This is a genomic window from Streptomyces sp. NPDC001315 (genome assembly GCF_042896175.1).
Lineage (GTDB): Bacteria > Actinomycetota > Actinomycetes > Streptomycetales > Streptomycetaceae > Streptomyces.
Genome location: NZ_JBIAWZ010000008.1, coordinates 1 through 57,671, shown reverse-complemented (window position 1 = coordinate 57,671; position 57,671 = coordinate 1). Strand labels below are relative to the sequence as shown.

The 57,671-nt window shown below is 70.2% G+C and carries 42 protein-coding genes, 1 tRNA gene, 3 pseudogenes and 1 riboswitch (1 of these 47 running past the window's edge); of the genes and pseudogenes, 28 read left to right on the top strand and 18 right to left on the bottom strand.

Annotation, left to right across the window (positions count from 1 at the left end):
* On the top strand, positions 1-3,720 hold the 3' portion of the coding sequence (locus ACFY16_RS22880) for a caspase family protein (protein ID WP_390649002.1). Its footprint begins 735 nt before the window's first position; the window shows 3,720 of its 4,455 coding nt (coding positions 736-4,455); its start codon lies off the left edge, out of view; the stop codon is at positions 3,718-3,720.
* A 22-nt stretch (positions 3,721-3,742) separates the two neighbouring features.
* On the opposite strand, the gene pth is transcribed toward ACFY16_RS22880, so the two are convergent.
* The 5 genes from pth to ACFY16_RS22855 all read right to left on the bottom strand — a co-directional run bounded on the left by pth (position 3,743) and on the right by ACFY16_RS22855 (position 8,033).
* Positions 3,743-4,339, bottom strand: coding sequence for an aminoacyl-tRNA hydrolase (pth, locus tag ACFY16_RS22875; protein WP_390649001.1), 597 nt, complete (start codon positions 4,337-4,339; stop codon positions 3,743-3,745).
* A 103-nt stretch (positions 4,340-4,442) separates the two neighbouring features.
* Positions 4,443-5,039, bottom strand: coding sequence for a 50S ribosomal protein L25/general stress protein Ctc (locus ACFY16_RS22870; RefSeq protein WP_390649000.1), 597 nt, complete (start codon positions 5,037-5,039; stop codon positions 4,443-4,445).
* Positions 5,040-5,290: 251 nt separating this feature from the next.
* The gene (locus ACFY16_RS22865) at positions 5,291-6,265 is read right to left on the bottom strand and encodes a ribose-phosphate diphosphokinase (protein WP_390648999.1); all 975 of its coding nucleotides are present in this window, start codon (positions 6,263-6,265) and stop codon (positions 5,291-5,293) included.
* Between the two features lie 134 nt (positions 6,266-6,399).
* Complete coding sequence (glmU, locus tag ACFY16_RS22860) at positions 6,400-7,848, bottom strand: bifunctional UDP-N-acetylglucosamine diphosphorylase/glucosamine-1-phosphate N-acetyltransferase GlmU (protein ID WP_390648998.1); 1,449 nt, start codon at positions 7,846-7,848, stop codon at positions 6,400-6,402.
* Positions 7,849-7,958: 110 nt separating this feature from the next.
* A tRNA-Gln gene (locus tag ACFY16_RS22855) sits at positions 7,959-8,033 on the bottom strand.
* Between the two features lie 356 nt (positions 8,034-8,389).
* On the opposite strand from ACFY16_RS22855, the gene ACFY16_RS22850 reads away from it, so the two are divergent.
* Positions 8,390-9,700 carry a sensor histidine kinase gene (locus tag ACFY16_RS22850; protein WP_390648997.1) on the top strand — a complete coding sequence of 437 codons (1,311 nt, stop codon included), beginning with the start codon at positions 8,390-8,392 and terminating at the stop codon, positions 9,698-9,700.
* Between the two features lie 63 nt (positions 9,701-9,763).
* On the opposite strand, the gene ACFY16_RS22845 is transcribed toward ACFY16_RS22850, so the two are convergent.
* Entirely contained in the window at positions 9,764-10,258 is a 495-nt protein-coding gene (locus tag ACFY16_RS22845; RefSeq protein ID WP_390649245.1) for an SUKH-3 domain-containing protein, read from the bottom strand.
* A gap of 45 nt (positions 10,259-10,303) precedes the next feature.
* Positions 10,304-10,840 (bottom strand): YwqJ-related putative deaminase, encoded by a 537-nt coding sequence (locus ACFY16_RS22840; RefSeq protein ID WP_390648996.1) that lies wholly within the window; start codon positions 10,838-10,840, stop codon positions 10,304-10,306.
* Between the two features lie 301 nt (positions 10,841-11,141).
* Here ACFY16_RS22840 and ACFY16_RS22835 point away from each other — a divergent pair, with 301 nt between their 5' ends.
* The 3 genes from ACFY16_RS22835 (at position 11,142) to ACFY16_RS22825 (ending at position 16,494) form a co-directional block, all read left to right on the top strand.
* Positions 11,142-12,182 carry an SMI1/KNR4 family protein gene (locus ACFY16_RS22835; RefSeq protein ID WP_390648995.1) on the top strand — a complete coding sequence of 347 codons (1,041 nt, stop codon included), beginning with the start codon at positions 11,142-11,144 and terminating at the stop codon, positions 12,180-12,182.
* Positions 12,183-12,190: 8 nt separating this feature from the next.
* A complete protein-coding gene (locus tag ACFY16_RS22830; RefSeq protein WP_390648994.1) occupies positions 12,191-15,391 on the top strand; it encodes an SUKH-4 family immunity protein in 3,201 nt (1,066 codons plus the stop codon).
* Positions 15,392-15,606: 215 nt separating this feature from the next.
* The gene (locus ACFY16_RS22825; protein ID WP_390648993.1) at positions 15,607-16,494 is read left to right on the top strand and encodes a cellulose-binding protein; all 888 of its coding nucleotides are present in this window, start codon (positions 15,607-15,609) and stop codon (positions 16,492-16,494) included.
* 97 nt (positions 16,495-16,591) lie between these two features.
* Here the strand turns inward: ACFY16_RS22825 and ACFY16_RS22820 are convergent, their stop codons facing one another.
* The 4 genes from ACFY16_RS22820 to ACFY16_RS22805 form a co-directional block, all read right to left on the bottom strand.
* A complete protein-coding gene (locus ACFY16_RS22820) occupies positions 16,592-18,202 on the bottom strand; it encodes a cation acetate symporter (RefSeq protein ID WP_390648992.1) in 1,611 nt (536 codons plus the stop codon).
* A complete protein-coding gene (locus ACFY16_RS22815) occupies positions 18,199-18,660 on the bottom strand; it encodes a DUF485 domain-containing protein (RefSeq protein ID WP_390648991.1) in 462 nt (153 codons plus the stop codon). Before ACFY16_RS22815 ends, ACFY16_RS22820 begins: the two co-directional genes overlap by 4 nt.
* A 170-nt stretch (positions 18,661-18,830) precedes the next feature.
* Positions 18,831-19,328, bottom strand: a complete 498-nt coding sequence (locus ACFY16_RS22810) for a GNAT family N-acetyltransferase (protein WP_390648990.1) — start codon at positions 19,326-19,328, stop codon at positions 18,831-18,833.
* A gap of 67 nt (positions 19,329-19,395) precedes the next feature.
* Positions 19,396-20,937 (bottom strand): MFS transporter, encoded by a 1,542-nt coding sequence (locus ACFY16_RS22805; RefSeq protein ID WP_390648989.1) that lies wholly within the window; start codon positions 20,935-20,937, stop codon positions 19,396-19,398.
* A gap of 414 nt (positions 20,938-21,351) precedes the next feature.
* On the opposite strand from ACFY16_RS22805, the gene ACFY16_RS22800 reads away from it, so the two are divergent.
* The 3 genes from ACFY16_RS22800 (at position 21,352) to mfd (ending at position 28,586) form a co-directional block, all read left to right on the top strand.
* Positions 21,352-22,140: an ABC transporter ATP-binding protein gene (locus ACFY16_RS22800; protein WP_390648988.1), complete on the top strand. Its 789-nt coding sequence runs from the start codon at positions 21,352-21,354 to the stop codon at positions 22,138-22,140.
* Positions 22,137-24,716, top strand: coding sequence for an ABC transporter permease (locus tag ACFY16_RS22795; protein ID WP_390648987.1), 2,580 nt, complete (start codon positions 22,137-22,139; stop codon positions 24,714-24,716). Before ACFY16_RS22800 ends, ACFY16_RS22795 begins: the two co-directional genes overlap by 4 nt.
* A gap of 312 nt (positions 24,717-25,028) precedes the next feature.
* Positions 25,029-28,586 (top strand): transcription-repair coupling factor, encoded by a 3,558-nt coding sequence (gene mfd, locus ACFY16_RS22790; protein WP_390648986.1) that lies wholly within the window; start codon positions 25,029-25,031, stop codon positions 28,584-28,586.
* 204 nt (positions 28,587-28,790) lie between these two features.
* Here mfd and ACFY16_RS22785 read toward each other — a convergent pair whose 3' ends face one another.
* Positions 28,791-28,982: an antitoxin gene (locus ACFY16_RS22785; RefSeq protein WP_390648985.1), complete on the bottom strand. Its 192-nt coding sequence runs from the start codon at positions 28,980-28,982 to the stop codon at positions 28,791-28,793.
* A gap of 173 nt (positions 28,983-29,155) precedes the next feature.
* Between ACFY16_RS22785 and ACFY16_RS22780 the strand changes: the two are divergent.
* The 3 genes and pseudogenes from ACFY16_RS22780 to ACFY16_RS22770 all read left to right on the top strand — a co-directional run.
* Positions 29,156-29,389: pseudogene (locus tag ACFY16_RS22780) on the top strand (hypothetical protein); the annotation flags it as partial.
* A gap of 82 nt (positions 29,390-29,471) precedes the next feature.
* Positions 29,472-30,242, top strand: a complete 771-nt coding sequence (locus ACFY16_RS22775; RefSeq protein ID WP_390648984.1) for an HNH endonuclease family protein — start codon at positions 29,472-29,474, stop codon at positions 30,240-30,242.
* Positions 30,243-30,306: 64 nt separating this feature from the next.
* On the top strand, positions 30,307-31,437 hold the full coding sequence (locus ACFY16_RS22770; protein WP_390648983.1) for a DUF6183 family protein: 1,131 nt from the start codon (positions 30,307-30,309) through the stop codon (positions 31,435-31,437).
* 126 nt (positions 31,438-31,563) lie between these two features.
* On the opposite strand, the gene ACFY16_RS22765 is transcribed toward ACFY16_RS22770, so the two are convergent.
* Genes ACFY16_RS22765 through ACFY16_RS22755 form a run of 3 tightly spaced genes read right to left on the bottom strand, consistent with a single transcriptional unit; the run spans position 31,564 to position 35,491 of the window.
* A complete protein-coding gene (locus ACFY16_RS22765; RefSeq protein WP_390648982.1) occupies positions 31,564-32,163 on the bottom strand; it encodes a DUF6262 family protein in 600 nt (199 codons plus the stop codon).
* Positions 32,160-34,364 carry a tyrosine-type recombinase/integrase gene (locus tag ACFY16_RS22760; protein WP_390648981.1) on the bottom strand — a complete coding sequence of 735 codons (2,205 nt, stop codon included), beginning with the start codon at positions 34,362-34,364 and terminating at the stop codon, positions 32,160-32,162. The genes ACFY16_RS22765 and ACFY16_RS22760 overlap by 4 nt, the downstream gene beginning before the upstream one ends.
* Positions 34,361-35,491 carry a tyrosine-type recombinase/integrase gene (locus ACFY16_RS22755; protein WP_390648980.1) on the bottom strand — a complete coding sequence of 377 codons (1,131 nt, stop codon included), beginning with the start codon at positions 35,489-35,491 and terminating at the stop codon, positions 34,361-34,363. Before ACFY16_RS22755 ends, ACFY16_RS22760 begins: the two co-directional genes overlap by 4 nt.
* A gap of 122 nt (positions 35,492-35,613) precedes the next feature.
* Here ACFY16_RS22755 and ACFY16_RS22750 point away from each other — a divergent pair.
* Together ACFY16_RS22750 and ACFY16_RS22745 are read left to right on the top strand one after the other, a co-directional pair.
* Positions 35,614-36,099: pseudogene (locus tag ACFY16_RS22750) on the top strand (HNH endonuclease family protein); the annotation flags it as partial.
* An 84-nt stretch (positions 36,100-36,183) separates the two neighbouring features.
* Positions 36,184-36,927, top strand: coding sequence for an N-acetyltransferase (locus tag ACFY16_RS22745; RefSeq protein WP_390648979.1), 744 nt, complete (start codon positions 36,184-36,186; stop codon positions 36,925-36,927).
* Between the two features lie 30 nt (positions 36,928-36,957).
* Here ACFY16_RS22745 and ACFY16_RS22740 read toward each other — a convergent pair whose 3' ends face one another.
* Together ACFY16_RS22740 and ACFY16_RS22735 are read right to left on the bottom strand one after the other, a co-directional pair.
* The gene (locus ACFY16_RS22740) at positions 36,958-37,740 is read right to left on the bottom strand and encodes a hypothetical protein (RefSeq protein ID WP_390648978.1); all 783 of its coding nucleotides are present in this window, start codon (positions 37,738-37,740) and stop codon (positions 36,958-36,960) included.
* Positions 37,741-37,953: 213 nt separating this feature from the next.
* A complete protein-coding gene (locus ACFY16_RS22735) occupies positions 37,954-38,646 on the bottom strand; it encodes a hypothetical protein (protein WP_390648977.1) in 693 nt (230 codons plus the stop codon).
* 198 nt (positions 38,647-38,844) lie between these two features.
* Between ACFY16_RS22735 and ACFY16_RS22730 the strand changes: the two genes are divergently transcribed.
* The 6 genes from ACFY16_RS22730 (at position 38,845) to ACFY16_RS22705 (ending at position 46,407) form a co-directional block, all read left to right on the top strand.
* The gene (locus tag ACFY16_RS22730; RefSeq protein WP_390648976.1) at positions 38,845-41,160 is read left to right on the top strand and encodes an N-6 DNA methylase; all 2,316 of its coding nucleotides are present in this window, start codon (positions 38,845-38,847) and stop codon (positions 41,158-41,160) included.
* Positions 41,161-41,402: 242 nt separating this feature from the next.
* Positions 41,403-42,053 carry a hypothetical protein gene (locus tag ACFY16_RS22725; protein WP_390648975.1) on the top strand — a complete coding sequence of 217 codons (651 nt, stop codon included), beginning with the start codon at positions 41,403-41,405 and terminating at the stop codon, positions 42,051-42,053.
* 38 nt (positions 42,054-42,091) lie between these two features.
* On the top strand, positions 42,092-43,576 hold the full coding sequence (locus ACFY16_RS22720) for a protein kinase (RefSeq protein WP_390649244.1): 1,485 nt from the start codon (positions 42,092-42,094) through the stop codon (positions 43,574-43,576).
* A gap of 150 nt (positions 43,577-43,726) precedes the next feature.
* Complete coding sequence (locus ACFY16_RS22715) at positions 43,727-44,554, top strand: glycoside hydrolase domain-containing protein (RefSeq protein WP_390648974.1); 828 nt, start codon at positions 43,727-43,729, stop codon at positions 44,552-44,554.
* A gap of 141 nt (positions 44,555-44,695) precedes the next feature.
* On the top strand, positions 44,696-45,343 hold the full coding sequence (locus ACFY16_RS22710; protein ID WP_390648973.1) for a SurA N-terminal domain-containing protein: 648 nt from the start codon (positions 44,696-44,698) through the stop codon (positions 45,341-45,343).
* 71 nt (positions 45,344-45,414) lie between these two features.
* Positions 45,415-46,407: a nucleoside triphosphate pyrophosphohydrolase gene (locus tag ACFY16_RS22705; RefSeq protein ID WP_390648972.1), complete on the top strand. Its 993-nt coding sequence runs from the start codon at positions 45,415-45,417 to the stop codon at positions 46,405-46,407.
* An 11-nt stretch (positions 46,408-46,418) separates the two neighbouring features.
* Here the strand turns inward: ACFY16_RS22705 and ACFY16_RS22700 are convergent, their stop codons facing one another.
* The gene (locus tag ACFY16_RS22700) at positions 46,419-47,660 is read right to left on the bottom strand and encodes a cytochrome P450 (RefSeq protein ID WP_390648971.1); all 1,242 of its coding nucleotides are present in this window, start codon (positions 47,658-47,660) and stop codon (positions 46,419-46,421) included.
* Here ACFY16_RS22700 and ACFY16_RS22695 point away from each other — a divergent pair.
* The 9 genes and pseudogenes from ACFY16_RS22695 (at position 47,562) to ACFY16_RS22655 (ending at position 57,546) form a co-directional block, all read left to right on the top strand.
* Entirely contained in the window at positions 47,562-48,116 is a 555-nt protein-coding gene (locus tag ACFY16_RS22695; RefSeq protein ID WP_390648970.1) for a transposase, read from the top strand. The genes ACFY16_RS22700 and ACFY16_RS22695 overlap by 99 nt on opposite strands.
* Positions 48,117-48,311: 195 nt before the next feature.
* Positions 48,312-49,319, top strand: a complete 1,008-nt coding sequence (locus tag ACFY16_RS22690) for a transglycosylase family protein (RefSeq protein WP_390648969.1) — start codon at positions 48,312-48,314, stop codon at positions 49,317-49,319.
* A 198-nt stretch (positions 49,320-49,517) separates the two neighbouring features.
* A riboswitch (cyclic di-AMP (ydaO/yuaA leader) is annotated at positions 49,518-49,686 on the top strand.
* A gap of 4 nt (positions 49,687-49,690) precedes the next feature.
* Positions 49,691-50,353 (top strand): transglycosylase family protein, encoded by a 663-nt coding sequence (locus ACFY16_RS22685; RefSeq protein WP_390648968.1) that lies wholly within the window; start codon positions 49,691-49,693, stop codon positions 50,351-50,353.
* Positions 50,354-50,657: 304 nt separating this feature from the next.
* The gene (eno, locus tag ACFY16_RS22680) at positions 50,658-51,965 is read left to right on the top strand and encodes a phosphopyruvate hydratase (protein WP_390648967.1); all 1,308 of its coding nucleotides are present in this window, start codon (positions 50,658-50,660) and stop codon (positions 51,963-51,965) included.
* A 114-nt stretch (positions 51,966-52,079) separates the two neighbouring features.
* Positions 52,080-52,556, top strand: a complete 477-nt coding sequence (locus ACFY16_RS22675) for a septum formation initiator family protein (RefSeq protein WP_390648966.1) — start codon at positions 52,080-52,082, stop codon at positions 52,554-52,556.
* 18 nt (positions 52,557-52,574) lie between these two features.
* A pseudogene (locus tag ACFY16_RS22670) lies at positions 52,575-52,976 on the top strand (DUF501 domain-containing protein); the annotation flags it as partial.
* A gap of 204 nt (positions 52,977-53,180) precedes the next feature.
* Positions 53,181-54,188 carry an exopolyphosphatase gene (locus tag ACFY16_RS22665; RefSeq protein ID WP_390649243.1) on the top strand — a complete coding sequence of 336 codons (1,008 nt, stop codon included), beginning with the start codon at positions 53,181-53,183 and terminating at the stop codon, positions 54,186-54,188.
* Between the two features lie 444 nt (positions 54,189-54,632).
* Entirely contained in the window at positions 54,633-56,033 is a 1,401-nt protein-coding gene (locus ACFY16_RS22660; protein WP_390648965.1) for an NAD(P)/FAD-dependent oxidoreductase, read from the top strand.
* 214 nt (positions 56,034-56,247) lie between these two features.
* Entirely contained in the window at positions 56,248-57,546 is a 1,299-nt protein-coding gene (locus ACFY16_RS22655; RefSeq protein ID WP_390648964.1) for a class I SAM-dependent methyltransferase, read from the top strand.
* Positions 57,547-57,671: the final 125 nt, after the last annotated feature.

The following is a 57,671-nucleotide window of genomic DNA, read 5'->3' as shown; positions in this document are numbered from 1 at the left end:
GGTGAGCGACAGATCCCCTGGATCGACGCCCGCACCTGGGACGGCGACCTCCTCCACCACGCCGGCTACCGGTCCCGCACCCGCCCCGCCTGGCTCCTCCCCTCGGACGCGATCCTGCGCAGACTCGGCGACCGAGGCACCTACCTCAAGGACGAGGTACTGCCCTACATCGCCCCCGAGGACCCCCAACACCCCGCCCGCCCCGAAAACCTGCTGGCCCGCCTCGACGATCCCCGAAGAGGCCGTCTCGGCACACCCGGCTGCGGAGTGCTGCTCACCGGAATCGCCGGCGCCGGCAAGACCCGTACCTGCATCGAAGTCGCCGCCCTCGCCGACCGCAGCGGATGGCAGGTGCTCCACGTCGACCGCGCCGTCGGACTGACCGCGCGCACACTCGCCGCCGAGATCCAGGAAGAGCTCAAGGACCGCGGCGACCAGCGCCTGCTCCTCCTTCTCGACTACCTCGACCAGTACGACAGCCTCGACCTGCGGGAACTCGCCGATCTCCTGCACGCCGAACGCAGCGAAGGCGCCCGCATCGCCTGCCTCGCCTCGGTCCGCCCCGGTGCCGTCGGCGAAGTACGCAAGCACGGCTCCCTCACCCTCTTCGAAGAGGTCGAACTCGCCCAGAGCGAAACCCACCAGCGCACCATCGCCGCCAGCATCTTCGAGACGGTCGCCCCCAACTCCCTTGCCGCCTGGGGACCCGACAAAATGGCCACCATCTGCGGCACCCGCCCCATCCTCGCCCTGCTGTTCGCCCTCGCCCTCGAAGGCAGCGTCGACCAGGCACCCAACGGAACACACCCCGCCGCACCAGCCCCCGGCCAACTCGTCGACTGGCTCGTACGCCGCACCCGCAGGGACATCGAATCAGCGGCCGGCGGCGCCTCGGACTCCACCGTCCTGCACGCCAGTGCCCTCGCCGTGCTCGCCTGCCCCCAACAACGCGCAACCGTCGAAGAAGTCGTCGACCACTACCTCTCCACCCGCCCCCCGCACGACCACAGCGGCGAAAGCATCGTCGACAACCTCGAAGCACTCGGCTGGCTCGTACCCACCGCCGAGGGACCGGGCACGGTCGACACGATCCACGACATCGTCACCGACAAACTTCTCGACCAAAGCTGCCTGCCCACGCCCTACGACCCACTCAACACCTCCGTCCTGCGCTCCTTCCTCGAAGCACTCCTCGGCAGCCCCCACACCTTCCGCCGAGCCGTCAACCACCTCACCCGCTGGTCCCACGAGCACAACGACCGCGTACAGAAGAAGCTCACCTCCACCATCGGCGCATGGCTCGCCACCCGGGCCGCGGACGTCCTCGCCCTGCTCCTGCCGACCCCCGCCGAAGGGATGCGCACCCTCGTCTCGATGATCTCCGCCCCACCCTGGCAACAAGGAGTCATCGACACCTGGGACTCCCTCGCCGCCCCCTGGATCGCCCACACCACCAAGCCCGCCCTCGTACGCGCCTTCCTCGCGGACGCCATCCGCAACAGTCACCACCCGGTCCCGGGCGTCCTCATCGACCACGCCCTGACCTGGCTGGACCAACACGTCACCACCGACCTGGACGCACTCCAGCTCATCGACACCGTGCGCCGCACCGACGACCTCCCCACCCACCACGCCGACCACCTCGAATCCCTCACCCTCCGCTGGCTCGACGCACACGGCACCGCCCCCGAAGCCCGCTACGCCCTGCAGACCCTGCTGCCTCCCGGCGCCCACACCCCCGCCGTCACCCGCGAAGCCACCCCCGTCGCGATCACCCTCGCCCACCGGCTCCGCACCGACCTCGAAACCGAACGGCTCATCTCCACCCTGCTCCGCACCACGGACACCACCGCCACGGACCCGGAGCAGTGGAGCACCCTCTTCACCGCCGCCCGCGACTGGCTGACCAAATACGGCACCCGCGAGCGCGCCACCTTCATGCTCGCCGCCGCCCTCCGCCGACCCGAAGCCCCGGTCCGTTCCTCCCTCGTCGAGCACATCGCCCGCTACGCCCTCGCCTGGCTCGGATACCACCGCCGAAAGGAAGCCGCCGGCTTCGTCCTCAAGGGCGTCCTGACCCGCAACGGCTTCTCCACCAAAATGGACAACCAGGCCGTGAAGGACGCCCTCGCCTGGCTCGCCCGCCATGGCACCACCCAACAGGCAAGCTTCGTCCTGGGGCCCCTGTTCCTGCTGCTGCGCAAACTCGGACCGGGCGCCGACCAGGCCGACATCGACTCCGTCGTACACCACGCACTCACCTGGCTCGACCGCAACCCCACCGACCACGACGGCGACTTCGTCCTGCGCAACATGCTGCGCTGGAGAGGCCTCAGCACCACCCAGCACGACGAACAGACCATCCTGCGCAAGGCCACCGCCCACGCCATCGACTGGCTGGAAACCTACGGCACCACAGCCGACAACAGCGTCCTGCTCACCGCCCTCCTCGACCGGGAGGACAAGCTGACCGACGACCAGAAGGACCGTGCCACCACCGTCGCCCTGCACCGCCTGGACGCCGACCCCGAGCACCAGCGGGACGACCACAGGCACATCATCCGCGAACTCATCCGCGCCAACACCCTCCCCACCCGCGTCTCACGAGCCGCACTGCACCACGCCACCACCTGGCTGACCGCGAACGGCACGAATCTCGACGCCTCCCTCGTCCTCGCCCCCTACCTCTACCGCGCGCGCTTCACCGACGACTCCGACCCCGCCATGACATTCGGCGCCGACCTCGCCCTGCGGTGGCTGCGCACCCACGGCCGCACCCCGAACGCCTTCTTCGTCCTGCGCAACCTGTTCTTCTACTGGACCGTGCCCGTCGAAGGCATCGACGGCGCCACCATCAAAGCCGGAACCGTCGACTTCGTTCTCGACTGGCTCAAGGACCCCGAGGCACACGACCGGGACCCCGAGAACCCCGAGAGCACCGACAGCGACGTCCCCACCGACCGCGGCACCGACAGCGGCGGCGCCCCCATCCAGGCGCAGACCCTCATCCGACTGCTGCTGCTCTTCGGCCAGCACACCAACTCCGAACAGGCCGAACGCATCATCACCGCCGCCCTCGAGTGGTTTCGCGAGCGCGGACTGACCGGCACGGCCGACGACAACCCCCTCCGCCACCTCCACCGGCTGCCACCCCTGACCCCGCAGACGGAGAAAAACCTCGGCCGCTACGCACTCAGCACACTCCCGGACCGGCCCGACCCAGAGGACACCCTGATCCTCAACCCCCTGCTGAGCCGCCTGCGAAGCGCCGCGGAGCCCGACCCGCGGGTCCTGTACCGCACACTGCGGTGGCTACGCACCCACGGCCTGAGCCCCAACGCCACATACATCCTGTGCCACCTCCTCGAACTGGAGCACCTGCCCGAGAAGACGAAAGGCCCCGCCCTCACCCACGCCATCGACTGGCTGAGACGGCACGCCGCCCTCCAGGACGCCGCGTACGTCTTCGGCCCTCTGCTGCACCGCATGACCGTCGACGACATGCCCGACGACGGCACGGTCCGTCAGGCCCTCGACTGGCTGGCACCCCACGGACTCAGCGAACCGGCCTGGCGCGTCCTGTCCCGACTCGCCCTCTACCCGCAAGCCGCAGCCCACGCCGACACCGTCCAGACCCTCGCCACCGCATGGATCACGGCACACCCCGACGCGCCCGACAAACACGAACGCCTGACCCAACGAGTCCAGTGCCAGCCATGAACCCGGGAGGCGCGTCGTACGGCTAGGAGTTGTACGTCCCCTGCGCCCGCTCCAACCCCTCGATCACCAGACACTCCACCGCGTCCGCCGCCCGGTCCACGAAGAAGTCCAGCTCCTTGCGCTCCGCCGACGAGAAGTCCTTCAGCACGAAATCCGCGACCTGCATCCGCCCCGGCGGCCGCCCGATCCCGAACCGCACCCGGTGATAGTCCGCACCCATCGCCTTCGTCATCGACTTCAACCCGTTGTGCCCGTTGTCCCCGCCGCCCAACTTCAGCCGCAGCACCCCGTAGTCGATGTCCAGCTCGTCATGAACCGCCACGACGTTCACAGGCGGCACCTTGTAGAAGTCCCGCAGCGCGTTCACCGGCCCACCCGACAGGTTCATGAACGACATCGGCTTCGCCAGGATCACCCGCCGGTTCGCCGGCCCCGGCGGACCGATCCGCCCCTCGACGACCTGCGCCTGCGCCTTGCTCGCCCGCTTGAACCTCCCCCCGATCCGCTCGGCCAGCAGATCGGCCACCATGAACCCCACGTTGTGCCGGTTCATCGCGTACTCCGGCCCGGGATTGCCCAGCCCCACAATCAGCCACGGGGCGTTGGCGTCGGTCGTCACGTGCGTGTCTCCTTGGATATGCCTTTGGATACGCGCCAGCCGCTGCCCCCATTTCAGAACCTGAAGGGAACAGCGGCTGACGAGAAAACGACGACGGCGAGGATCAGGCCTCGGCGGCCGCTTCGCCCTCACCCTCGGCACCCTCGGGCGCCTCCTCCGCCTGCGCGGCCAGCACCTGAAGGACGACAGCGTCCTCGTCGACGGCCAGCGTCACGCCGGACGGCAGGGTGATGTCCTTGGCGAGGACCGAGGCACCGGCCTCCAGACCCTCCACCGACACCGTGACGGCCTCGGGGATGTGCGTGGCCTCGGCCTCGACCGGCAGCGCGTTCAGCACGTGCTCCAGCAGGTTGCCACCCGCGGCCAGCTCGCCCTCGGCCTGCACCGGGATCTCGACGGTGACCTTCTCGCCACGCTTCACGAGCTGCAGGTCGACGTGCTCCAGGAAGCCCTTGATCGCGTCACGCTGGACGGCCTTCGGGATCGCCAGCTCGTTGGTCTTGCCGTCGATGTCCAGGGAGATCAGGACGTTCGACGTACGCAGCGCCAGCAGCAGCTCGTGACCCGGCAGGGTCAGGTGCAGCGGGTCCGAACCGTGCCCGTACAGAACACCGGGAACCTTGCTGTCACGGCGGATACGACGGGCGGCACCCTTACCGAACTCGGTGCGCGTCTCGGCGGAGATCTTGACCTCGGACATGATCACTCCTCGTAGTAACTGGAAGACGGACGTGGTCACCCGGCCACGAACGGCCTGCTACGAAGAGCGCGTCGATAACGGACAGCCGCATCCCCCGTATCAAACGGAGAACGGCCTCCCTCGCCGAGCAACTTCGACAGTCTACTCGGAGAGGGAGGCCGCACCCAAAAGGATCTTCCGGTGCCGAATCCTTACTGCTGGGACCCCTACCGCTGGGACCCCTACCGCTGGGACCCCTACCGCTCGGACCCCTACTGCTCGTCGAACAGGCTCGTCACCGAACCGTCCTCGAACACCTCACGCACCGCACTCGCGATCGTCGGCGCGATCGACAGCACCGTGATCTTGTCCAGCTCCAGCTCACCCGGCGTCGGAAGCGTGTTCGTGAACACGAACTCACTGACCTTCGAGTTCTTCAGCCGGTCCGCCGCCGGACCCGACAGCACACCGTGCGTCGCCGTCACGATGACATCCTCCGCGCCGTGCGCGAACAGCGCGTCCGCCGCGGCACAGATCGTCCCACCGGTGTCGATCATGTCGTCGACCAGGACACACACCCGGCCCTTGACCTCACCCACGACCTCGTGCACCGTCACCTGGTTCGCCACGTCCTTGTCACGCCGCTTGTGCACGATGGCCAGCGGCGCGCCGAGCCGGTCGCACCAACGGTCGGCCACCCGCACCCGGCCGGCGTCCGGCGAGACGACGGTGAGCTTGTTGCGGTCCACCTTCTGCGCCACGTAGTCCGCGAGCAGCGGCAGCGCGAACAGGTGGTCGACGGGACCGTCGAAGAAGCCCTGGATCTGGTCCGTGTGCAGATCCACGGTCAGGAGACGGTCGGCGCCCGCCGTCTTCATCAGGTCCGCGATCAGACGCGCCGAGATCGGTTCACGACCACGGTGCTTCTTGTCCTGCCGCGCGTAACCGTAGAACGGCACGATGACGGTGATGGAGCGAGCCGACGCACGCTTCAGCGCGTCGATCATGATCAACTGCTCCATGATCCACTGGTTGATCGGAGCCGTGTGGCTCTGGATCACGAAGCAGTCCGCGCCGCGCGCCGACTCCTGGTAGCGGACGTAGATCTCGCCGTTCGCGAAGTCGAAGGCCTTCGTCGGGACAACCCCGACACCCAGCTGCTGGGCGACCTCCTCGGCAAGCTCGGGGTGGGCGCGGCCGGAGAAGAACATCATCTTCTTCTCGCCGGTCGTCTTGATCCCGGTCACAGCACTGTCTCCTCAGAGGTGTCTCAGCTGGGTGTCGAGAGGCCTGCTCAGCTGACTAAGAACGGCCGTCTCAGCTGGTGGGGTGCGGGTGTGCACTTATCACGGTACGCCGTCCCAGACGTACCCGTTTCCGGTCAGCCTTCGCCGTCCGGCTGTCGGGAAGCTCCCTCGGCCGCCTTCGCCGACGCGCTGCCCGGACGCTTACGAGCCACCCAACCCTCGATATTCCGCTGCTGACCACGGGCCACGGCCAGCGAACCGGGCGGCACATCCTTCGTGATCACGGAGCCGGCAGCGGTGTAGGCACCGTCCCCGACCGTGACAGGAGCCACAAACATGTTGTCCGAACCGGTCTTGCAGTGCGAGCCGACCGTCGTGTGGTGCTTGTCCTGGCCGTCGTAGTTCACGAAGACACTCGCGGCACCGATGTTCGTGTACTCGCCGATCGTCGCGTCACCGACATAGGACAGGTGCGGCACCTTCGTCCCCTCGCCGATCGACGCGTTCTTCGTCTCCACGTACGTACCGATCTTGGACTTAAGCCCAAGACGCGTACCGGGACGGAGATAGGCGTACGGCCCCACGGTCGCCTGCGGGCCGACGGTCGCCCCGTCGGAGACCGTGTTGTCCACCCGGGCGCCCGCACCCACCGTCGTGTCCTTCAGCCGGCTGTTCGGACCGACCTCCGAACCCTCGGCGAGATGCGTCGAACCCTGCAGCTGCGTCCCCGGATGCACGATCACGTCCTGGCCGAACGTCACGGTCACGTCCACCCAGGTCGTCGCCGGGTCCACCACCGTGACCCCGCCGAGCATCGCGGCGGTCAGCAACCGGTCGTTGAGAATGCGACGCGCCTCGGCGAGCTGCACACGGTTGTTGATACCCGCGATCTCCCGGTGATCCCCGGCCACCGAGGCACCGACACGGTGACCCGCCTCACGCAGAATCCCGAGGACGTCCGTCAGGTACTCCTCGCCCTGGCTGTTGTCCGTACGCACCTTGCCCAGCGCGTCGGAGAGGAGCTGACCGTCGAACGCGAAGACACCCGAGTTGATCTCACGGATCGCGCGCTGCGACTCGGTGGCGTCCTTGTGCTCCACGATCGCCGTCACGGCACCCGAGGCACCGTCGCGCACGATACGGCCGTAGCCCGTGGCGTCCGGCACCTCCGCGGTCAGCACGGTCACGGCGTTGCCGTCCTTGGCGTGCGTCGCGGCGAGCCGCTTGAGGGTCTCCCCGGTGAGCAGGGGAGTGTCCCCGCACACGACCACGACAGTGCCGTCCACCGTCCCGCCCAGCTCTTCCAACGCCATGCGGACGGCGTGCCCGGTGCCGTTCTGCCGCTCCTGGACGGCCGTACGGACCTGGGGGTCGATCTCGGCGAGATGCGCGGTGACCTTCTCGCGGGCGTGACCGACCACGACGACGAGGTTCTTGGGGTCCAACTCACTGGCTGCGGCCAGCACGTGGCCCACGAGGCTGCGGCCGCAGATGTCGTGCAGGACCTTGGGTGTGGACGACTTCATACGGGTGCCCTCACCCGCTGCGAGTACGACGACGGCGGCCGGGCGGATGGCGCTCACGGGGTTGCCCTTCGGCTGTGGAGGGGTGGGGACATCCGCAGGATACCGGGGCGTTTCGTGGGGGACATGAGAGTGGGCCCTGACTGTGCGGTCAGGGCCCGAACCGAGCATGGCTCCCCCGCCAGGACTCGAACCCGGACAGATGGCACCAAAAGCCACAGTGCTGCCAATTACACCACGGGGGAACAATATCGACTAAACCGGACATTCGGTCAGGTCGTCGAGTTGGCACCCAACACTATGCCGTACCAGGCGCCTTCCGTGCGACGGTACAACTCGGCGGATCTGGCGTCGGCTGAGCCCCGCCCGCCGCAGCGCCACCGCCCGCTCCCGAAGCCCCTCGAAGTCCGCGTACTTGCATGTGAATGTGCCATAGGCGTGCCCTCCGGGCGGAATGTGTGGCTCCGGGGTCGAACGGTCGATGGTTCAGTAGTTCGAGGGATACCGGGGGGTTTCGCTGTTATTCGATTACGGAGTGTGGTGTGGGCCGGTCGCGGAAACTCGCCGGAAAAGCCCGGCCCGCCGCCCGTAGGCTGGAGCCATGACCACGACGGGGGAAGAGCACGCCGAGGCCCGCACGGGGCCGTGGTGGTGGGTGAGGTGGCGTAGTGCCCTGCTGGACGGGGCGCTGGCGGCGGTGTCCGCGGTGGAGTGTGCGTTCGAAGGGGTGCGGTTCGGGCGGGACGCGGGGATTCCGTTGGCCGCGGGGGTGGTTTTCGGGGTTCTGGCCGGCTCCGTGCTGCTGATTCGGCGGAAGTGGCCGATCGCTGTCGTGCTGGTGTCGATCGCGATCACTCCGGCCCAGATGGGCTACCTGATGGGCATCGTGGGGCTGTACACGCTGGCCGCGTCGGAGCTGCCCCGGCGGATCATCGCGTCGCTGGCGGGAATGTCCCTGGTGGGGATGTTGATCGTGATGTTGGTGCGGGTGCGGCAGGACATGGCGCGGGGGGATTTCGCGCTGGGTGACTGGTTCATTCCGTTCGCTTCGATCACTACGTCGCTGGGTCTGACGGCGCCGCCTGTTCTGCTGGGCCTGTACGTGGGGGCGCGGCGGCGGTTGATGGAGAGTCTTCGGGAGCGGGCGGACAGTCTCGAGCGGGAGCTTCAGCTGTTGGCCGAGCGGGCCGAGGAGCGGGCGGAGTGGGCGCGTAACGAGGAGCGGACGCGGATCGCGCGGGAGATGCATGACGTCGTCGCGCATCGGGTGAGTCTGATGGTGGTGCATGCGGCGGCGCTTCAGGCGGTGGCGCGGAAGGATCCCGAGAAGGCGGTGCGGAATGCCGCTTTGGTGGGGGACATGGGGCGGCAGGCGTTGACCGAGCTGCGGGAGATGCTCGGGGTGCTGCGCAGTGGGGATGGTGCGGCGGAGCGGCGGGAGCGGTCGTCGGTGCCGTTGGTGGCGGTGGGGGTGGCTGCTGCGGCGGCGGCTTCGCGGGCGGCTGATGAGGGTGAGGGGCCGTGTCTGTCGGAGTTGGCGGAGTTGGTGGGGCAGTCGGCGGCTGCGGGGATGGTCGTGGATCTGTCGGTGGAGGGGGAGACGCGGTCGTATGCCGCAGAGATCGAGCAGACGGCGTATCGCGTGGTGCAGGAGGCGTTGACGAACGTCCACAAGCATGCGGCGGGTGCGAAGACGTATGTGCGGTTGGCGCATCGGCTGTCGGAGATCGCGATGCAGGTGGAGAACGAGCCGCCGCCGGAGGTGTCGTCGGCGTCGTCGGCTCGGTTGCCTTCGGGGGGCAATGGGCTGGTGGGGATGAAGGAGCGGGTGGCGGGGCTCGGGGGTGTGTTCGTGTCGGGGCCGACGGATGCGGGGGGTTTTCGGGTGTCGGCGGTGATTCCGGCGTCGTAGGCGCGGTCGCGGGGCTGTTCGGCCGGCGGTCGCGGGGTTGTGCGGTGGGCGGTGGGGCGCTGTTCAGCCGGCGGTGAGTCGTACGGGTTCGATGCCGGAGACGAGGGCGGTGAGGGCCTGGTCGATGTCGGGGCCGAGGTACCAGTCGCCGGTGTGGTCGAGGGTGTAGACGCGGCCTTCGGTGTCGATGGTGAGGACGGCCTGGGTGTCGGTCTCGGTGCCGAGGGGGCAGACCTCGGTGTCGAGGGCGCGGCCGAGGTCGCCGAGGGTGCGGGCCAGGTGGAGGCCGTGCAGGGGGTCGAGGTGGAGGGTGGCGGGGGCCACCTGGCGGCCGGGGCCGGGGGGCGTGATGTGCAGTCCGCCGAATTCGGCCCAGGCCTCGACGGCGGCGGGGAACACGGTGTGGCGGTGTCCGGCGGGTGAGGTGTGTTCGCGCAGGGTGTCGGCCCAGATCTCGGCTTGTCTGATGTCCCAGCGTCCGGGTTGCCAGCCGGCGGCGCGCAGGGCGGCGTCGACGGGTGCGGGGAAGCGTGTGCTCGTGGTGCGGTCGGGGTGCATCTGCCCTGCGTTCGTCGGGTTCATGGGTTGGTGCGGGGTGGGGGGTCAGTCGGCGGTTGCCGTGGGGTCGACGATGCGTACGCCGAAGTGGGCGCTGAGGGCGGTGCAGGCGCGGCAGGGGGTGGCGAAGCTGCCGTGGAGGGGGTCGCCGTCCTCGCGGATGCGGCGGGCGGTGAGTTTGGCCTGTTTGAGGATTTTGCGGGCTTCGCCGTTGGTCATCGGTTTGCGGGCGGCGCGTTTGCTGCGGGTGGCGTCGGCGGCGGCGATGTGGCGGGAGATGAGGAGTGCTTCGGCGCAGCGGCCGGTGAAGCGGTCGCGTTGGGCGCTGCTGAGGGTGTCGAGGAAGTCCTGGACGAGGGGGTGCAGGGCGGGGGGCTGGTCGCCGCGGGCGGCGGTGCCGGTGAGGGTGGCGCCGTGGACGGAGAGGGCGGCGGCGATGGTGGGGAGTATGCCGTCGCGGCGGTGGCGGAGGGTGGGGGCGTGGGGTGTTTCGGTGGCACTCCAGCCGACCCGGGGGTCTCCGGATGTGGCTGTGCGGGGCCCGGTGTGCGGTCCCGTTTGCGTCGCGTTCATGATCGTCATCCCCTCCCGAGCATCCCCCCGGCGGACCCAGGGTGCCAAATCGCGTGGCGGGTGCGGAAGCTGGGGCGGTGCGACACGCCCGGTTCGGGCGGGCTGTCACGGCGGGGTGACGGCTGGTCACGGAAGTGGAGGCCCGGTGACCGGTGTCGTCGTACCGCATAGGCTGTCGGCACCGTGCTGCGCGCGGTCAACGCGCGTGGGAGACCGTAGGAGACAGTCCGATACGGGCCGTGGTGTGCCGGGGAGTGGATGCGGAACCGGGCGCCGGGGGTCGTACAGAGTGCCGCAGGGGGCAACCGCCATGACGACAGGTCGGCTCGGGCAAGCCGCGCCGCCGAACGCGGCCTACGCCGGGCAGGTCGTGCACTTTCCGGATCCGGTTCGGGCTGCCCGTCACCCGAGAGGGGTGCGGGTCGACGAGCACGGTTATCCGGACTTCTCGCCGTATGCGCGTGCGGTTGCGGAGATCGCGGAGCCGCCGGAGGGTTTCGGGGTCGACGAGTTGCGGTTGACGGACTACGTGTCGGCGAACGCGGCGTTGGCGGCGTCGGGGCATGAGTTGTGGGACACGGTGGCGGAGGTGGCCACTCCGCATGGCTGGACGTGGCATCACGTGGTGGGTTCGCGGCGGCTGGAGTTGGTTCCGGTCGAGGTGAAGGCGTTGCTGCGGCATCACGGTGGGATCGCGACGTCGGCGGTGGATCACGGGAAGCGGGGGACGCGGCCGTTGCAGGAGACGCGGCCCGCGCACTTCGGGCTGCCGAAGTCGGGTGTGGCGGTGTCGGAGGAGCAGGTGCAGGGGGTCGAGGAGGACCTGGGGTACCGGCTGCCGGGTGCGTATCGGTCGTTCTTGAAGGCGGCGGGTGGTTGTGCGCCCGTGGGGGCCGCGCTGGATGCCGAGTTGGGGCTGCTGATCGACCAGCCGTTCTTCACGGTGCGGGACGAGGCGGCGGTCAATGACCTGGTGTATGTGAACAAGTGCCTGCGTGACCATCTGACCAAGGATTTCCTGGGGATCGGTTTCGTGCAGGGCGGGTTGCTGGCCGTGAAGGTGAAGGGCGACCGGATCGGTTCGGTGTGGTTCTGCGCGTATGACGACGTGCGGGACGTGGATCCGGCGTGGGCGCCGGTGGAGCGGGTGGAGCGGTTGTTGCTGCCGTGCGGTGAGGACTTCGACGTCTTTCTGTCGCGGCTGGCGGGTAATCCGCCGGAGTTGGAGACGGTGGCGAACCTGATGGTGGACGGCGGGTTCGCGCGTGTGGTGCCGGTGGCGTCCGCTGCGGCTGCGGGTCCCTCTGCGTCTGCCGCCCAGTCAGGGTCTGCGGCTTCGGTGGGGGAGTGACTTCGGCGATGGTGACGTACGCGCAGGCGCAGGAGCGCGCTGAAGAGTGGGTCAACGGGGATGTTCCGGCGTACCAGCATCGTGAGGTGCGGGTACGGGAGTTCGAGCTCGGGTTCGTGGTGTGGGCCGAGGATCGTTCGGACGGGCCGCGTTCGGACGGCGGTGCGCAGCGGCTGGTGATCGCGCGGGACAGCGGGGAGGCCACGTTGTGGCCCGCGCTGCCGGTGGGTGAGGTGATCCGCCGGTACGAGGAGGAGTACGGCCGTGCCGAGGACGCGGTGGCCGACGCGGTGCCGGCGCCTGCGGCGCGGGTGGATCTGAATCAGACGTCGTTCTTGTTGAGTCCGCCGGAGTGGTTGCAGGAGGCGGCGGACAAGCTGGGCATTCCGGACCGGCGGGGCGAGGGTGCGGTGTCCGGGGGTGGGGGTTCGCTTCCTGAGGCGGATGCCGGGGTGCCGGGTGCGCATGCGGCATCGGGTGCGCAGGGCGCTTCGGGTGCATCTGCTGGCGTGTCCGGTGTGTCCGGTCTGTCGGGGGCGCAGGGTGGGGCGAGTGCGCAGGGCTCGCAGGGCTCGCAGGTCGGCGCGTCCGGTAGTGGGGTGTCGTGGCCTGCCGCGGGCGCGGGGAGTGGTGACGGGGCGGGAGCGCGTACCGGGGCGCCGGGTGTGCCCGCGGGGGCGACGCCCTGGGCGGGGACGGACACCAACGGGGACTCCGGGGACGATCGTTCCGTACCGCTGCCCGCGACCGTGTTCGCGCCGCCGCTGAGTGACGCCGACGACGGCACGCCGTCCGCGGCGCTGCCGGACGCCGAGACGGCGCTGATGTCGGGAGGCAGCCAGCTCCCGCCGACGGCGGTGGCACCGGCGCTCGACGCCACGTTCACGCCGGGGCCCCCTGGTACGCCGGGCGGTCCGCCGCCTGCGCCGGGTGGTCGGGGTGCGACGTACGGGTATCCGCAGGGGCGGCCGCCGGCCCCGGGAGCGCCCGCGCCGGGTGGTCCGGGTGCGGCGTACGGGTACCCGCAGGGGTCGGGTGCTCCGGCCGCTCCGGCCGCTCCGGACGCGTCCGCGCCGGGTTCTGTGCCGGGGGGTACGCCGCCTCCGCCGCCGGGTGCTGTGTCGTATGGGTATCCGCAGGGTCAGCCGCCCGTTCCGGGCACGCCTCGTCCAGGTGCTCCGGTGCCGGGGCCGGTGCCGGGGGGTACGCCGCCGCCGCCGCCGGGTTCTGTGCCGGGGGGTACGCCGCCTCCGCCGCCCGGTGCTCCGTTGTACGGGTACCCGCAGGGGCCCGGTGCTCCGGGTGCCCCGGCTGGTCCGCCGCCGGGTGGCCCGCAGGGCGTGCCCGCGCCGGGTGCGTCCTCCTACGGTTATCCGCAGGGCTCGCCCCAGCCGCCGGCCGGTCCGGGGTCGCCGGGACGGCAGCTTCCGCCGAACGCCGGGGACATCGCCGACGCCGCGACCAGCAAGGCGGCACCGCCGCGTCGCGCGCGGGGCGCGGGCGCGCCGCCGCCTCCGCCGGGCGTTCCGGGGGTGCCGGGTGCGCGGCCGGGCAGCATGCCTCCTCCCGCGCCGCCCGCGCCCGGTGTGCCCGGTGCGCCGGGGACGCCTGCCGGCGGCTACGTGCCTACGCAGCTGGTGTCGGCGCTCGGCCCCGACGGGCCCGAGGCTCCTGGTGCGGCGGGCGGTCCGCAGCCTCCGGGTGCCCCTGGCATGCCGCATGCTCCGGGTGCGCCCAACCTGCCTGGTGCTCCCGGCGCTCCCGGCGCCCCAGGTTTTCCGGGCGCGCCGGGCGGCCCCGGCGCACCGGCGGCTCCGGGCGCCCCAGGCGTCCCGGGCGTCCCCGGTGCGCAAGGCTCCTCAGGGGGCGCGCGTGGTGCTGTGCATCACGCCGAGACCGTGCTGGCCGCGCCCCCAGTGGGTGCCCCCGGCTCGTTCCCGCCCCCGCAGGCCCCTGGCGCCCCCGGCTCGTTCCCGCCCCCGCAGGCTCCCGGTGCTCCCGGCTCGTTCCCGCCCCCGCAGGCTCCCGGTGCTCCCGGCTCGTTCCCTCCGCCGCAGGCTCCCGGTGCCCCCGGTGTTCCGGGCGCCCCCGGTATGGCTCCGGGCGCTCCCCAGCCGATGCCGCCTGGCGTGGTGCCGCCCGCAGCGATGCCGCCCGGCGCCGTGCCGCCTGGCGCCGTGCCGCCTGGAGCGATGCCGCCGCCTCCCGGTCAGCCGGTGCAGCCGGTCGCCGGCCAGCCGACGGTCGGACCGGGCTATCAGGCCGTGCTGCGCTACCGCGCGCAGGACGGTTCCGAGCAGCAGCTGATCCGGCGTTCGGCGCCGGGTACGCCCCACCCCGAGTGGCAGATCTTCCACGAGCTGCGAGGCATGAACGTGCCGCCGAGCCAGGTGCTGGAGCTGCACACGGAGCTGGAGTCGTGCGAGCTGCCGGGTGCGTACTGCGCGCGGATGATCCGGGAGCAGTGGCCGCAGGCGCGGATCGCGAGCATCGCGCCGTACGGCACGGATCATGCGAGCCGGCAGCAGGGCATGCAGCAGTTGCTGGCGCACCAGGGCGAGTTGCATCAGGTGGCGGACGGTCCCGCGCGCCCGGCGCCGGTACGTGCTCCGTTGCCGCCGGTGCAGGCGGTGCCGCCGATCCCGCCGGAGGGGATCGCGCAGGAGTTGGCGGCGGCGTTCGGGCCGGGGGTGTTCCGGTTCGAGCAGGCCGCGGTGTCCCGGCAGGGCGTGCCGCCGGTCGTGGCGCACACGCTGGTGGTGGCGGGTCTGCCGTCGGACATGGGCCCGTTCTTCTGGGCGCAGGCCCAGCCGGGCCGACCGGTGCCGACGCTGGCGGAGCTGGCGCAGGAGCGCGGTGTGCAGCCGGCGCCGGACGCGGGCTCGTACCTGGTGATGGGCAGCGACTTCGGCAAGGCGATCTGTGTGCAGTACGGCACGGCGAACATCGTCGCCGTGCCCGTGGAGGCGGGGCCGGGCGGTGTGCCGGTGCCGCCGCAGTTCGTGAACACCGGGCTGCCCGAGTTCGCGCGCTGTCTGGCGCTGCTCGGCCGGATGTGGCGGCTGCGGTTCGGCCTGAACCAGGAGCAGGCGGGCCGCTGGACCGTCGACTTCCAGGCCCAGCTGGCCTCGCTGGACCCGGCGGCGCTCGGTTCGCCCGAGAGCTGGTGGTCGGTGCTGCTGGAGCAGATGTGGGACGGCCTGCTCTGAGCAACCCGAAAAGCAACAGATGAAGAAGAAAAACGGATTAAGTGCTTCAAAGGGTCGGCCCCGGTTCATTGACCGGGGTCGACCCTTTCGACTGTGAACCCTTTCCCGCCGTGACGTGTCTGCGGAGTGTCGCGTTATGAACACTTGCGCCCGGTACATCAAGATATGCGCGAAATCATCATTCCGTGTGTGCTTGGTGGAGAGGGGCTCCCAGGATGAGCAGCGCATCGGTGTCGCCGCACGGCTTTGTGACCGTCCGGGGGCGCGGCTACCGCCCCGTACAGGTCGACGTGTACGCGGCCGAGCTCTCGCTCGACCGCGACGCCGCCTGGGAACGTGCCGCCCGACTCACTGTGCTCGCCAAGGAGATGGAGGCGGAGGCGGCCGGGGTGCGCGAGACGCTCGCGCGGCTCGCTCCACAGACGTACGAAGCGCTGGGGGAGCGCGCCCGGCGCCTGTTCCAGCTCGCGCAGGAAGAGGCGGCGGCCGTGCGGGAGCGCGCCCGGAGCGAAGCGCAGCAGCACCTCGCGCACGCCGAAGCGCATGCCCTGGGCGTGCGCCGGGCGGCGCAGGAATACGCGGACGAGCTCCGGGCGGAAGCCGAAGAACGCGCCCGCCAGCGGCTGCTCGCGGCACGCGCCGAAGTCGACGAGATCCGGATCACCGCCCGGCGTGAGGTGAAGGAGTCCCGCGGCGAGGTCCTGTCCGCACTGCGCGAGATGCGCCAGCGCACCTCCGGGATGCTCGCCGAACAGGCGAAGGAGCACGCCGAGCGATGGGCCGAGGCGGAGCGTGAGGCGGTAGAACGCGCGGACGCGCTCGACGCGCACCACGCCCACCTGGTCGCGCGCGCCGAGGCCGCCCTCACCGAGGCGAAGCAGGCGCTCGCCGACGGCGGGCAGTCGGTGCACGGCCGACAGGAGGACGCGCAGGCGCGCGCGGCGGAGTTGCTGGTTCAGGCCCAGGCGCACGCGGACCGGATCGCGCGGGAGACGGAACAGGTGCTGCGCGAGCACGGGGAGCGGTGGGACGACGTACGCGCCCAGCTGGACCATGTACGCAGCAGCCTCGCCGACCTGACCGGCCGGGCTTCGGTGGAATAGCGCCGAAGTCCCTGCCCCGACCGAGGATCCACACCCTCACCTCACGCGCTCACCTCAGCCCCTCACCACGGGCTCGCTCCCTCACCTCGCCTCCCCCTCACCCGTTCCTGCGCACCGCCCCCGCCAGAATCCAGCCCTCCACCGCCTCGTACTGCCGGCGCTGCTCCTCCGCCTGCCGGCGGCCCGAGGCGACCGTGCCCAGCCAGCCGAGGGCGAAGCCCAGCGGGATGGTGATCAGGCCGGTCGTGGTGAACGGAAGCCAGTTGAAGTCGGCCTCGGGGAAGGCGGATACGGGCGAGCCCGAGACCAGGTTCGTGCCGGGCATCAGCAGCAGGACCGAGAGCGAGCCGCCGATGAGGGTGCACAGCAGGCCGGTTCGGGTGTAGCGGCGCCAGAAGAGGCTGTAGACCAGGGCGGGGGCGATGGCCGAGGCGCCCAGGCAGAAGGAGAGGGTGACCAGCGGCTGGAGGCTGCGGTGCTGGACCTGGGTGGCCAGCAGGACCGCCGGGACGCCGACCGCCAGGGCCGATACGCGGGCCAGCAGCATTTCGCGGCGGGGTGTCATCTCCCGTACGCGGGCGGCGAACACGTCGTGGGCGAGGGAGTTGGCGCAGGCGAGGATCATCCCGGCGACGGAGGCGAGCACCGTCAGGAAGATCGCCGTGGTGACGGTCGTGAACAGCAGTGTCTCCGCCGTCGAGACGTCGGGGCCGAAGGCCGCGCGCGAGCCCAGCAGGTAGGCCGTGTTGCCCTGCGGGTCCGCCCGCGCGATCACCGCCCGGCCGATCAGCGCGGTCGCGCCGAAGCCGACGACGGTGATGACGAGGACGAACAGGGCCACGCCCGACACCGCCCACGACATCGAACGGCGCACCTGGCGGGCGCTGGAGGCGGTGTACATGCGCATGGTGATGTGGGGCAGGCAGGCGCAGCCCAGTACCACCGACAACTGGGACGTGATCATGTCAAGGCGGGGGTACGGGCCGCCCGAGAACTCCAGCCCGGAGTGCAGGAAGGCGGCGCCGACCCCGCTCTGCTTCGCCGCCGTGTCGAACAGGGTTCCCGGGTTCCAGTCGAAGCGGTGCAGGATCAGTACGGACACCACGGCGCCCGAGCCGAGCAGCATCACGATCTTCAGGATCTGGATCAGCGCGGTGCCCTTCATGCCGCCGATCGCCGCGTAGCTGATCATCAGCGCGCCCAGTCCCAGGACGCAGGCCGTCTTCAGCGAGTCGCCGGAGAAGCCGAGCATGAAGGCGAGCAGCTGGCCGGTGCCGGCGAGCTGCACCAGCATCATCGGCAGCAGCGCGGCGAGGGTCACCCCGCACGCCGCCATCCGTACGGCCCGTCCGGGCATCCGGCGGGCGAGCGCGTCGCCCATGGTGAACCGGCCCGCGTTGCGCAGGGGTTCGGCCAGCAGGAACATCAGCAGCATCAGTGACAGGGCCGTACTCAGCGCGAGCACGATCCCGTCGTAGCCGCACAGGGCGATCACTCCGCCGGTGCCCAGCACGGTCGCCGCGGAGATGTAGTCGCCGGCGATCGCGAGGCCGTTGCGCATGGGGGAGAGGGAGCCGTAGCCGGTGTAGAACTCGTCGAGGTCGTCGTTGTCCGGGCCGGTCATCACGCACAGCAGCAGGGTGATGGTGGCTACGGCCGTGAAGGCGATCAGGGACATGTTCTGGGCGCTGCCGCTGAACTCGGTCATCGGCCGGCTCCCCGCTTGGCGTCCAGTTCGGCCAGTTTGCGGATGCGGTCCGCCAGGGGGTCGACATGGCGGCGGGCGGTGTGTTCGTAGAGCGCGATCGCCAGGCAGGTGACGGGGAGTTGCAGCAGGGCGAGCAGCAGGCCCGCGGGCAGGCCGTCGGTCATCGTGCTCGTCATGAACGACGGTGCCAGGGCGGACAGCAGCAGGAAGAGCGTGAAGTAGCCGAGTGCGGTGAGCGTGGCCACGCGCCGTTGCCGGCGGTAGGCGCCGCGCAGGATCCGCAGGTCGCTGTGGTGTCCGAGCGCCTCGCGGCGTGGTCGGCGGCGTGGGGCGGGCTCCGGTGGCGGCTGCCAGGGGTAGGTGGCGGGAGGGGGCGGCTGGTGCTGTGGACGCGCGTGCGGGGACGGGTGTGGGTGTGGGTGTGGGTAGGGGTACGACGAGAACGGGTCGTGGGTCATCCCGGGCTCCTTGCGTGGCTCGGGTCCGTGGCGGCGGACCGCAGGGAGATGGGGGGTGCGGGTCACGCACGCTACTCGGCGGTACGGGGATTGCGCGAGCGTTTCGCCAAACTGATCGGTCGGTATGCGCTTGCTTCGCTGACCTGGGGGGTTACCCGGATTAACTCGGACTATTGGCCGCCGAGTCCGAGGTGCACGCGCGCGTAGCGGATGCCGGGGCGGCCGGCGACGGTCGTGGGGCCGGTCGGGACGAAGGCGTTGCGTTCGAGGACGGTTCGGGAGGCCGTGTTGTCGAGGGTCGTGACGGCGGTGAGCGAGACGAGGCCGTACGTCGTCGCGGACAGCCGGCACACCTGCCGTACGGCCGCCGTCGCCACCCCGCGCCCCGCGGCCGCCGCCCCCACGCGGTAACCGAGTTCGGCGGTTCCGTCCGCCACGTCGACCAGGTTCACACGGCCCACGAGTCGGCCTTCCTCGTCCAGGACGACGTGGAAGTGGCAGACGCCGGCGTCCTGTTCGGCCAGCAGTGCGCGGTGCCGGGTGGCGAACTCGGAGAAGTACGCATCCCCTCGGTCCGAGATCGAGCGGGCGAAGTACGCGCGGTTGTCGCGCTCGAAGACCAGCAGGGCCTCCGCGTGGTCTGCTCGCAGGCGCTCCAGCTTCACCATGAGGTCCAGCGTAGGCGGGACCGCGTTCCCGAACACCTGGATAAACTCCGGGACAGGTGGGGGGGATTCACTGCTCCTTCAGCACCGGGAAGCGGCGAGGCGCCAGGAGCAGCAGCACCAGGAACGCCACCGCCGCAGCGCACCCCGCGCCCAGATACACCGCGTGCACCGCGTCCGCGATCGCCCGCCGGGTCGCCTCCGGAACCGCCCCCGCGTCCAGGCCCCGTGTCACCGAGTCCAGGTCGCCCGCGCCGCCCAGGCGGGAGGCGAGGACACCGTTGGCGACCGCGCCGAACACGGACGCGCCGATCGTCTGGCCCGTCTGGCGGCAGAAGAGGACGGACGCCGTCGTGGTGCCCCGCTCCGCCCACCCCACCGTCGACTGCACCCCCACGATCAGCGGGAGCTGGAACAGGCCGAGGGCCGCCCCCAGCAGCAGCATCAGCAGCGTCGGCTGCCAGGCCGAACCCGGATACGGCAGGAACGGGAAGGCGAAGAGGATCAGTGCCCCCGTTCCGATGCCGATCATCGACGTGTTGCGGAAGCCGATCCGCCGGTACACGTGCTGGCTCAACGCCGCCGACACCGGCCAGCTCAGCGTCCAGACCGACAGGACGAAGCCGGCCGCCACCGGTGCCAGACCGAGCACCGACTGCGCGTACGTCGGCAGGAACACGCTCGGCGCCACCATCAGCAACCCGAGGGCCCCCAACGCCAGATTGACCGCGGCGATCGTACGGCGGCGCCACACCCACCCGGGGATGATCGGCTCGGCCGCCCGGCGTTCGATCAGGACCACCACCCCGGCCAGCGCAAGGCCCGTACCGAACAACGCGAGGGACGGGCCCGACAGCCACGGCCAGGCGACCCCGCCCTGCACCAGCGCCGTCAACAGGACGCCCCCGCAGGCGAACACGGCCAGCGCTCCCGCCCAGTCGATACGGGGGCGCCCCACGGACTCCCGTTCCGGCTCGTGCAGGTACCGGACGATCAGCCACAACGCCACCGCGCCGATGGGGAGGTTGACCAGGAAGATCCAGCGCCAGTCCGCATAGGTGGCGAGCACTCCGCCGACGCCGGGGCCGGCCACCGCCGAAACCGCCCACACCGTGGACAGCTTGGCCTGGATCTTGGGGCGTTCCTTCAGCGGATACAGATCGGCCGCCAGCGTCTGCACCGTGCCCTGCAACGCCCCACCGCCCAGGCCCTGGACGATCCGGAAGGCGATCAGCGCTCCCATGTTCCAGGCCACCGCGCAGAGCAGGGAACCGAGCAGGAACACGGCCGCGCCGGCGACCAGCACCGGCTTGCGGCCGAAGGTGTCGGAGAGCTTTCCGTAGACCGGGAGGGTGACCGTCACCGCGAGGAGATAGCCGGAGAACAGCCAGGAGAAGACGGAGAAGCCGCCGAGGTCGCCGACGATCTGCGGTACGGCCGTGGAGACGATGGTGGAGTCGAGGGCTGCCAGCGCCATGGCGAGCATGAGCGCGGCGACCACCGCGCCCCGTCCTCCGGTGGCCGTGCGCTGTGCCGTGTCGCGGATCGCAGGTGTCGTACCGCCTGTACTGCCCGTACCGCCCACCGGATGCCCTCCCCGTGCCCCTTGCATCTATCCCGTACGACAGCTTCCCACTTGAACCTGACGTGGCGGCAGGGTGGAGAGTGAGCGCGCCGAAGAGTGGAGCGGACCCCGAGGGCGCCTCCACCCGACGGTGGACCACCCCTAGGGGTATCTCCTCACTACGGCTCGGGGAGGGTTCGTACCGCCGGAGGAGGAGAGGGGCCCGGCGCCGTCCTTAATCTGGCTTTACGCCGCCGGGGCGCCCCACCCGCCACCGTCGGAGGGTGGGGTTAACCCCCCGGAAAGAGGGTGCCGAGCACCAGCGCGCCGCACCCTCTCCCGCCGACAGACTGAGTGACGTACCGAGGCGCACACGCAGGACTCGTCGCACCCGGAACCGTCGCACAGGGGCCCATCAGGGATCAGTGCGTTCCAACTGTTGACCGACATAGGAGATATACCGTGACATCGGCTGTGACCATCACCAGGCACGGGGGTACTGGCGGGCGAACGGCCGTTGCCGCGCGGGCGCGGCAGGTCGTCAAGGCGTACGGGTCCGGGGAGACCCGTGTCGTCGCCCTCGACCACGTCGACGTGGACATCGCCCGCGGTCAGTTCACCGCGATCATGGGCCCCTCGGGGTCCGGCAAGTCCACCCTGATGCACTGCCTCGCCGGGCTCGACACCGTGACCAGCGGTCAGATCCACCTGGACGAGACCGAGATCACCGGCCTGAAGGACAAGAAGCTCACGCAGCTGCGCCGGGACCGGATCGGCTTCATCTTCCAGGCGTTCAACCTGCTGCCGACGCTCAACGCCCTCGAGAACATCACCCTGCCCATGGACATCGCCGGGCGGAAGCCGGACAAGGCGTGGCTGGACCGGGTCGTGGAGACCGTCGGTCTCGCCGGGCGGCTCAAGCACCGGCCCACCCAGCTCTCCGGCGGCCAGCAGCAGCGCGTCGCCGTGGCCCGCGCCCTGGCCGCCCGCCCCGAGATCATCTTCGGTGACGAGCCGACCGGAAACCTCGACTCCCGTGCGGGTGCGGAGGTGCTGGGCTTCCTGCGCCGCTCCGTGGACGAGCTGGGCCAGACGATCGTGATGGTCACGCACGACCCGGTGGCCGCCTCGTACGCCGACCGTGTGCTGTACCTCGCCGACGGCCGGATCGTCGACGAGATGTTCAAGCCGACCGCCGACACCGTCCTCGACCGCATGAAGGACTTCGACGCCCGGGGGCGTACGTCATGACCGTCCTGAAGACCTCGATGCGCAACTTCTTCGCGCACAAGGGACGCATGGCCCTGTCGGCCGTCGCGGTCCTGCTGTCGGTGGCGTTCGTCTGCGGCACCCTCGTCTTCACCGACACGATGAACACCACCTTCGACAAGCTGTTCGCCGCCACCTCCTCCGACGTGACGGTCAGCGCGAAGAGCGCCTCCGACAGCGGCGAGACGACCTCCGCCAACGGCAAGCCGCCGGTCATGCCGGCCTCGGTGCTCGCCCAGGTCCGTGCGGCGGACGGCGTGAAGTCGGCGGAGGGAGCCGTCTTCTCGTCCGCCGTGACCGTCGTCGACGCCGACAAGGACAACCTCTCGCCGTCCAGCGGCGCCCCGACCATCGTCGGCAGCTGGAACAGCAACGAAGCCCGCACCATGAAGATCACGTCCGGTACGGCCCCCGAGGGCTCCGGCCAGGTCATGGTCGACGCGGACACCGCCGACAAGCACCACCTGAAGCTCGGTGACGAGATCGGCGTGATCAGCGCGGTCGGCACGCACACCGCGAAGATCTCCGGCATCGCCGCCTTCACCGTCACCAACCCCGGTGCCGCGATCTTCTACCTGGACACGAGGACCGCCCAGGCGGCGCTCGTCGGGCAGACCGGCGTCTACACGAACGTCAACGTCACCGCCGCCGCCGGGGTCAGCGACGCCCAGCTGAAGAAGAACGTGACGGCCGAGCTCGGCGGCGCCTACAAGGTGCAGACCGCCAAGGAGACCGCCGACGCCAACCAGAAGAGCGTCGGGGACTTCATGAACGTCATGAAGTACGCGATGCTCGGCTTCGCCGGGATCGCCTTCCTCGTCGGCATCTTCCTGATCATCAACACCTTCTCGATGCTGGTCGCCCAGCGCACCCGCGAGATCGGCCTCATGCGGGCGATCGGCTCCAGCCGCAAGCAGGTCAACCGCTCGGTGCTGGCCGAGGCGCTGCTGCTCGGTGTCTTCGGCTCCGTGCTCGGCGTCGGCGCGGGCGTCGGCATCGCGATCGGCCTGATGAAGCTCATGGGCCAGATCGGCATGAACCTGTCGACGGACGACCTGACCGTCGCCTGGACGACCCCGGTGATCGGCCTCCTGCTCGGCGTGGTGGTCACGGTCCTGGCCGCCTACCTCCCCGCCCGGCGCGCCGGCAAGGTCTCCCCGATGGCCGCGCTGCGCGACGCGGGCGCCCCCGCCGACGCCAGGGCGGGCCGGGTACGGGTCCTGCTGGGCACGGTGCTCACGGGCGCCGGCGGTTACACCCTCTACCTGGCGGCCGCGGCCGACAAGGCCGGCGAGGGCTCGCTGTGGCTGGGCCTGGGCGTGGTGCTGACCCTGATCGGGTTCGTCGTCGTCGGCCCGGTGCTCGTGAGCGGAGTGGTGCGCGTCCTGGGCGCCGTACTCCTGCGGGCCTTCGGTCCCGTCGGCCGGATGGCCGAGCGCAACGCGCTGCGCAACCCGCGCCGCACGGGCGCCACCGGCGCCGCCCTGATGATCGGCCTCGCGCTGGTCGCCTGCCTGTCGGTGGTCGGTTCCTCCCTGGTCGCGTCCGCCACCGACCAGCTCGACAAGACCGTCGGCACGGACTTCATCATCCAGAACGACGGCGGGCAGCTGATCACCCCGCAGGCGGTCGAGGCCGTGAAGTCGACGCCGGGACTGGAGCGGGTCACCGAGTACAAGGTCCTCGACGCCACGCTCACCACCCCCGACGGCACGACGTCCAAGAACGAGACGATCAACGCGGCCGACCCGACGTACGCGCAGGACCTGCGCACCGAGACGGTGGCAGGCAGCCTCGCGGACGCCTACGAGCCCGACTCGATGTCCGTCTTCGAGGGCTTCGCCAAGAAGCACGGCATCACGGTCGGCTCGAAGGTCGCGGTCGACTTCAAGGACGGAACGACGGCGAACCTCACGGTCCGCGCCATCACGAGCGACGACGTCGTCATCGACAAGGGCGCGATGTACGCGTCGATCGCGACGGCCGCGAAGTACGTCCCGGCCGACAGGATGCCGCTGGATCAGTTGGTCTTCGCCACGGCGAAGGACGGGCAGCAGACGACCGCCTACAAGTCGCTGAAGTCCGCGCTGCACGACTACCCGCAGTACACCGTCCGCGACCAGACCGACTACAAGCAGGCGCTGAAGGACCAGATCGGCCAGCTGCTGAGCATGATCTACGGCCTGCTGGCGCTCGCGATCATCGTCGCGGTCCTGGGTGTGGTGAACACCCTCGCCCTGTCCGTGGTCGAGCGGACCCGGGAGATCGGCCTGATGCGGGCGATCGGCCTCTCGCGCCGCCAGCTGCGCCGCATGATCCGCATGGAGTCGGTCGTCATCGCCCTCTTCGGAGCCCTGCTGGGACTGGGGCTGGGCATGGGCTGGGGTGCGACCGCCCAGAAGCTGCTGGCTCTGCAGGGCCTGAACGTCCTTGACATCCCGTGGCCGACGATCACCGGCGTCTTCATCGGCTCGGCCTTCGTGGGCCTGTTCGCGGCGCTCGTGCCGGCGTTCCGGGCGGGGCGGATGAACGTGCTGAACGCGATCGCGACGGATTAACCCGACGGGGCAGCGTCCAGGAGCCACCGCATACGGGGGTTGCGGAGGACGGCCCGGCGCCGAGGAGTCTTGGGGGACTCCTCGGCGCCGGGTGCGTTTCGTTCACCTGGTGCCTGGAGCCTGGAGCCTGGTGCCTGGTGGCCCGCATACGGGACTTGGCGCCCGGCATCCAGCGCCCCGCGCCCGGCACCAGCACCCACGGTTGTCCACAGCCCCGGCGCACCGCACGACACCGTCGTACTCTGGACACCCCCGGCCCGTCACACGCGTCGGGCCCTTCGTGTTGCCACCCCGGACGGAAAGCGCCCCTCCATGAGTCTGCACGGTCTGCTCGACGCCCTGGTCAAGGACACCGCCCTCGCGGAAGCGATCAAGGCGGCTGCCGACGGCAACCGGATGCACGTCGACCTCGTCGGCCCTCCGGCCGCCCGCCCCCTCGCGATCGCCGCGCTCGCCCGCGAGACCGGCCGCACCGTGCTGGCGGTGACGGCGACGGGCCGCGAGGCGGAGGACCTGGCGGCCGCCCTGCGCTCCCTGCTGCCGCCGGACGGCATCGCGGAGTACCCGTCCTGGGAGACGCTCCCGCACGAGCGGCTCAGCCCGCGCAGCGACACCGTGGGCCGCCGCCTCGCCGTCCTGCGCCGCCTCGCCCACCCGCGCGCCGACGACCCCGAGACCGGCCCGGTCTCCGTCGTCGTGGCCCCGGTGCGCTCGGTGCTCCAGCCGCAGGTCAAGGGCCTGGGCGACCTGGAGCCGGTGGCGCTGCGGACCGGCCGGACGGCTGATCTGAACGAGGTCGTGGAAGCCTTGGCCGCCGCCGCGTACTCCCGCGTCGAGCTGGTCGAGAAGCGTGGCGAGTTCGCCGTCCGCGGCGGCATCCTGGACGTCTTCCCGCCCACCGAGGAACACCCTCTGCGCATCGAGTTCTGGGGCGACGACGTCGAGGAGATCCGCTACTTCAAGGTCGCCGACCAGCGCTCCCTGGAGGTCGCCGAGCACGGCCTGTGGGCGCCGCCGTGCCGCGAGCTGCTGCTCACGGACGACGTACGCGCACGCGCGCGTGCCCTCGCCGAAGAACACCCCGAACTCGGCGAACTCCTCGGAAAGATCGCCGAGGGCATCGCGGTCGAGGGCATGGAGTCCCTCGCCCCGGTCCTCGTCGACGACATGGAGCTCCTCCTCGACGTCCTGCCGGAGGGCGCCATGGCCGTCGTGTGCGACCCCGAGCGGGTACGCACGCGGGCCGCCGACCTCGTCGCGACCTCCCAGGAGTTCCTCCAGGCCTCCTGGGCGGCCACCGCCGGCGGCGGCGAGGCGCCCATCGACGTCGGCGCGGCCTCCCTGTGGTCCATCGCGGACGTCCGCGACCGGGCCCGCGAGCTGGAGACGATGTGGTGGTCGGTGTCGCCGTTCGCGGCGGACGACGAGTTGACGGAGACATTTGCCGCTGACGCGGCGGGCGACACCCTCAAGCTGGGCATGCACGCGCCCGAGACGTACCGCGGGGACACGGCCAGAGCCCTCGCCGACACCAAGGGCTGGCTCGCCGACGGCTGGCGCACGGTCTTCGTCACCGAGGCCCACGGCCCGGCCGCCCGTACGGTCGAGGTGCTCGGCGCCGAGGGCGTCGCGGCCCGCCTCGACGCGGACCTCGCGGAGATCTCCCCGTCCGTCGTGCACGTCGCCTGCGGCTCGATCGACTACGGCTTCGTCGACCCGGCGCTGAAGCTGGCCGTGCTGACGGAGACCGACCTGTCCGGCCAGAAGGCGGCCGGCAAGGACGGCGCCCGCATGCCCGCGCGCCGCAGGAAGACCATCGACCCGCTGACGCTGGAGGCGGGCGACTACATCGTCCACGAGCAGCACGGCGTCGGCCGCTACATCGAGATGGTGCAGCGCACCGTGCAGGGCGCCACCCGCGAGTACCTGGTCGTGGAGTACGCCCCCGCCAAGCGCGGCCAGCCCGGCGACCGCCTCTACATCCCCACCGACCAGCTGGAGCAGATCACCAAGTACGTCGGCGGTGAGGCACCCACGCTGCACCGGCTCGGCGGCGCCGACTGGACGAAGACGAAGGCACGCGCGAAGAAGGCGGTCAAGGAGATCGCCGCCGACCTGATCAAGCTGTACAGCGCACGCATGGCCGCGCCCGGACACGCCTTCGGCACCGACACCCCCTGGCAGCGCGAGCTGGAGGACGCCTTCCCGTACGCGGAGACCCCCGACCAGCTCACCACCATCGCCGAGGTCAAGGACGACATGGAGAAGACGGTCCCGATGGACCGCCTGATCTGCGGCGACGTCGGCTACGGCAAGACGGAGATCGCCGTCCGCGCCGCGTTCAAGGCCGTACAGGACGGCAAGCAGGTGGCCGTCCTCGTGCCGACGACCCTCCTGGTGCAGCAGCACTTCGGCACGTTCAGCGAGCGGTACTCGCAGTTCCCGGTGAACGTCCGCGCCCTGTCCCGCTTCCAGACGGACACGGAGGCGAAGGCCGCTCTGGAGGGCCTGCGGGAGGGCTCGGTGGACGTCGTCATCGGCACCCACCGGCTGTTCTCGTCGGAGACGAAGTTCAAGGACCTCGGTCTGGTCATCGTCGACGAGGAGCAGCGCTTCGGCGTCGAGCACAAGGAGCAGCTGAAGAAGCTGCGCGCGAACGTCGACGTGCTGACGATGTCCGCGACCCCGATCCCGCGCACCCTGGAGATGGCGGTCACCGGCATCCGCGAGATGTCGACGATCACCACCCCGCCGGAGGAGCGCCACCCGGTGCTCACCTTCGTCGGCCCGTACGAGGAGAAGCAGATCGGCGCCGCGATCCGCCGCGAACTGCTGCGCGAGGGCCAGGTCTTCTACATCCACAACCGGGTCGAGTCGATCGACCGCGCGGCGGCCCGTCTGCGCGAGATCGTCCCCGAGGCGCGCATCGCCACCGCCCACGGACAGATGTCGGAGCAGGCGCTGGAGCAGGTCGTCGTCGACTTCTGGGAGAAGAAGTTCGACGTGCTCGTCTCGACGACGATCGTCGAGTCCGGCATCGACATCTCCAATGCCAACACGCTGATCGTGGAGCGCGGCGACACCTTCGGCCTGTCCCAGCTGCACCAGCTGCGCGGCCGGGTGGGCCGTGGCCGGGAGCGCGGTTACGCCTACTTCCTGTACCCGCCGGAGAAGCCGCTGACGGAGACGGCCCACGAGCGGCTGGCGACGATCGCCCAGCACACGGAGATGGGCGCGGGCATGTACGTGGCGATGAAGGACCTGGAGATCCGCGGCGCCGGAAACCTCCTCGGCGGCGAGCAGTCCGGCCATATCGCGGGCGTCGGCTTCGACCTGTACGTGCGGATGGTCGGCGAGGCGGTGGCCGACTACCGGCGGCAGCTGGAGACCGGCGAGATCGAGGAGGAGCCACCGCTCGAGGTCAAGATCGAGCTGCCCGTCGACGCGCACGTCCCGCACGACTACGCGCCGGGCGAGCGGCTGCGACTGCAGGCGTACCGCGCGATCGCGTCCGCCAACTCGGAGGCGGACGTCAAGGCGGTCCGCGAGGAACTCGTCGACCGCTACGGCAAGTTGCCCGAGCCCGTGGAGAACCTGCTTCTGGTGGCGGGCCTGCGCATGCTGGCGCGCGCGTGCGGCGTCGGCGAGATCGTGCTCCAGGGCAACAACATCCGTTTCGCGCCGGTGGAGTTGCGTGAGTCGCAGGAACTGCGCCTCAAGCGGCTGTACCCCGGCACGGTCATCAAGCCGACGGTCCACCAGATCCTGGTACCCCGCCCGAAGACCGCGAAGATCGGCGGGAAGCCGCTGGTCGGGCGGGAACTGCTCGGGTGGGTCGGGGAGTTCCTGGCGTCGATCCTGGGGTCGTAGTGCCCATCCGCGCGGCAGCGCGGAAATGAGGCAGCGTAAGAGAACACCGCAGCGTACGAGTACGGGAACGCGGAAGCGTACGAGTACGGGAACGCGGAAGCCGTCCGCCGGACAGGGTCCGTGCGGACGGCTTCAGTTGCGGGGCGGTTCTGCCGGCGCCGGCGGGCCACGACCCTCCACGGGTCCGGAGCCCCACCGCCGGCCCTACCGCTGGTCCGGCCGGTCGCGGTCGCGGTCCATGCCGATCGCGCCCTCGATCTTCTGCTGTGCGTCGTCGATCTGGCCCTCGTACTTACCGCCCGTCCGCTCGTTGGCCTTCCGCTCCGCGGCGTCGGACAGTTGCTTGGCCTTGTCCTGCGCCTGGCTGCTCTTCTTGAACCTGTCGAAGATGCCCATCAGAGCTCCTTCCAGGAGGCACTCTCAACCGACGATACGCCCGACTTGCGTGAAATGCCCGCGTAGCCCCGGGGTATTGGTCTAGTCCTCTCGGTGGTTACGGTGTGCACTGGCCCGCACGGGGAAAACTGACCGTGCGGGGCGGAACCGGGGAGCAAGGGGAGGGACGCACCGTGGGGCGTCTGACGGGTGGGGCGGCGGTCGCCGTCGTGACGGTGTTCGCCGTGGCCGGGTGCACGGAACAGACCACGGGCTCCGCGGGGCCCGAGCAGACCGCGGGCGGCGGCGCCGCGCTCACCGCGGCCGAGTCGCTGACCGTCAAGGGGCGGGCGCCGAAGACGGGATACGACCGGGACCGGTTCGGCACCGCCTGGGCGGACACCGACTCCAACAGCTGCGACACCCGCGTTATCTCTATGGTTCGCGCTGTGGTGGGGTTGTTCTCGCAGCGTATGCAGGGTGTGGTCGGCTGTGCGTAGTGAGAGGCACGTGAGTCACAGGACGCTGTCTCCTCGCGGAAAGAGGGCCGTCCTTACGGTCGCCGTTGCCGCCGCGCTCGTCGCGGGCTGCGATGACCTGGAGTCGGGCGGCAGCTCTGCGGGGTCCGGACCAGACGCCACTGCCGGGCGGGCGGCGAGCCCGCTGACGAATCCGGACGGAACGAAGCCGGGGCTCGGCGCGCTCACGTCGGAGGCGGACAAGGCCCACGCGCGCAAGCTTGTCGAAGAACTCACAGTCAAGGGGCGTGGGCCGAAGACGGGCTACGAGCGGGGCAAGTTCGGCTATGCGTGGATGGACACGGCGGATGGGGTGCCGCTGGCGAGGAACGGTTGTGACACGCGGAACGACTTGCTGAAACTCCATGGACGGGACGTCCAGTTCCGTAAGGGTTCCGACTGCGTGGTCGTGTCGATGGACCTGTACGACCCATACACCGGCAAGGACATCGCCTGGAAGAAGGCCAAGGCCACCGAGGTGCAGATCGACCATGTGGTGCCGTTGTCGTACGCCTGGCAGATGGGGGCTTCCCGCTGGAGCAAGGAGAAGCGGCAGCAGCTGGCCAACGACGTGCTGAATCTTCTGCCGGTCTCGGGCTCCACGAACTCCGCCAAGCGGGACTCGGGCCCGGCGTCCTGGCTGCCCCCGAACAAGTCGATCCGGTGCTCGTACGCGGTGCGGTTCGCGCAGGTCGCGGAAAAGTACGGGCTCCCGGTGACAGCCCCGGACAAGAGCGTGATGCTCAAGCAGTGCGGGACCTGAGGACCGCGGTGAACTGGGGAAATGCCGCCGCTTTCGGGCTGTGGGACGCATAGGCTCCATTGCCGTGGCTGACCGCATACAGAAGATCGTGACGAAGCTGCCTGGCATGACGAGCGTCACCGACGTGTGGAAGACGGCTGACCGCAGTCTCGGACGGGGAGACGCTGCTTTCGTCGCGGACCTCGCTATCGCGCTCGCCGGGGTCTACGCCTCTGACGCTGGGCGGATATGGCAGTACAGGAGCGTCTTCGACTACCTGCTCCGGCTGCTGGCCACCACGCCCGGTCCCGGCAACGTCGCCCAGGCACTGCGGCTGGTTTCTTCCGCGGAGGCCGCTGACAGGAAACTGGACCGCCATACCGCCTCGCTGCTGGCCTCCAGCCAACCGGCCAAGGAGCTCGCAGTGGCGTTCACTGGACACGCCACTGAGGAACTTCGGGCGTGCCTGGTCCATGAGCTGGTTCTCAGAGGCGTCGACGTCACGGAGTCACCGGGGATCGCCGGGTGGGCGACGTCGCCGCACTGGAGGCTTCATCCGCTGGGATGGCTGCCGTTGGCGCTGTCGGAGCTGGAAGGCCGGCCGGATCTGCCGAGCTACAGCGCGCGCGGTGGCAGCCACTCGATGCCGTATGGCCCGCCGGTGAACCGTGAGGTGCCGCGTGATGACCGGGCACCTGTGCCGCCGGTCGAGGAGACGACGACCGAAGCCGTTGCCAAGGCCAGCGGTGTTGCTGTGACGAACTGGGCCGAGGAGTCGAACGGCCGGATCGAAGCACGGGTCTTCGACCTGGCAGCTCCTCTGGAAGCCGAGTCGGTTCCGAGGATGCTGTTGGCACTTGGGCTGAAGTGCCTGGAAGGCGCGGGGACGAAGAAGGCCGCCCTATCGGTTGCGGCCTGCCCGCCGGAGCACCCATGGCGGGTTCTCTTCGCCGCCGCGTCCACGGGCGGTGCCTACTACTCCGGCGCCCGTGGTGCCTACGGCCGGCTGGCCGCCTGGCGGTCCGTGGCCGGTCTCTCCGGTACGGCGCAGGGCTGCCTCGTGGAAGAGGTCGAGGCGAGTGCACGGGCATGCACTTGGTATGCCTTTGGCGCCGACACCAAGTGGTTCGAGCGTGTGGCCTGGGACATTGGCCTCGTCGCGATCTCTCCAGAACGCCGACGGCTGGCGATGCTGGCCGCGACGGACACCGACTGAGTGCGGTCCTGACCGGTGCGTGGGGTCAAGTCCTGACCACTTCGCCGACCTTCCTCGCGGCTGTCCGGAAGACGGGATGAAAGCCGGACAGCCGCGAGTGGGCGGTATCGCTGTCAATCGCGAGGGCTATGGAGACGGAACAGCCCGCATGGCACGGCGGAGGCTGGCTCGTGCCGCGGTGAGGTCGTCCTCCGCCTCACGCAGTTGGCCCTCCAAGGCGGCGATCTGATCCCTGGCCTCTGACAGTGCTTGCTCCAGCACGGTATTCCGCTGCTCGATCTGCTGCACCCGCTCGATCAGCTCGTGCTGGTTCACGCCCTCCAATTCGGCGCCGAGAGACAGCCTGACCCGGTTACGGAGCCGATCGCGCTCCTTCTTGAGGTCCTTGATCTCTTCGCGGGCCAGTGCAAGGTCCGTCCGCAACCCGGCCGGGGACACCTGAGGCTCCTTTGGAGCGTGGGAGTTCTGGCGTCCCCGCGTTCGCTGGGCGGTGATGCCGTCCTGAACGGCCTGGTGCACCTGGGGCTGGTTGTAGACGAACCACGTGGACACCGAGGCTTCCCGGGCTACTTGGGCGACGGTGAGCCGTCGTCCCGAGTGGAGAAGGGCGTCCACGGCGTCGAGCGCACGCCTCGTCTTGTCTTCGCTGTCCTTGGCGCGGCTGACGCGCAGCCGCTCGACCCGGGCGTTCCGGTCGTTGCCGCCAGAAGCAGCAGGGATTTTCATCCGGAGCTCCGTGTCGTCAGCGTCTGCAGAGGGATGAAGGCCGCTGCCGAACGTGCCTTGCGCAGCTCGCGTGAGGCGGATTCGACGGCGGCCCGCTCCTCGGCGGGCAGCGCGTCGAGTTTCCGCCGCATCTCGTCGGCCGACTTCGAATAGGCGCGGATCTGGTCATCGAGATTGCGCACGACCCAGTCGGCGGCCTCCATCGCGAGGGCGGCTTCCTTGTCGGCGCGCAGATCCGCGATCTGCTGTTCCAGGGCGGGGAGGTAAGAGGGATCGGGGCGGTAGAAGTCGCATCCGGCGCACTGGAAGCGGATGCGGCAGTGCCCGCCGCCGGCCTTGACGTTGCTCGGCTCGGTACAGCCGCCGTAGGGAACCCCGACGCTCTCCATCTCGTAGGCGAGGGGATCGCCGAATCCGTGGGCTGCTCCGTGCCGGTCGACGGCGAGCGCCGCGACCGTTCGCACGGCCTCCTGCTTTCGGCTGAGGGAGACCTTGTAGTAGCCCATGGTCACGTCCAGCGAACGGTGGTCCATGAGTTCCCGCAAGACGTCGGGGCGAGTGCCCGCGTCCGCATGGCGCTGGGCGTAAGCGTGGCGGAAGCCGTAGGGGACGACCTGGGTCCGGTCGTAGGCGAGAGGGGCGCCGTCCTCGTCGAGCCGGTCGTCCACAAGGTCTGGGATCAGTTCGTCGATCCAGTTCCGGAAGATCCGGTTGCAGAAGTGCGCAGTGTTCAGATGCCCGCGGCGCGGACGGTTGCGCTGTCCCGGTGAGGGGAAAAGCCACTGGGCGCAGGCTGGTACGGCCGGTAGCGCATCGAGCTCTTTCTGCCAGGTTTCGATCAGCTGGGCGGTGCTCTCCGAGATGGGCAGCCGACGGCCATGGCGTCGCCGCTTGTGGTTGTCGTAGATCAGCGTCGGTTTGCCGTCGACCCGCTCCAGGCAGTTGCGGTGCAGGCTGGTGACCTCGCCCGGACGTCGGCCGGTGTCCCGGAGGACCGCGTAGACCACCTGGTACATCCGCGCGAAGTCGGCGGCCGTCCAGCCGCCGCTCGCGTACCCCGTCGAGGTGCCCAGTAGACCGAGGTGCACGTCGAGCTGGGCGATGATGTGTTCGGGGATCGCACGGCCGAGATCATCTTCGGTCACTTCCACGGCGGCGATGCTGTGGAAGCGGGGGTTGAGCGCGAACCCGCCGGGCACGTGGTCCATCATCCCGGCCTGGCGGGCGTATTCCAGGAACGTGCGCCAGTGGCGGAGCAGGGCTCTGCGGTGGCTGGTGGAGTAGTCGTGACCGTCCTCGGGACGCTTGGTGATCCGGAACAGGTCCACTACGGCGTTCATGTCGGCCATGGCGAGGAGCCCCGGCTCATCCTCGTGGGGGCGGCCTGCCAGCGCGGAGGACGCGATGGTCGCCGCGTAGACGGTCTGTCGTAGGTCCTGGACGTTGGGGCGTGCCGTGCGGCCGTATTCCTTGACCAGTTCCCGCAGCCAACGCTGCCGTACCGGACGGAAGTCGATGTCGCCGTGGACAGCGGCGTACCTGCGGCCGCGGCCTGCCGTCAGCCCAATGAGAGCGCACTCCCATACGTCGCCCGAGGTCGGGTCCGTGCCATCGAACTCGACGCGTGCGCGTCGGACGTGCAGGAGCACTCCGTTCAGGACGCCGGAGGCCGCAGCCGGAAACCCGGAGGAGAAGGAGGGGTCCAGATCGAGGAGCGAGCCGAGTCCGGCGGGGAGGCCGGCCACAATGCGGCGTACTCGCTGGGGGACCAGGCTGATCCCGGCGTCGTCGCGCTGCTGGAGCCCGTACAAGAGCTCCTGGCGGACCGCGGGGCTCACACTCACGAGCGAAAACTGGGAGATGCCCGGCATCGCCCCGTTCGCGGAGGCGTTGGGCCGGCGGCGGGACGGGTCCGGGATGTGCGTGGCGTCGAAGTCCGCGGGATTGCCCAGAAGGTAGCGGGCTTTACGGCAGGCGTCGCAGCGGGATCCGTTACTCGCTACGTGGGTGCCACAGGCGCCGACGGAGCATACGAACACGCTGGTCGTAGGGTTGCCGGGATCGGCGGTGAACAGCGCCTGAACGGGGTCCCACTCACCCGAGCGCCAGCCCGACGGCAGGCGTGCCGCGAGCCACGACGGCCACTCCGGGGCACCGGGGACGGAGGGAACGGCAGGGGAGCGGAGCAGCGCAATGGTCATCGCAACAGCTCCGGCGCGAGACCTTCGACGGCCGCGACGGCTGCGCGGAGATCCTCGTCCTGGGCGTGCAGGTACACAGCCGTGCTCGCCGAGGAGGCGTGCCCCAGGAGGGTCTGCACGACGTCCGGGGCGACCCCGTTACGGATCCAGCGGGTGGCGGCTGTGTGCCGCATCATGTGCGGTCGGGCAGTGAGTCCGCAGCGCTTCCCGATACGTTCGATCACCTGCTTGGTGTTGGAGTAGGAGAGCGGACGTCCCGCGTGGACGCCGACGAGGTTGAGGAAGACGTAGTCACACTCGGCGGAGCCGACCACCTGTTCACGCTCGGCGAGATAATCGCGGTATCGGTGCACCACTTCCGGCGTGAGCGGAACCATGCGAGGGCGCCCGGCCTTGGCCCGCGCCCCGTTCACGTTGTCCTGCCGGGGCCTGACGTGCAGGTGCGCGCCACCGGTTCGGCAGCCCAGGTGTGTGGAGTCGGGTAGCAGATGCATGTCCTCACGCCGCAGTCCGAGAGCTTCGCCGATGCGGAGGCCCGCTTCCACCAGGACGGTCAACAGCAGCCGGTCACGCGCGGTGCGGGCGGCGTCGATGACCTGCTCCGTCTGGACGCCGGTGAGCGTCTGCGGTGCCCGCTCGATCTCCTGCGCCTTCAGGACGCGGGCTTTGACCATCAGGTGCTGGCCGCCCTCGCCGGGATCGAAGCCGGCCGGGGCGTGGGAGAGGAAGCGCGGCTCACTGAGACGCGCGGCGACTTCGTGATCCACGTGCCCCTGGACGGCGCAGAAGCGGAGGAACTCACAGACCGCAGTGAGCGTGGCGTTGACCGTCTTGCCGGACGGAGGTCGCCCGTACTGCGTCGGTGTCCGTTCGACGTGGAACTTGAACAGGCTCATGTCCCCGAGCCGGACGGTCCTCCAGTCGGTGCCTCGCTCTGCGCACCAATTGAGGAAGCGACCGATTCTGGGGATGTATGCGCGCTGTGTCTGCGGTGACCGCCCGGCTCCGCGCAGGTACAGGGAGAACTCACGGGCTTCGGGGTGAGGCGCGTACGTCTCCTCGTCGACCAGGAGCCAGGTGGTCTCGCCGGTGGTGGGCGAGACGGCCTTCTCTGTGCATAACGTCATGGATCTGCTTCCTGTATCCGAAGTCGCTCATGTGCCTCATGGCATGACCGATAACGGCGAGGGACAGGAGTGGGTTACGGCTGTGCCTCATGTGCATCGCATCGATGAAGGGGCTGTAGATAACCCGCGACGACATCCTGAAACGGGACCTGAAGGAGGTCCGGTTCACCGGCGGGACCTGCAAGGTGACCTCCGGTGTCCTCGAGCCGGACCCGTACTCCGGCAAGGACGTGACCTATCGGCGCGGCCGCAGCCAGGTCGACATAGACCATGTCGTCGCGCTCTCCGACGCCTGGCAGAAGGGCGCCAAGTACTGGGACCCGAGCAAGCGCATCGCCCTCGCCAACGACCCCCTCAACCTCATCGCCGTCGACGCGAGCACCAACCGCGGCAAGGGCGACGGCGACACGGCGACCTGGCTGCCGCCCAACAAGGGATACCGGTGTGCGTACGTCGCCGCGCAGGTCGCCGTGAAGAAGAAGTACGAACTGTGGGTGACCGCCGCCGAGAAGGCCGCGATGGAGAAGGTGCTCTCCGGCTGCCCGGACCAGAAACTCCCCACGGGGGGCAATCCGACGGAGGCGCCGGCGCGATTCCACGCGGACTGACCGTCGGCGGGGCGGGCGAGGGTCGGCCGGACAGGCGGTTGAAATCCGCTTTCCCGCAGTTCGGCCGCCGCCTACGGTGAGCGCATGGAGCTGAAGGTATCGAGCCTTGCCGCACGTCCCGAGATGCTTGCGCGGATCGTCGACATGCCGGACAGCTGGCCGGCGTTCACCATCAACGACCCCGTGGGCAACGCCCACTACGGCCGGATCGCCACCGAACTCCCGGAGTACGTGCAGTTCGCCGAGAACGAGCACGGCGAGGTCGTCGCGCACGCCTACAGCGTGCCGTTCGCCCTCGCCGCCGAGGGGCGCGGCGAACTCCCGGCCCGCGGCTGGGACCAAGTGCTCATCTGGGCCTTCTCCGACCTGCGCCGCGGCGTCCGGCCCGACACGGTCAGCGCGATCTCGATCGTCGTCGCCCCGCACGTCCAGGGGCGCGGCCTGTCCGCGCTCATGCTCTCCGCGATGCGCGACAACGCCCAGGCGCGCGGCTTCCGTGAGGTCGTCGCCCCTGTTCGCCCCAGCGCCAAGCACCTGGAACCCCGCACACCGATCGAGGAGTACGCGTACCGCGTGCGCGCCGACGGGCTGCCGCACGACCCGTGGCTGCGTGTCCACGCCCGGGCCGGCGCCACGATCCATGCCGTGGCGCCGGCGTCGATGACCGTGTCCGGCTCGCTGGCGGAGTGGCGTGCCTGGACCGGCCTGCCCTTCGACACCCGGGGCGACATCGAGGTGCCCGGGGCACTGGTGCCGGTGCACTGCGAGCCGGAGCGCGGCTACGCGGTGTACGTCGAACCCAACGTGTGGATGCGGCACGCCATTTGAGCGGGGCTTCGACCGCCTGGGCCCCGCCGGTCAGCCGCCGAGCGCGTCCAGGTCCAGGATCTCGCCCGTGGGCTTCTGCGCCGGGACCGGCTTGTCGTAGTCGCTGAAGGTGAGGGTCCCCGGGTCGTTGGCGGTCCTGCTGTCGATCCGCAGCAGATACGGCTTGCCCTCGGTGGCCACGTACAGCGTGTACCGGTCCTTGCCGTCCTTCTCGTGCAGCATGATCGCGGGCGTGCCGTCGACGGTGGTGGTCTGCCTGCGGGTCGCGTCCGAGTTCACGTCCTCCGCGCCGCCGAGCACCGAGTCCAGGTCGCAGAAGCTCGCGATGTCCTTGGCGTCCTGGCCCTTCGCGGCCATCTTGGCCCATTTCCCGGCGAGCAGGGCCACGGCCGCGTCGGTGTCCGACTTCGACTCGCCCTCGCTCTGGGCGCGCAGGAACGCCTCGTCGTACTTCATGTACACGGTGTCGCCGGTCTTGATCAGATCGGCCTTGCCCTGGCCGCCCATGCTCATGGTGCCCGCGCACTCGCCCTGCTTGTTCAGGGCCATGTCGATCTGGATCGTGCCGCCGCTCTCGTCATCGGCGACATCGCCCTTCATACGGAGTGAGGAGGCGCCGGTGGTGGCCTTCACGGCCCGGTCGGCGATCTCCCCGCCGGTCAGTCCGGCGAACGGATCCTTCGGCTCGGCGGACTGGGACGCGTTGGACGTGCCCGGCTTGTCGTCCGCCTTGTCCTGGCCGGACAGGCAGCCGGTGAGTCCGGCGGTGGCCGCGGTGGCGAGACAGAGGGCGGCGAGTGCGGTGCGACGCATGGGAGTTCCTTGGTGGGACGTGATGGGACGAGACGTAGCTAGATGGGACTGAATGGGACTGAGTGGGACTGGGTGGGGTGGTGGCAGCTGTGACTGGATGAGAGGAGACGAGGTGAGGTGAGGTGAGGTGAGATGTGGCGCGGTGCTGTGGGGTGCGGCCCGGGGCGGTGGGCGGGCGTCGTGTGGTGACGCCGCGCCCCGTACGGCGACCGGTCAGCCGGCCTTCTTCCAGTCCCCGCAGCCGGACGTCTTGAAGTAGGCGTCCTTGGTGCTGATCGTGACGACGGCCGTACCGCTGACGTTGTTGTTCGCGATGATCGAGTCGATGCCGTGGTCGGCGTCCTTGGTGCGCTCCCAGTAGCAGGAGTCGTCGGTGTTGCCGGTGGACTTGTAGGTGCCGGGGGCGATGTCCGCGCCGACTCTGAACATGCCGCCGTCGCCGTCCATCGTGGTGGCCGGGGAGCCCTTGGCCGTGGTGTCGACGGCCTCCCAGTCCTTGCAGTCGCTGGACTTGAAGAGCTTGTCGGTGGCCTTGACCGTGACGTAGCTGGTGCCGGTGACGTTGTCGTTGGCCAGCAGCGAGTCCATCTCGCCGGAGGCGTCCTTGGCGCGCTCCCAGTAGCACATACCGTCGCTGTTGCCCGTGGTGCGGTAGGTGCCGGGCTTGACGTCCGAACCGACCTGGAACTCGCCGTCCCCCGCGAACGCGGCCTCCTTCTTCTCGGCCGCTTCCCTCTTGCCGGCGTCCTTCTTGCCGCCGGGCTGCTGCGCCGCGGACGCCGAAGAGCCCTTGTCGGCGGCGTCGGCCGTACCGCCGTCGCCGTTGTTCCCGGCGTTCGCCGAGACGACACCGATGACGACGACCCCCACGACGGCGCCCAGCGCGACCTTGCCCTTCATGCCCATGGCTTTTTCCTCCCCTGACGTGGCGGCTACCCCCCTGGTCGCCGCTCGTTCGCTGGGTCAATAAGACCAGAGCGCGTGAACCGAGTCAACACGATTCACGGGATGTCTTGAGTACACGACGTGAAGGGGTGGCTCTTGCATGCATCGGTATGCTCGACGCCACACAGGGGGACGAGTGGTACGAGGGGAGCGGGGCGAGTGCAGGACAACGCGACAGAGGTGACCGCCGCGGGAATCGCACGGCTCGCCGGCGTCGGCCGCGCGGCCGTGAGTAACTGGCGCCGCCGGCACGCCGACTTCCCGAAGCCCGTCGGCGGCACCGAGACCAGCCCGGCCTTCGCGCTCGCCGAGGTCGAGGCCTGGCTGCGCCACCAGGGCAAACTCGCCGAAGTGCCGCTACGGGAACGCGTCTGGCAGCAGCTCGCGGGCCACCCCGAGGGCCCGGTCACCGCACTCACCCACGTCGGCTGCGTGCTGCTGCTCATCCATGACCGGCCGACGGTCTGGCTGGAGGTGAGTGCCGGCTCCGACGAGCGGCTCGCCGCGATGCTGCCGGCCGCGCTGGAGCAGGTGATCACGCCACGGTTCGGCTCCACGCGCGGTGGCCGGGGCGTTCACACCGGGGCATCCGCGCCGACCGCACCGGCTGTGAATCGCCCGTCGGCTGTGAACACCCCGGATGCCTCTCGGACGGGGTCGGCCGCCCCGCACCCACCTGCCTCAGCCGGTGTTCACAGCGAACCCCTTGTGAACACGCCGGTTCCTGTGAACACATCGGCGCCCGTCAACGCCCCGGCACCCGTCAACGCTCCGGCACCCATCAACGCTCCGGCGGGTCACAACACCTCCCCCACCACCCCTACGGCCCCCACCACCCCCGCAGTTCACCTCCCCACCGGCCCCCAGCTCCTCCCCTCCGCCCCTCTCCTGCGCGGCGCCGCCGAACTCGCCGCCGAGTCGGGCGCCCGCCAGACCTTCGAGTTCCTGCTGGGCCGGCACCTCGACGCCAACCCGCGCCAGTACACGCTCACCCCCACCGAGCTCGCCCGCCTCATGGCCGACCTCGCCGGACCCGCCCGCACCGTCCTCGACCCCGCCTGCGGCACCGGCGCCCTGCTGCGCGCCCTCGACCCGCGCCCCGAGCAGGAGGTCTACGCCCAGGACAGCGCCCCCGAACTCGCCGTGCTCACCGCGCTCCGGCTCGCCCTGCACGGCCGGGCCGCCGTGCGCGGCGCCGTCGGCGACACCCTGCGCGCCGACGCCTACCCGCAACTGCGCGCCGACACCGTCCTGTGCCACCCCCCGTTCAACGAGCGCAACTGGGGCCACGACGAACTCGCCTACGACCCTCGCTGGGAGTACGGCTTCCCGGCTCGCGCCGAGTCCGAGCTGGCCTGGGTGCAGCACGCGCTCGCCCGCCTCAGGGACGGCGGCACCGCCGTCCTCCTCATGCCGCCCGCCGCCGCCTCCCGCCGCTCCGGGCGCCGTATCCGCGCCGACCTGCTGCGTCGCGGCGCACTGCGCGCCGTCATCGCCCTGCCGGTCGGTGCGGCGCCCCCGTACAACATCCCGCTGCACCTGTGGGTGCTGCGGCGGCCCGAGAAGACGTCCGCGCAGCCCGAGGTGCTGCTCGCCGACGCCGGGCAGTTCGCCGGCGAGGGACGCGGCGGGCCCGACTGGCAGGCCGTCAGGGACGCCGTGCTCGACGCCTGGCGGACCTACGACCGGGCCGGCACCCTCCAGGAGCGGCCGGGCCTGGCGCGTTCCGTGCCCGTCATCGAACTCCTCGACGACGACGTCGACCTCGCCCCGGCCCGCCACCTCCCGCCCCCGACGGCCGCCGACGGTGCCGAGCAGCTCACGACCGTGCGCGAGCGCCTCGGCGAGACCCTGCGCCTGACCACCGGCCTCACCCCGCCGCCCGCCGTGACCGCGCAGCCGACCCGCTGGCCGCTCACCACCATCGGCGAACTCGCGCGCGGAGGCGCCCTGGTGATGCGCACGGGCGGAAACGGCGGCCACGCGCGCGTGCCCGTTCTCACCGACCACGACGTGCTTGCCGGAACGGACCCTTCGGGGACGCTGCCCGAGAGCGACGAGGAGGCTGTGCTGACGCAGGCGGGCGACGTGGTCGTGCCGGTGCTGGGCGGCGGCTCGATGGCGCGCGTGATCGACGACGCGACAGGGGGCGCCGCCCTGGGGCGCAACCTCGTGCTCCTGCGCCCCGATCCCGCGGCGCTCGACCCGTGGTTCCTGGCCGGGTTCCTGCGCGGCACTGCCAACAACCGCCAGGCCAGCAGCTACGCGTCCACCGCCACCCGCCTCGACGTGCGCCGGCTGCAACTGCCCCGGCTCCCGCTGGAGGAACAACGGCGCTACGGCGCACGGTTCCGCGCACTCGACGAGTTCGAGCGGGCGATCAGGCTCGCGGGCCGGCTCGGGGACCAGCTCGTGCGCGGGATGTACGACGGCCTGACGGACGGGACGGTGGCGCCGACGACGGCGCCGGACTGAGCCCTGGACGGGGCCCGGACTGGGCCCGGACCGAGCCCTGCCTGAGCCCCGGGACAAGTCCCGGACCGAGCCCCGAACCGGAAGGCCCGGCGCGGAAGCTCCGGTTCTGCCCGCTGCCGACGCCACCTGCGGCGTCGCGTGAAGTGATCAGCATGACAACGGTTCGGCACAACCCGGGACCGCTTGTCCGTGTCGGCCTATACGCTCGAACTCCGACATCGAACCCCGGCCCAGGAGCAGTCATGTACGGCCACGGCGCGGCGCCGCCCACCCGCAGCGCGGGTACCGTCATCACCCTGCGTGTGCTGTTCGCCGCCGCCGGCATCCTGTCGTGCGGTCTGCTCGCCTGTGTTCCGCTGTTCCGGGTCGCGATCCTGCGCGGACGGTGGTTCGACTGGACGGCGGCCTGGGTGTCCCTGCCGCTGTCCGTCGCCGCGCTCGCGGTCGTCGGCACGGTGCCGGAGAGCGACGCGAGGGGCGATCTCGCGCTGGCCGTGGTCCTGATCCTCGGCGCCGGCAGCGCCGCCTACTTCCTGGCCGCCGACATCCGTTTCCACAAGCCCGGGCAGCAGTTCGCGGGCTACGTACCGCCCCACGCGCAGACCCTCCACGGCCCGTACGGCTACCCGCAGCCCACGCAGCCCACACCGCCGTACGCGGGCACCCCCGTACCGCAGCCGCACTTGCCTCAACCCCCCACGGTGCGGACGTACATACCGAACACCCCTGTCCCGCAGCCTCCCGTGCCGCGGCCTCCCGTGCCGCAGTCCCCGCCGCCGCGGCGCCCCGCGCCCGCCCGTATCGACCAGGTGCGCGCCGAGCTCGACGAGCTCAGTGACTATCTGCGCAAGCAGGAGGACCCCAGGGACGGCAACCACGAGGGCGGAAGGTGACCGTGGCGACAGGACGCGTCGTCGCCGACCGGTACGAACTGGCCACGCTCATCGGGCAGGGCGGCATGGGCCAGGTCTGGACGGCCTACGACCAGCGGCTCGACCGGCGCGTGGCGGTGAAGCTGCTGCGCCCCGACAAGGTCGCCGGCCAGGAGGCGGACGAACTGCGCCGCCGGTTCGTGCGCGAGTGCCGGGTCACCGCGCAGGTCGACCACCCCGGCCTGGTCACCGTGCACGACGCGGGCAGCGAGGGCGAGGAGCTGTTCCTCGTCATGCAGTACGTCGACGGCGCCGACCTCTCCGACCACCTCGCCGAGCACGACCCGTACCCCTGGCAGTGGGCGGTCGCGGTCGCCGCGCAACTGTGCGCCGTGCTGAGCGCCGTGCACGCCGTGCCGATCATCCACCGCGACCTCAAGCCGCGCAACGTGATGGTGAAGCAGGACGGCACGGTCACCGTCCTCGACCTGGGTGTCGCCTCCGTCATGGACAGCGACACCACCCGCCTCACGCACACCGGTTCCCCCATCGGTTCGCCCGCCTACATGGCGCCGGAGCAGGCGATGGGCGGCGCGGTCGGCCCGTACACCGATCTGTACGCGCTCGGGGTGCTGATGCACGAACTCCTCAGCGGTGACGTGCCGTTCGCGGGCTCGACGGCGCTCGGCGTGCTGCACCGGCACCTGTACGAGCCGCCGCTTCCCGTGCGCCGGCTGCGCCCCGAGGTCCCGGACGCGCTCGAGAACCTGGTCCTGCGCCTGCTCGCGAAGGACCCGCAGCACCGCCCCGCCTCCGCGCAGGAGGTCTACGAGCACCTGGCGCTGCTCCTGCCCGAACGCGGGACACCCACCGGGGCGCCACTCGATCCCATGCGCCCCTTCCTGCGCCCGCACGCCCCCTGGCCGGACCGCGCGCGCACGCCCGCGCCCCAGCCCGCCCCCGTCACACCGGTCGCCGAGAAGCCCGACGTCGCCGGCGCCGTCGACGAGGTCAAGCGCCTCCTCGGCGAGGGCCGCATCACCCAGGCCGTCGACATCCTCGGCGCGATCCTGCCCGCCGCCGCGCAGCAGCACGGCGAGCACTCCCCGGTCGTACGCACCCTGCGCAAGCAGTACGCGGCCACGCTCATGGACGACGGCCAGTACCGGCGCGCGCTGCCCGAACTGCGCCGCCTCGCCGACGAACGCGCCGCCGAGGCCGGCCAGGCCGACCCGCAGTCCCTGCGCTACCGCTACGAGGCCGCCCAGTGCCTGGAGCAACTGGGCGAACCGGCGGCGGCGCTCGCCGAGTACCGCGCGCTGCTGCCGTACTACGAGAACCAGTACGTCGCCGGCGACCCGGAGCTCTCCTTCGACGTCCGCCGCCGCATCGGCCACCTGCTGCTGGCGCTCGGCGACCGCGCCGCCGCCCACGACACGCTGGCCCGGCTGCTGCACGACGTGGAGCGGATGCAGGGCCCCGGACACCCGCTCGCGGCCGAGATCCGTCGGACGCTGCAGTGGCTGGGGCAGGTGCGCGGCTAGTTTTTGCTGTTCCCTGAGAGACTCTTGTGATCTTCGAGGGGCCGTTTTTCCCGAACAGGGGAGCGCAGCCGGTTAGGTTGCGATCCGTTTCGCGCCACGCGCGCCCGTTACCGCGTATCGCACATCGCAGAACCAGGGGTGGGGTCACACATGTCCAGCCATCGTCAGTCGAAGAAGCGCAGATACATCACGTGGGGGGTGGCCGGAGCCGCCGTCGTCGCCGGGGCCGGCATCGCCGCGCAGACGTCGATGGCCGCCACGACCTGGCCCGCCCAGAAGACGTACACGGGCCGCGCGTTCGACACCTGCGCCGCGCCCTCCCTCTCCGCGATGAAGGCCTGGCACACCGGCTTCTACGGCGCCGCCGCCGTCTACATCGGCGGCAAGAACCGTGGCTGCTCCCAGCCCAACCTCACCGCGTCCTGGGTGAAGTCCGTCAGCACCGTCGGCTGGAAACTCATCCCGATCTACGTGGGCGCCCAGCCGCCCTGCCAGACCGGCTCCAGCCCCGAGAAGATCAGCGCCTCCACCGCCGCCTCCCTCGGCGCGAGCGACGCCGCCGACGCGGTCGCCAAGGCCTCCGCGCTCGGGATGAAGGCCGGCAGCCCGGTCTACCTCGACATGGAGTCGTACGACATCACGAACAAGGCGTGCAACGACGCCGTGCTGACGTACGTGCGCGCCTTCGACAAGGCCCTGCGCGCCAAGACGTACCGCAGCGGCTACTACGGCTTCACCAGCTCCAGCGCGAAGGCGATCGCCACCGCCACCAACAAGACGGACCTGCCGGGCAACCTCTGGTACGCGCTGTGGGACAAGCAGAACACCACCACCGCCGACTGGCCGTTCGGCTCGACCCAGTTCACCAACCACAGCCGGGGCCACCAGTACATGGTCAACAGCAAGGAGACCATCGGCGGTTACACGATCACCGTGGACCGGGACGCGTGGGACGGGCCGGTGGCCATCACGGGCTGACGGTTCCCGCCGGGCGGCGCGGCGGTGCCCGAAGCGCTTGCGAATCGTTGGTCGAATGGGTTGGCCAGAGCCTGACCACTGCCTACCATCGATCACCGCAAGACTTTGTGCACCGTCGCACAATCTCCTCGGGAGGTTCCCTTGCACCGCCGCCGTCGCACCGCGCTCGTCCTCTCCGCCGCGATCGCCACCGCGGCCCCCTTCCTCACCGCCTGCGGAAACGATGCGCATCCCGGCGCCGCGGCCGTCGTCGGCAGTGAGCGCATCACCGTCTCGCAGCTGGAGAGCAGGGTGCAGGAGGTGCGCTCGGCGCAGCGCACGGCCGTGCCGGACGACGCGCAGTACGCGCGTGCCATCGCCACCTCCGGCAACCTCACCCGCGACACCCTGCAGGGGATGGTCCTGGACCGGGTGCTCCGGCGGGCCGCCCAGGACGCCGGCGTCGGCGTCACCCGCAACGAGGTCCAGCGGATGCGGGCCGGCCTGGAGCAGCAGGCGGGCGGCGCCAAGGGGCTGGAGGCGGCCTGGCTGCAGCAGTACAACATCCCGCCGGCCCGCCTCGACGACAACCTCCGCCTCCAGCTGGAGGCCCAGAAGCTCGCCACCCACCTCGGTACCGCCACCGACCAGCCCGCCTTCTGGAAGGCCCTGTCCGAGGCGTCCAAGGATCTCCACGTGAACCTCAACCCGCGCTACGGCAGCTGGGACGTCCAGAAGGTGAGCCTCGTCGACGCGAAGACGCCGTGGGTACGGGAGGTCACGGCGGCGGGGTCGCAGCAGACGGCGTAGCGGGTACGCCGTCACCGCTCGGCCTGTGGATAACTCCTGGGGCTGTCGGCGCCGTGCGTTACGTTCGAAGCGTGAACACACCCAGCCCCGAAGCCGCCACCGGCCGCATCGTCCTGCTCACCACCAGCCACCGCGTCGCCCCGGGCCTGCTGTCCTGGCCCGCCTGGCAGGCGCTGCGCGCGGCCGACCGCGTGCTGTGCGCGGACGGAGCACACCCGCAGCTGCCGTATCTGCGCGAGGCGGGGATAGCCGTCGACGAGGCGTCCCCGGCCGCCGAGGAGCTGGTCGACGCCTGCGCCGGCGGGCGCACGGTGGTGGTCGTGGCGACCGGCGAGGGCGAACCGGCCCTGACGGACGGCCTCGCCCGCCTCGCCGGCTCCGGCCGCGTGGCGATGCCGGAGCTGGAGCTGCTCCCCGCCTCCTACGACCTCCCGGGCGCCCGCCTCCTCGACCTCGTACAGGTCATGGACCGCATCCGCGTCGAGTGCCCGTGGTCGTCCCGGCAGACCCACAAGGGCCTGGCCAAGTACGGCATCGAGGAGGCGTACGAGCTCGTCGAGGCGATCGAGGACGGCGACCGGGACGAGCTGCGCGAGGAACTCGGCGACGTCCTCCTCCAGGTCGTCTTCCACGCCCGCATCGCAGAAGAGGATCCGCAGGCCCCCTTCTCCATCGACGACGTGGCCGCCGGCATCGTCACCAAGCTCATCCACCGCCACCCGCACGTCTTCGGCGACGAGACCGCCTCCACCCCCGAGGAGGTCAAGGAGCACTGGCTGCGCACGAAGGCCCAGGAGAAGCGGCGCACCTCCGTCACCGAGGGCATCCCCCTGCACCAGCCCGGCCTCGCCCTCGCCGCCAAGCTGGCCTCCCGCGTCCGCACGGCCGGCCTGGACGTCCCACTTCCGCGGGCCGAGGGCATCGGCTACGAGCTGCTGGCACTGGCGGCCCGCGCCGAGTCGGACGGCGTGGACCCGGAGGCCGCGCTGAGAGCGGCGGCACGGGCTTATCGGGACGCGATCCGGGGGACGGAGACAACGACGGCGACTGAGGAGGAGGGCTGACAGAGTCGACTTCACCCGGGCGTAGTGAACTCCACGGGAAGTTCTCGTAGCCCACGCATGATCAGCCCGCCCCGCCAGCGCAGGTTGACAGGGTCGGCCGCAAGGCGGAGGTCCGGGAGTCGGCGCAGCAGTGTCTCGAGGGCGGTGCGGCCTTCGAGGCGGGCCAGAGGCGCACCGAGGCAGTAGTGGATGCCATGGCCGTATCCGAGGTGCTGGTTGTCCTGGCGGGAAAGGTCGAGCCTGTCCGGCTCGGCGAAACGCGCGGGGTCGCGGTCCGCAGCGGCGAGCACGACCAGCACCGGGTCGCCCGCAGCGATGTGCTGCCCGCCGATGGTGAGAGTTTCGGTGGCGAAGCGCCACGTGGCGAGTTCCACGGGGCCGTCGTAGCGGAGTAGCTCTTCGATGCCGGTTTCGAGCAGCCCCTGTTCACCACGCTCGATCGACTTCTGGAGGCGGGTTCGCTGCTCAGGGGCGCGAAGGAGCGCGTACACGCCGTTGCCGATCAAGTTGATGGTCGTCTCGAAACCCGCGAACAAGAGCACAAAGCACATGGCGGCGGCCTCGTTCTCGGTGAGGTGCTCGCCGTGGTCGGAGGCGCGGATGAGGCCCGAGATCAGGTCGTCGCCGGGGTCGTTGCGCTTACGGTGGATGAGTTCGGCGAGATAGCCGCGGATTTTCTTGACGGAGCGAGCGACACCGCCGCGCGGGCCTCCGCCGTGGCGGATCATCATCCCCGCCCAGTCACGGAAGTCGTCCTGATCCTCACGTGGGACCCCGAGCAGGTCGCAGATCGCGTAGATGGGGAGGGGGAAGGCGAAGTCGTGGATGAGGTCGGCCTTGCCATTGGCGGCGAACCCGTCGATGAGACTGTCCGTCAACTCCTGTACGCGGGGAGCGAATTCGGCTACACGGCGCGGGGTGAACGCTTTGGAGACGAGGCGGCGCAGCCGGGTGTGGTCCGGCGGATCGATATTGAGCAGGTGCGTCATGAGATTGGCGCTGCGCTCGCCCGGGATACCAGTCTTGCTCTTGCCGTGAGCGTCATCAGCATGGTGCTCGGGATTCTTCGACAACCTCCCGTCCGCGAGGGCCTGGCGCGCGTCGGCATAGCGGGTCACCAGCCATGCCTCGACTCCACTGGGAAGCCTTGTCCGATGGACGGGGGCGTGCTCCCGCAGCCAGGCATAGGCCGGGTACGGGTCGGTGGCGAACTCCCAGGTGAAGAGTTCGGGGGCAGTGTTCGGGATGTCCACGACACGACCGTAGCGGGAGCCGTTCTTCTGGACATCAAGGTGAAGCCACTCGGAGAGGTGCGGAAGCGATCGGGAGTCAAGTGCAAGGTGACGGAGTGGCACGAGCGGACAGGGACGCTGGTTCCTGCGGAGGTGCCCGAGTCGGCGTGGCCTGCTGTTGAGCAATTGATGACGGACTTCTTCCAGCGGCGCCAGTTCGCGCGCGGCGCTGTGGACGTCCGGACTCAGGTGAACGGCGTCCTGCATCTGCTGCGTACGGGATGCCTGTGGGATGAGCTCCCTGAACGGTACGGCCCGTGGGCACTTGCCAAGGACAGGCAGAACACCTGGTTCAAGAAGGGCTTCTGGCCGGTCCTGGTGAGCCATCTGAACGCCGCCGGCGGAGGCACGCCGGTTGAGCACGAGGCAAGGGCTCCGTTACTTCAGATCACGCGTGGATCCCGTCGGAGCCGATGAACCGGCTGGAGGCTGGTCGGTGTGGAGTCCCGGTCACCGTGCAAAACGTGACATGCGCTCAACTCTGTGATCTTCACGTGATCCGCGCGGCATTAACTTGTGACAAGTGATCGTCTGCCTATACGTTCACCCATCAGCACGGCGCCCAGCAACACCCGCCGTGCCGGTCACCGCTGTCGCGCGAAAGGTCTCCGTATGCTCTCCGGGAACGGTCGTCACCGTCGCCCCCGTCAGGCTCCGGCTCTCCTCGTCGCGGCCGGAGTGGCCGGCTCCGCCATCGCCATCCCGCTCCTCGGCGCCGGTGGCGCGAGCGCGGCCGAGGGCACCACGTGGGACCACGTGGCCGAGTGCGAGACCGGCGGCTCATGGAGCGCCAACACCGGTAACGGGTACTACGGCGGCCTCCACCTGAGCCAGGCGGACTGGGAGAAGTACGGCGGTCTCGACTACGCCTCCAGAGCCGACCTGGCCAGCCGCTCCCAGCAGATAGCCGTCGCCGAGAAGATCCTCGCCGACCAGGGGGTCGAAGTCTGGTCCACGTGCGGACTGCTCTCGGGGCTCTCCCAGGACTCCGCGTCGGCGAACGTCGACACGGGCGTGGCGGACGGCTCCTCGCACGGAAAGTCCAACTCCTCCAACTCCTCCGCATCATCCGACTCGCACGGCTTGTCCGACTCACCCGAAGAGTCCTCCGGTGAGGCTTCCGCCGACTCGTCCGCCCGGCCCTCCGATGAAGCGTCCTCTTCCCATACTTCTGCGGACACCACGGGCAACTCCGCCAAATCAGACACATCCTCCGGTTCCGGCTCGGACTCGGGTTCCGGTGCGAGCGATTCACGGGGTGGGGACAGCGCGTCCGCCGACGGGGCGAAGGGTGACGACTCGGACAACTCCGAGCAATACGTCGGCTCTTCGAGCCTCGTCGACACCGGCGCGCTCGGTACCGGCCGTCACCGCGGCGGCAGTGCCGACGAGGGAGTGGCCGACACCGGCGGCACCGCCTCCTCCGCAGGCCGGCACGCCTCGTCCGCCGACGCCGCCGACGGCTCGTACGTCGTCCGTGTCGGGGACAGTCTCGTGTCCATCGCCGACTCCCTTGGCCTCGACGGCGGATGGCGCGGGCTCTACGAGGAGAACAAAGAGACGATCGGTACCGATCCGAGCCGCATCGTCCCCGGTCAGACCCTGGAAGTCGGTGCCTAAACGGGCGAAAGGCGGCGGGAGTTGGCGTCCCGGTTCGCCGTTAAATGTCCGGTTTGGTGAAAGTGTGGGATGAGTCTCAGAAGCCCTGATCGTCTTTGAAAAACGGCGGATCGCCTGCCTACGGTCAGGACCGCTCGCCATTGCGAGCCCCGGCTGCCGCAACGCCGAATCCTGCCAGCGGCCGCACGGGAACAGTCGTCGCGTCAAGCGCCGTAGGCAGGAGCGGGGGACCCAAGGTAAGTGCCGGGCCCAGCAGTTGAGGCTGGTTCCGGCTTGGGGTGAAGCCGTGTCCCGTGAGGGACGCGGCCGGGCAACTCAACCGGCCCGAACCCGACAGCTCACCTCGCAGGCGTCGGTGAGGGGATCCAACCATGCTGTTTTCCAGCAAGGGCAAGCACCGTCGTCCGTTCAAGGCCACCCGCGTCGCCGCGCTCGCCGGTGTCACCGGCGTCGCCATCGCCGCCCCGCTGATGGCGGCCGGCAACGCCTCCGCCGCCACCGCCTCCGAGTGGGACACCGTCGCCCAGTGCGAGTCCGGCGGCAACTGGTCCATCAACACCGGCAACGGCTTCTACGGCGGCCTGCAGTTCTCCGCCTCCACCTGGGCCGCGTACGGTGGCACGCAGTACGCCGCCACCGCCGACAAGGCCTCCAAGGCCCAGCAGATCACGGTCGCCGAGAAGGTCCTCGCCGCGCAGGGCAAGGGCGCCTGGCCGACCTGCGGCACGGGCCTGTCCAACGCCGCCTACAACGGTGCCGCCGCCACGCCGAGCACCACCACCCGCTCGACCGACACGCAGGCCGCCTCCCGCTCCACCGAGCGCCCGGCCGCCACGAAGACCGTCACCACCCCGACCGGCGAGAAGGTCAAGAAGGGCGACGGCGAGTACAAGGTCGTCAAGGGCGACACCCTCAGCTCCATCGCCGAGAAGCACGACGTCAAGGGTGGCTGGCAGCAGCTGTTCAAGCTGAACAAGGACATCGTCGACGACGCCGACTTCATCTACCCGGGCCAGCAGCTGCACCTGAAGTGACACCCGGCTCGTAGCTGAACCACAGCGGCCTCACATCCGTGCCTTCCGCAGTGAAGGCCTCGTGCGGGCCACCCCCGTCCCCACGGGCTCCCCGCTCCGGTGCGTGTTCCCCCGTACGCGCCGGAGCGGGGCCTTTTTTGCGATCCGGCTCTTTTCGCGAACCGGCTTTGTTCCGTTCGGAAACAATTTACTCTCGGTTCCGTCCATGGGGCGGTCAACGGCTGGCTGATCGCCCGGAGCCGGTTAGGCTCAGTCTCGCGGGGCCACCACAGGCCCGCGTACCCGCGTCACATCCCAGAAGGAGATGCTCGTGCCGTCCATCGACGTCGTCGTAGCCCGGGAAATCCTGGACTCCCGAGGCAACCCCACGGTCGAGGTCGAGGTCGGCCTCGACGACGGCAGCACGGGTCGTGCCGCCGTCCCGTCCGGCGCCTCCACCGGTGCCTTCGAGGCCATCGAGCTCCGCGACGGTGACCCCAACCGCTACCAGGGCAAGGGTGTCGAGAAGGCCGTCCTCGCCGTCATCGAGCAGATCGGCCCGGAGCTGGTCGGCTACGACGCCACCGAGCAGCGCCTGATCGACCAGGCGATGTTCGACCTGGACGCCACCGACAACAAGGGCTCGCTCGGCGCCAACGCCATCCTCGGCGTCTCCCTCGCCGTCGCGCACGCCGCCTCCGAGGCCAGCGACCTGCCCCTGTTCCGTTACCTGGGCGGCCCGAACGCGCACCTGCTGCCGGTGCCGATGATGAACATCCTGAACGGCGGCTCGCACGCCGACTCCAACGTGGACATCCAGGAGTTCATGATCGCCCCGATCGGCGCGGAGTCCTTCTCCGAGGCCCTGCGCTGGGGCACCGAGGTCTACCACACCCTCAAGTCCGTCCTGAAGTCCAAGGGCCTGTCCACCGGCCTCGGCGACGAGGGCGGCTTCGCCCCGAACCTGGACTCCAACCGCGCCGCGCTCGACCTCATCCTCGAGGCCATCAAGCAGGCCGGCTACGTCCCCGGTGAGCAGATCGCGCTCGCGCTGGACGTCGCCGCGTCCGAGTTCTACAAGGACGGCAAGTACCAGTTCGAGGGCAAGGACCGCTCCGCCGCCGAGATGACGGAGTACTACGAGGAGCTCGTGGCGGCCTACCCGCTCGTCTCCATCGAGGACCCGCTGTTCGAGGACGACTGGGCCGGCTGGAAGGTCATCACCGACAAGCTCGGCGACAAGGTCCAGCTCGTCGGCGACGACCTGTTCGTCACCAACCCGGAGCGCCTGGCCCGCGGTATCGAGGAGGGCACCGCCAACGCCCTTCTGGTGAAGGTGAACCAGATCGGCTCGCTGACCGAGACCCTGGACGCCGTCGAGCTGGCCCAGCGCAACGGCTTCAAGTGCATGATGTCCCACCGCTCCGGCGAGACCGAGGACGTCACCATCGCCGACCTGGCCGTCGCCACCAACTGCGGCCAGATCAAGACCGGCGCCCCGGCCCGCTCCGAGCGCGTCGCCAAGTACAACCAGCTGCTGCGCATCGAGGAGATCCTCGACGACGCCGCGGTGTACGCCGGCCGTTCGGCCTTCCCGCGCTTCAAGGGCGACGCAGAGGTCTCCAAGGGCTGACCCAACCCGGGCCAAGCCTTGGCCAGTCGTACGTACGTCCCCGCACCCGGTCCCGTACCGTGTCCGGGGACGTACGCACGTGTGACGGCTGTGAAGGGGAGGCGGGAGAGCCAGATGGCCGTGAAGGACCGGGACCGTTTCTCCACCGCGACCAGGCTGCGGCTGCTCGGCGAGCAGACGGCGGCCCGCGTCTACCGCTCCCAGACCAAGCGGCAGGCCCGCCGCTCCCGGCTGACCGGCCGGGCCGCGCTGCTCGCCCTCGTCCTGTGCTCGCTGATCGTGGCCCTCGCCTATCCCATAAGGCAGTACGTCTCCCAGCGCGCCGAGATCGCCGACATGGAGCGCCAGAAGCAGCAGGCCAAGGAGCGTGTGGAGCAGCTGCGCGACCTCAAGGCGCGCTGGCAGGACGACGCGTACGCGGCGCAGCAGATCCGGCAGCGGCTGCACTATGTGATGCCCGGGGAGACGGGCTACGTCGTGATCGACCCGGACGCGGCCAAGCAGTCGCGCGCCGACCGGGGGGCGGCCCACCGCCCCTGGTACTCGAACGTCTGGGACGGAGTCGACAAGTCCGACGCCTCCGACCAGTGAACGGACAGAAAGACAGGCATGGAAACGCCCCCGCCGCCCACCCCGCGCACCGAGCCCACCGACGCGGACGTCGAGGCCTTCAAGCAGCAGCTCGGACGGCCGCCGCGCGGGCTGCGCGCCATCGCGCACCGGTGCCCGTGCGGGCAGCCGGACGTCGTCGAGACGGCGCCCCGCCTGCCCGACGGCACGCCCTTCCCGACGACGTACTACCTGACGTGCCCGCGTGCCGCCTCGGCGATCGGCACGCTGGAGGCGAACGGCGTCATGAAGGAGATGACGGAGCGACTGGGGACCGACCCGGAGCTCGCCGCCGCCTACCGTGCCGCGCACGAGGACTACATCGCGCGCCGTGACGCCATCGAGGTCCTGGAGGGCTTCCCGAGCGCGGGCGGCATGCCGGACCGGGTGAAGTGCCTGCATGTGCTGGTGGGGCACTCCCTGGCCGCGGGTCCCGGCGTCAACCCGCTGGGCGACGAGGCGATCGCGATGCTGCCGGAGTGGTGGCGCAAGGGGCCGTGCGTGCAGCCGCTCGAGGCGCCCGACCCGGCGGACGAACACCCTGGTGAGGAGGGCCCCGTCGTCGACCCCGCCGAGGCCCGCAGCGGCCACTTCGCGTACCGGCCGCTGGTCCCCGCGGGTTTCAGCCGCGTCGCCGCGGTCGACTGCGGTACGAACTCCATCCGGCTGCTCGTCGCCGACGTGAACCCGGCCACCGGTGAGCTGCTGGAGCTCGACCGGCGGATGACGATCGTGCGGCTCGGCCAGGGCGTCGACAAGACCGGCCGGCTGGCTCCCGAGGCGCTGGAGCGGACCTTCGCGGCCTGCCGGGAGTACGCGGAGGTGATCCGCGAACTCGGGGCCGGGAAGGTGCGGTTCGTGGCGACCTCGGCCTCCCGGGACGCCTCGAACCGCGACGAGTTCGTCCGTGGCGTCGTGGACATCCTGGGCGTCGAGCCCGAGGTCATCTCCGGTGACCGGGAGGCCGAGTTCTCCTTCACCGGCGCCACCAAGGAGCTGACGGGGCAGCACCAGGGGGGCGCGGAGCGCCCTTCGATCGAGGGTGGTGGGCGACGGGTGGGTGACCTCGCCAAGCCCTACCTGGTCGTGGACATCGGTGGCGGCTCGACCGAGTTCGTCGTCGGCGACGACCATGTGCGCGCCGCGCGCTCGGTCGACGTCGGCTGCGTACGGATGACCGAGCGGCATCTGGTCCGGGACGGGGTGGTCTCCGACCCGCCGACCGAGGAGCAGGTCGCGGCCATGCGCGCCGACATCGAGGCGGCCCTCGACCTCGCCGAGGAGACGGTCCCGCTGCGGGAGGCGCACACGCTGGTCGGCCTGGCCGGTTCCGTCACCACGGTGTCGGCGATCGCGCAGAACCTGCCCGAGTACGACTCGGCCGCCATCCACCACTCCCGCGTCTCCCAGGACAAGGTCCGCGAGATCACCGAGTGGCTGCTGCGCTCCACCCACGCCGAGCGCGCGGCGATCCCCTCGATGCACCCGGGCCGGGTGGACGTGATCGCGGCGGGCGCCCTCGTGCTGCTCTCGATCATGGAGCGGATCGGGGCCGAGGAGGTCGTGGTGAGCGAGCACGACATCCTCGACGGGATCGCCTGGTCGGTGGCGTAGGTCTTGGTTCCTCCTGCTCAGCGGCACTCTGCTGAGCAGGACGGACACCGTATGAGCGGGTCCGGGGAGCCGTGGAACGCCCCTGGGCGACATGCTGTCGGAAAACTTCGTGAAGTTCTTCACAAGGAATTCGGCCCTGGCTGGGGATCCGAGGGTCCCGGTTGGCCCTTTCGGGGGCTCAATGGTCCTGTGGTCGTGCTCAGGGGAGCGTGGCGGGGGTGTCTCGCGAGGGTTCCGCGAGGACTCATTCCCGGGCGCTCACAGGGGGTCCGGAGGGCCGGAGAGGCAGCTCACGCGGCATTGACAACGGTCCGCCCGGGGCGGTGGTTCCCGCTCGCCGCCATGACGTGGATCACGTGAGCCGCGGAGGATAACACACCCCCTGTCGGAGCTTGTGAAGGGGCGCACGAGCGACCCCCCTGGGGCAGGTGGATACTCGATGCCATGAGCACCACGGAGCGTCCCAGGATCCTCGTAGTAGGCGGTGGGTACGTAGGCCTGTACGCAGCTCGGCGCATTCTCAAGAAGATGCGCTACGGCGAGGCGACCGTCACGGTCGTCGACCCCCGGTCGTACATGACCTACCAGCCCTTCCTCCCCGAAACCGCCGCCGGCAACATCTCCCCGCGCCACGTCGTCGTCCCGCTGCGACGCGTGCTGCCGAAGGCGGAGGTTCTCACCGGCCGGGTCACCACCATCGACCAGGACCGCAAGGTCGCCACGATCGCCCCGCTGGTCGGCGAGGCGTACGAGCTGCCCTTCGACTATCTGGTGATCGCCCTCGGCGCGGTCTCGCGCACCTTCCCGATCCCCGGCCTCGCCGAGCAGGGCATCGGTATGAAGGGCATCGAGGAGGCCATCGGCCTGCGCAACCACGTCCTCGAGCAGCTCGACAAGGCCGACTCCACCACCGACGAGGAGATCCGCCGCAAGGCGCTCACCTTCGTCTTCATCGGCGGCGGCTTCGCCGGTGCGGAGACCATCGGTGAGGTCGAGGACATGGCCCGCGACGCGGCCAAGTACTACAAGAACGTGTCCCGCGAGGACATGCGCTTCATCCTCGTCGACGCCGCCGACAAGATCCTTCCCGAGGTCGGTCCCAAGCTCGGCCAGTACGGCAAGGAGCACCTGGAGGGCCGCGGGGTGGAGATCTACCTCTCCACTTCCATGGACTCCTGCGTCGACGGTCACGTGGTGCTGAAGAACGGCCTCGAGGTCGACTCCAACACGATCGTGTGGACGGCCGGCGTCAAGCCGAACCCGGTCCTGGCCCGCTACGGCCTGCCGCTGGGTCCCCGTGGTCACGTCGACACGGCCGCCACCCTCCAGGTCCAGGGCACGGACTACATCTGGGCCGCGGGCGACAACGCCCAGGTGCCGGACATCGCCGCCCGCAAGGCCGGCGTGGAGAACGCCTGGTGCCCGCCGAACGCCCAGCACGCGCTGCGTCAGGCCAAGGTCCTCGGCGACAACGTGGTCTCCGGCATGCGGGGCTTCCCGCAGAAGGAGTACGCGCACTCCAACAAGGGTGCGGTGGCCGGTCTCGGCCTCCACAAGGGCGTCGCGATGATCGTCATGGGCAAGACGAAGATCAAGCTCAAGGGCCGTCTGGCCTGGTACATGCACCGCGGCTACCACGGTATGGCCATGCCGACCTGGAACCGCAAGATCCGCGTCTTCGCCGACTGGACCCTCGGCATGTTCCTCAAGCGTGAGGTCGTGGCGCTCGGCGCGCTGGAGTCCCCGCGCGAGGAGTTCTACGAGGCCGCCAAGCCGGCCCCGGTCGCCGCCGCGCCGAAGACCGAGAAGTCCGGGAAGACCGAGGAGAAGGCCAAGGCCTCCTGACCTCCGGTCACCGAACCACCCCGAAGGGGCCGTCCGCCATCCGTGGTGCGGGCGGCCCCTTCGGCGTTCCCGGGCGCGGCTCCTGACCGGCATGTGCGTGCTAGCTACATCTATTTTGCTTGTTTGTAACTCCAATGCGGGACTGCGCCGTGGGCATGCTGATGTTTACGTGGTGTCGGGACATCCGGGATCAGCTCTCACGGAGGTGTGCGCCATGGCTGACGCCGCGCTGCGGCTCAAGGGCTTCGTCGAACAGTTGCTGGGAGAACCACTCCCGGTGCGCATCCGCGCCTGGGACGGTTCGCAGGCGGGTCCGCCGGGCGCGCCGGCCCTGGTCGTACGCAATCGCCGCGCCCTGCGCCGACTGCTCTGGAAACCGGGCGAGTTGGGCCTGGCGCGCGCCTGGGTCGCCGGGGACCTGGACATCGAGGGCGACCTGTACTCCGCCCTGGATCTGCTCTCCGGCCTCTTCTTCGAGCGCGGCGAGGACGCCAGGACGCTCGCCCAGGCCCTGCGCGACCCCCAGGTGCGCGCCGCCGTCCGCGGCCTGGTGAAACTGGCCGGCCCCGCGCTGCCGCCCGCCCCGCCCCGCGAGGAGGTCCGCAGACCCCGAGGCCGCCTGCACACCCGGCGCAGCGACCGGCACGCCATCAGCCACCACTACGACGTCGGCAACGACTTCTACGAGCTCGTCCTCGGCCCGTCGATGGTCTACTCGTGCGCGTACTGGGAGTCCTCCGAACCGGATGCCCCGCTCGAGGACGCCCAGCGCGACAAGCTCGAACTCGTCTGCCGCAAGCTCGGCCTGACCCAGGGTCGGCGGCTCCTCGACGTCGGCTGCGGCTGGGGCTCCATGGCCATCCACGCGGCACGCGAGCACGGCGTGAGCGTCGTCGGCATCACCCTCTCCCAGGAGCAGGCCGCGTACGCCCGCAAGCGGGTCGCCGACGAGGGGCTGACGGACCGGGTGGAGATCCGCGTCCAGGACTACCGGGACGTCCGCGACGGCCCCTACGACGCGATCTCCTCCATCGGCATGGCCGAACACGTCGGCGCCGAACGCTACCTGGAGTACGCCGAGAGCCTCCACGCCCTGCTGAAGCCCGGCGGCCGGCTCCTCAACCACCAGATCGCCCGCCGTCCGCACCGCGACGAATCGGCGTACGAGCTGGACGAGTTCATCGACGCCTACGTCTTCCCGGACGGCGAACTCGCCCCCGTCGGCACCACCGTCACCCAGCTGGAACGGGCCGGCTTCGAGGTGCGCGACGTCGAGTCGATCCGCGAGCACTACGCCCTCACCCTGCGCCGATGGGTCGCGAACCTGGAAGCCGAGTGGACCAGGGCCACGCAGCTGACCGGCCCGGGCCGGGCTCGCGTCTGGCGTCTCTACATGGCGGCCTCCGCGGTGTCCTTCGAACGCAACCGCATCGGCGTCAACCAGGTCCTCGCGGTACGCACCCCCGAGTCGGGCACCTCCGGGATGCCGCTCAGGGCACGCACCTGGAACTGACCGCACAGCGGAAGGGGCCCCGTTCCGCACCGGATGCTGTTGGTTAATCCGGGGTCTTACGCCTTCTTCGCCCCGTCGGCCGTCTGGTCGGCGGGGCGAAGTCGTGCGAAGTGGCTGGTGCGTGT

What these genes read in the sequence shown, in the direction of transcription:
- ACFY16_RS22850 (WP_390648997.1), top strand. Translation starts at nt 8,390, where the DNA reads ATGACCACGACGGGGGAAGAGCACGCCGAGGCCCGCACGGGGCCGTGG.
- ACFY16_RS22810 (WP_390648990.1), bottom strand. Translation starts at nt 19,328, where the DNA reads ATGGTGAAGCTGGAGCGCCTGCGAGCAGACCACGCGGAGGCCCTGCTG.
- eno (WP_390648967.1), top strand. Translation starts at nt 50,658, where the DNA reads ATGCTCGTGCCGTCCATCGACGTCGTCGTAGCCCGGGAAATCCTGGAC.
- ACFY16_RS22725 (WP_390648975.1), top strand. Translation starts at nt 41,403, where the DNA reads ATGTACGGCCACGGCGCGGCGCCGCCCACCCGCAGCGCGGGTACCGTC.
- ACFY16_RS22740 (WP_390648978.1), bottom strand. Translation starts at nt 37,740, where the DNA reads ATGCGTCGCACCGCACTCGCCGCCCTCTGTCTCGCCACCGCGGCCACC.
- ACFY16_RS22795 (WP_390648987.1), top strand. Translation starts at nt 22,137, where the DNA reads ATGACCGTCCTGAAGACCTCGATGCGCAACTTCTTCGCGCACAAGGGA.
- ACFY16_RS22690 (WP_390648969.1), top strand. Translation starts at nt 48,312, where the DNA reads ATGCTCTCCGGGAACGGTCGTCACCGTCGCCCCCGTCAGGCTCCGGCT.
- ACFY16_RS22870 (WP_390649000.1), bottom strand. Translation starts at nt 5,039, where the DNA reads ATGTCCGAGGTCAAGATCTCCGCCGAGACGCGCACCGAGTTCGGTAAG.
- ACFY16_RS22755 (WP_390648980.1), bottom strand. Translation starts at nt 35,491, where the DNA reads ATGACGTTATGCACAGAGAAGGCCGTCTCGCCCACCACCGGCGAGACC.
- ACFY16_RS22715 (WP_390648974.1), top strand. Translation starts at nt 43,727, where the DNA reads ATGTCCAGCCATCGTCAGTCGAAGAAGCGCAGATACATCACGTGGGGG.
- ACFY16_RS22805 (WP_390648989.1), bottom strand. Translation starts at nt 20,937, where the DNA reads ATGCAAGGGGCACGGGGAGGGCATCCGGTGGGCGGTACGGGCAGTACA.
- ACFY16_RS22735 (WP_390648977.1), bottom strand. Translation starts at nt 38,646, where the DNA reads ATGGGCATGAAGGGCAAGGTCGCGCTGGGCGCCGTCGTGGGGGTCGTC.
- ACFY16_RS22685 (WP_390648968.1), top strand. Translation starts at nt 49,691, where the DNA reads ATGCTGTTTTCCAGCAAGGGCAAGCACCGTCGTCCGTTCAAGGCCACC.
- ACFY16_RS22695 (WP_390648970.1), top strand. Translation starts at nt 47,562, where the DNA reads ATGGACGGGGGCGTGCTCCCGCAGCCAGGCATAGGCCGGGTACGGGTC.
- ACFY16_RS22745 (WP_390648979.1), top strand. Translation starts at nt 36,184, where the DNA reads ATGGAGCTGAAGGTATCGAGCCTTGCCGCACGTCCCGAGATGCTTGCG.
- ACFY16_RS22845 (WP_390649245.1), bottom strand. Translation starts at nt 10,258, where the DNA reads ATGCACCCCGACCGCACCACGAGCACACGCTTCCCCGCACCCGTCGAC.
- ACFY16_RS22655 (WP_390648964.1), top strand. Translation starts at nt 56,248, where the DNA reads ATGGCTGACGCCGCGCTGCGGCTCAAGGGCTTCGTCGAACAGTTGCTG.
- ACFY16_RS22785 (WP_390648985.1), bottom strand. Translation starts at nt 28,982, where the DNA reads ATGGGCATCTTCGACAGGTTCAAGAAGAGCAGCCAGGCGCAGGACAAG.
- ACFY16_RS22840 (WP_390648996.1), bottom strand. Translation starts at nt 10,840, where the DNA reads ATGACGATCATGAACGCGACGCAAACGGGACCGCACACCGGGCCCCGC.
- ACFY16_RS22760 (WP_390648981.1), bottom strand. Translation starts at nt 34,364, where the DNA reads ATGACCATTGCGCTGCTCCGCTCCCCTGCCGTTCCCTCCGTCCCCGGT.
- ACFY16_RS22675 (WP_390648966.1), top strand. Translation starts at nt 52,080, where the DNA reads ATGGCCGTGAAGGACCGGGACCGTTTCTCCACCGCGACCAGGCTGCGG.
- ACFY16_RS22660 (WP_390648965.1), top strand. Translation starts at nt 54,633, where the DNA reads ATGAGCACCACGGAGCGTCCCAGGATCCTCGTAGTAGGCGGTGGGTAC.
- ACFY16_RS22820 (WP_390648992.1), bottom strand. Translation starts at nt 18,202, where the DNA reads ATGACCGAGTTCAGCGGCAGCGCCCAGAACATGTCCCTGATCGCCTTC.
- ACFY16_RS22815 (WP_390648991.1), bottom strand. Translation starts at nt 18,660, where the DNA reads ATGACCCACGACCCGTTCTCGTCGTACCCCTACCCACACCCACACCCA.
- ACFY16_RS22765 (WP_390648982.1), bottom strand. Translation starts at nt 32,163, where the DNA reads ATGAAAATCCCTGCTGCTTCTGGCGGCAACGACCGGAACGCCCGGGTC.
- ACFY16_RS22830 (WP_390648994.1), top strand. Translation starts at nt 12,191, where the DNA reads ATGGTGACGTACGCGCAGGCGCAGGAGCGCGCTGAAGAGTGGGTCAAC.
- ACFY16_RS22835 (WP_390648995.1), top strand. Translation starts at nt 11,142, where the DNA reads ATGACGACAGGTCGGCTCGGGCAAGCCGCGCCGCCGAACGCGGCCTAC.
- mfd (WP_390648986.1), top strand. Translation starts at nt 25,029, where the DNA reads ATGAGTCTGCACGGTCTGCTCGACGCCCTGGTCAAGGACACCGCCCTC.
- ACFY16_RS22825 (WP_390648993.1), top strand. Translation starts at nt 15,607, where the DNA reads ATGAGCAGCGCATCGGTGTCGCCGCACGGCTTTGTGACCGTCCGGGGG.